The organism is Pseudomonas putida, assembly GCF_028682455.1.
Taxonomy (GTDB): domain Bacteria; phylum Pseudomonadota; class Gammaproteobacteria; order Pseudomonadales; family Pseudomonadaceae; genus Aquipseudomonas; species Aquipseudomonas putida_AA.
Genome location: NZ_JANHLD010000004.1, coordinates 115344 through 173014 on the forward strand (window position 1 = coordinate 115344; position 57671 = coordinate 173014).

Annotated in this window: 48 protein-coding genes (2 of these 48 cut by a window edge); 18 read left to right on the forward strand and 30 right to left on the reverse strand. The window is 63.0% G+C overall.

The window, feature by feature from the left end; translation table 11 throughout:
* The 3 genes from rimM to ffh form a co-directional block, all read right to left on the reverse strand.
* Positions 1-328: the 5' portion of a ribosome maturation factor RimM gene (gene rimM / locus NPS58_RS23615; protein ID WP_274117686.1), read on the reverse strand. It extends 209 nt beyond the left edge of the window; the window shows 328 of its 537 coding nt (coding positions 1-328); the start codon lies at positions 326-328; its stop codon lies off the left edge, out of view.
* A gap of 5 nt (positions 329-333) precedes the next feature.
* On the reverse strand, positions 334-585 hold the full coding sequence (gene rpsP, locus NPS58_RS23620; RefSeq protein WP_028942918.1) for a 30S ribosomal protein S16: 252 nt from the start codon (positions 583-585) through the stop codon (positions 334-336).
* 238 nt (positions 586-823) lie between these two features.
* Positions 824-2200: a signal recognition particle protein gene (gene ffh / locus NPS58_RS23625; protein WP_274117687.1), complete on the reverse strand. Its 1377-nt coding sequence runs from the start codon at positions 2198-2200 to the stop codon at positions 824-826.
* A gap of 195 nt (positions 2201-2395) precedes the next feature.
* Between ffh and NPS58_RS23630 the strand changes: the two genes are divergently transcribed.
* The 3 genes from NPS58_RS23630 (at position 2396) to NPS58_RS23640 (ending at position 6002) form a co-directional block, all read left to right on the forward strand.
* Positions 2396-3208 (forward strand): cytochrome C assembly family protein, encoded by an 813-nt coding sequence (locus tag NPS58_RS23630; protein WP_425313114.1) that lies wholly within the window; start codon positions 2396-2398, stop codon positions 3206-3208.
* Between the two features lie 13 nt (positions 3209-3221).
* A complete protein-coding gene (locus NPS58_RS23635; RefSeq protein ID WP_274117689.1) occupies positions 3222-4433 on the forward strand; it encodes a transporter associated domain-containing protein in 1212 nt (403 codons plus the stop codon).
* 264 nt (positions 4434-4697) lie between these two features.
* Positions 4698-6002 (forward strand): MFS transporter, encoded by a 1305-nt coding sequence (locus NPS58_RS23640; RefSeq protein ID WP_274117690.1) that lies wholly within the window; start codon positions 4698-4700, stop codon positions 6000-6002.
* 60 nt (positions 6003-6062) lie between these two features.
* On the opposite strand, the gene purT is transcribed toward NPS58_RS23640, so the two are convergent.
* The 5 genes from purT to NPS58_RS23665 all read right to left on the reverse strand — a co-directional run bounded on the left by purT (position 6063) and on the right by NPS58_RS23665 (position 9244).
* Positions 6063-7244 carry a formate-dependent phosphoribosylglycinamide formyltransferase gene (purT, locus tag NPS58_RS23645; RefSeq protein WP_274117691.1) on the reverse strand — a complete coding sequence of 394 codons (1182 nt, stop codon included), beginning with the start codon at positions 7242-7244 and terminating at the stop codon, positions 6063-6065.
* 95 nt (positions 7245-7339) lie between these two features.
* A complete protein-coding gene (locus NPS58_RS23650) occupies positions 7340-7807 on the reverse strand; it encodes a VUT family protein (protein ID WP_274117692.1) in 468 nt (155 codons plus the stop codon).
* Between the two features lie 63 nt (positions 7808-7870).
* Positions 7871-8077: a DUF1289 domain-containing protein gene (locus NPS58_RS23655; RefSeq protein ID WP_274117693.1), complete on the reverse strand. Its 207-nt coding sequence runs from the start codon at positions 8075-8077 to the stop codon at positions 7871-7873.
* Positions 8077-8601, reverse strand: coding sequence for a gamma carbonic anhydrase family protein (locus NPS58_RS23660; protein WP_274117694.1), 525 nt, complete (start codon positions 8599-8601; stop codon positions 8077-8079). Before NPS58_RS23660 ends, NPS58_RS23655 begins: the two co-directional genes overlap by 1 nt.
* A gap of 43 nt (positions 8602-8644) precedes the next feature.
* A complete protein-coding gene (locus tag NPS58_RS23665; protein ID WP_274117695.1) occupies positions 8645-9244 on the reverse strand; it encodes a CoA pyrophosphatase in 600 nt (199 codons plus the stop codon).
* Between the two features lie 132 nt (positions 9245-9376).
* Between NPS58_RS23665 and NPS58_RS23670 the strand changes: the two genes are divergently transcribed.
* The 4 genes from NPS58_RS23670 to NPS58_RS23685 all read left to right on the forward strand — a co-directional run bounded on the left by NPS58_RS23670 (position 9377) and on the right by NPS58_RS23685 (position 16944).
* Complete coding sequence (locus NPS58_RS23670; RefSeq protein WP_274117696.1) at positions 9377-9931, forward strand: NUDIX hydrolase; 555 nt, start codon at positions 9377-9379, stop codon at positions 9929-9931.
* Positions 9932-9950: 19 nt separating this feature from the next.
* Positions 9951-10508: a L,D-transpeptidase family protein gene (locus NPS58_RS23675; RefSeq protein WP_274117697.1), complete on the forward strand. Its 558-nt coding sequence runs from the start codon at positions 9951-9953 to the stop codon at positions 10506-10508.
* 156 nt (positions 10509-10664) lie between these two features.
* Positions 10665-12359: a ShlB/FhaC/HecB family hemolysin secretion/activation protein gene (locus NPS58_RS23680; protein WP_274117698.1), complete on the forward strand. Its 1695-nt coding sequence runs from the start codon at positions 10665-10667 to the stop codon at positions 12357-12359.
* A 25-nt stretch (positions 12360-12384) separates the two neighbouring features.
* Positions 12385-16944 (forward strand): hemagglutinin repeat-containing protein, encoded by a 4560-nt coding sequence (locus NPS58_RS23685; protein WP_274117699.1) that lies wholly within the window; start codon positions 12385-12387, stop codon positions 16942-16944.
* 70 nt (positions 16945-17014) lie between these two features.
* On the opposite strand, the gene NPS58_RS23690 is transcribed toward NPS58_RS23685, so the two are convergent.
* Both NPS58_RS23690 and purL read right to left on the reverse strand, forming a co-directional pair.
* The gene (locus tag NPS58_RS23690) at positions 17015-17326 is read right to left on the reverse strand and encodes a YqfO family protein (protein ID WP_274117700.1); all 312 of its coding nucleotides are present in this window, start codon (positions 17324-17326) and stop codon (positions 17015-17017) included.
* Positions 17327-17328: 2 nt separating this feature from the next.
* Complete coding sequence (purL, locus tag NPS58_RS23695) at positions 17329-21228, reverse strand: phosphoribosylformylglycinamidine synthase (RefSeq protein WP_274117701.1); 3900 nt, start codon at positions 21226-21228, stop codon at positions 17329-17331.
* A 245-nt stretch (positions 21229-21473) separates the two neighbouring features.
* Here purL and mltF point away from each other — a divergent pair, with 245 nt between their 5' ends.
* On the forward strand, positions 21474-22934 hold the full coding sequence (mltF, locus tag NPS58_RS23700; RefSeq protein ID WP_274118247.1) for a membrane-bound lytic murein transglycosylase MltF: 1461 nt from the start codon (positions 21474-21476) through the stop codon (positions 22932-22934).
* Between the two features lie 61 nt (positions 22935-22995).
* Here mltF and tadA read toward each other — a convergent pair whose 3' ends face one another.
* From tadA to NPS58_RS23730, 6 genes are all read right to left on the reverse strand, one after another.
* Positions 22996-23472 (reverse strand): tRNA adenosine(34) deaminase TadA, encoded by a 477-nt coding sequence (gene tadA, locus NPS58_RS23705; protein ID WP_274117702.1) that lies wholly within the window; start codon positions 23470-23472, stop codon positions 22996-22998.
* Positions 23472-24851: a multicopper oxidase family protein gene (locus tag NPS58_RS23710; RefSeq protein ID WP_274117703.1), complete on the reverse strand. Its 1380-nt coding sequence runs from the start codon at positions 24849-24851 to the stop codon at positions 23472-23474. The genes tadA and NPS58_RS23710 overlap by 1 nt, the downstream gene beginning before the upstream one ends.
* A 198-nt stretch (positions 24852-25049) precedes the next feature.
* Positions 25050-26627: a glutamine-hydrolyzing GMP synthase gene (gene guaA / locus NPS58_RS23715; protein WP_274117704.1), complete on the reverse strand. Its 1578-nt coding sequence runs from the start codon at positions 26625-26627 to the stop codon at positions 25050-25052.
* A gap of 126 nt (positions 26628-26753) precedes the next feature.
* Positions 26754-28223 (reverse strand): IMP dehydrogenase, encoded by a 1470-nt coding sequence (guaB, locus tag NPS58_RS23720; protein WP_274117705.1) that lies wholly within the window; start codon positions 28221-28223, stop codon positions 26754-26756.
* Between the two features lie 85 nt (positions 28224-28308).
* Positions 28309-28866 carry a sugar ABC transporter ATPase gene (locus tag NPS58_RS23725; protein WP_274117706.1) on the reverse strand — a complete coding sequence of 186 codons (558 nt, stop codon included), beginning with the start codon at positions 28864-28866 and terminating at the stop codon, positions 28309-28311.
* An 18-nt stretch (positions 28867-28884) separates the two neighbouring features.
* Positions 28885-29667 (reverse strand): sulfite exporter TauE/SafE family protein, encoded by a 783-nt coding sequence (locus NPS58_RS23730; RefSeq protein WP_274117707.1) that lies wholly within the window; start codon positions 29665-29667, stop codon positions 28885-28887.
* Between the two features lie 237 nt (positions 29668-29904).
* Between NPS58_RS23730 and xseA the strand changes: the two genes are divergently transcribed.
* The 3 genes from xseA (at position 29905) to leuA (ending at position 34097) form a co-directional block, all read left to right on the forward strand.
* Complete coding sequence (gene xseA, locus NPS58_RS23735) at positions 29905-31284, forward strand: exodeoxyribonuclease VII large subunit (RefSeq protein ID WP_274117708.1); 1380 nt, start codon at positions 29905-29907, stop codon at positions 31282-31284.
* A gap of 3 nt (positions 31285-31287) precedes the next feature.
* Positions 31288-32112, forward strand: coding sequence for a M23 family metallopeptidase (locus tag NPS58_RS23740; protein ID WP_274117709.1), 825 nt, complete (start codon positions 31288-31290; stop codon positions 32110-32112).
* Between the two features lie 311 nt (positions 32113-32423).
* Positions 32424-34097 carry a 2-isopropylmalate synthase gene (gene leuA, locus NPS58_RS23745; RefSeq protein ID WP_274117710.1) on the forward strand — a complete coding sequence of 558 codons (1674 nt, stop codon included), beginning with the start codon at positions 32424-32426 and terminating at the stop codon, positions 34095-34097.
* Positions 34098-34240: 143 nt separating this feature from the next.
* Here leuA and NPS58_RS23750 read toward each other — a convergent pair whose 3' ends face one another.
* The 3 genes from NPS58_RS23750 to zwf are packed head-to-tail and all read right to left on the reverse strand — an operon-like array spanning position 34241 to position 37102.
* The gene (locus tag NPS58_RS23750) at positions 34241-34915 is read right to left on the reverse strand and encodes a bifunctional 4-hydroxy-2-oxoglutarate aldolase/2-dehydro-3-deoxy-phosphogluconate aldolase (RefSeq protein WP_274117711.1); all 675 of its coding nucleotides are present in this window, start codon (positions 34913-34915) and stop codon (positions 34241-34243) included.
* 17 nt (positions 34916-34932) lie between these two features.
* The gene (pgl, locus tag NPS58_RS23755; protein ID WP_274117712.1) at positions 34933-35646 is read right to left on the reverse strand and encodes a 6-phosphogluconolactonase; all 714 of its coding nucleotides are present in this window, start codon (positions 35644-35646) and stop codon (positions 34933-34935) included.
* A complete protein-coding gene (gene zwf, locus NPS58_RS23760; protein WP_274117713.1) occupies positions 35633-37102 on the reverse strand; it encodes a glucose-6-phosphate dehydrogenase in 1470 nt (489 codons plus the stop codon). The genes pgl and zwf overlap by 14 nt, the downstream gene beginning before the upstream one ends.
* Before the next feature lie 214 nt (positions 37103-37316).
* On the opposite strand from zwf, the gene hexR reads away from it, so the two are divergent.
* Complete coding sequence (hexR, locus tag NPS58_RS23765; protein ID WP_274118248.1) at positions 37317-38177, forward strand: DNA-binding transcriptional regulator HexR; 861 nt, start codon at positions 37317-37319, stop codon at positions 38175-38177.
* Here hexR and NPS58_RS23770 read toward each other — a convergent pair.
* The 10 genes from NPS58_RS23770 to edd all read right to left on the reverse strand — a co-directional run bounded on the left by NPS58_RS23770 (position 38170) and on the right by edd (position 49988).
* A complete protein-coding gene (locus tag NPS58_RS23770; RefSeq protein WP_274117714.1) occupies positions 38170-39024 on the reverse strand; it encodes a D-hexose-6-phosphate mutarotase in 855 nt (284 codons plus the stop codon). The genes hexR and NPS58_RS23770 overlap by 8 nt on opposite strands.
* A 133-nt stretch (positions 39025-39157) precedes the next feature.
* Positions 39158-40504: a carbohydrate porin gene (locus NPS58_RS23775; protein WP_274117715.1), complete on the reverse strand. Its 1347-nt coding sequence runs from the start codon at positions 40502-40504 to the stop codon at positions 39158-39160.
* Between the two features lie 52 nt (positions 40505-40556).
* A complete protein-coding gene (locus tag NPS58_RS23780; protein ID WP_274117716.1) occupies positions 40557-41714 on the reverse strand; it encodes an ABC transporter ATP-binding protein in 1158 nt (385 codons plus the stop codon).
* Between the two features lie 6 nt (positions 41715-41720).
* On the reverse strand, positions 41721-42566 hold the full coding sequence (locus tag NPS58_RS23785) for a carbohydrate ABC transporter permease (RefSeq protein ID WP_274117717.1): 846 nt from the start codon (positions 42564-42566) through the stop codon (positions 41721-41723).
* Positions 42559-43467, reverse strand: a complete 909-nt coding sequence (locus NPS58_RS23790; RefSeq protein WP_274117718.1) for a carbohydrate ABC transporter permease — start codon at positions 43465-43467, stop codon at positions 42559-42561. Before NPS58_RS23790 ends, NPS58_RS23785 begins: the two co-directional genes overlap by 8 nt.
* A gap of 104 nt (positions 43468-43571) precedes the next feature.
* Positions 43572-44834, reverse strand: coding sequence for an ABC transporter substrate-binding protein (locus NPS58_RS23795; protein WP_274117719.1), 1263 nt, complete (start codon positions 44832-44834; stop codon positions 43572-43574).
* Positions 44835-44978: 144 nt separating this feature from the next.
* A complete protein-coding gene (locus tag NPS58_RS23800) occupies positions 44979-46373 on the reverse strand; it encodes an ATP-binding protein (protein ID WP_274118249.1) in 1395 nt (464 codons plus the stop codon).
* A 43-nt stretch (positions 46374-46416) separates the two neighbouring features.
* The gene (locus NPS58_RS23805; protein WP_274118250.1) at positions 46417-47115 is read right to left on the reverse strand and encodes a response regulator; all 699 of its coding nucleotides are present in this window, start codon (positions 47113-47115) and stop codon (positions 46417-46419) included.
* 78 nt (positions 47116-47193) lie between these two features.
* Positions 47194-48165, reverse strand: coding sequence for a glucokinase (locus NPS58_RS23810; RefSeq protein ID WP_274117720.1), 972 nt, complete (start codon positions 48163-48165; stop codon positions 47194-47196).
* On the reverse strand, positions 48162-49988 hold the full coding sequence (gene edd, locus NPS58_RS23815; RefSeq protein ID WP_274117721.1) for a phosphogluconate dehydratase: 1827 nt from the start codon (positions 49986-49988) through the stop codon (positions 48162-48164). Before edd ends, NPS58_RS23810 begins: the two co-directional genes overlap by 4 nt.
* Positions 49989-50256: 268 nt before the next feature.
* Between edd and gap the strand changes: the two genes are divergently transcribed.
* The 6 genes from gap (at position 50257) to NPS58_RS23845 (ending at position 56916) form a co-directional block, all read left to right on the forward strand.
* Positions 50257-51258 (forward strand): type I glyceraldehyde-3-phosphate dehydrogenase, encoded by a 1002-nt coding sequence (gene gap, locus NPS58_RS23820; protein WP_274117722.1) that lies wholly within the window; start codon positions 50257-50259, stop codon positions 51256-51258.
* Positions 51259-51432: 174 nt separating this feature from the next.
* Positions 51433-51951: an RNA polymerase sigma factor gene (locus NPS58_RS23825; RefSeq protein ID WP_274117723.1), complete on the forward strand. Its 519-nt coding sequence runs from the start codon at positions 51433-51435 to the stop codon at positions 51949-51951.
* Between the two features lie 69 nt (positions 51952-52020).
* Positions 52021-52983, forward strand: coding sequence for a FecR family protein (locus tag NPS58_RS23830; RefSeq protein WP_274117724.1), 963 nt, complete (start codon positions 52021-52023; stop codon positions 52981-52983).
* A 117-nt stretch (positions 52984-53100) separates the two neighbouring features.
* On the forward strand, positions 53101-55695 hold the full coding sequence (locus tag NPS58_RS23835; RefSeq protein WP_274117725.1) for a TonB-dependent receptor: 2595 nt from the start codon (positions 53101-53103) through the stop codon (positions 55693-55695).
* 148 nt (positions 55696-55843) lie between these two features.
* On the forward strand, positions 55844-56458 hold the full coding sequence (locus tag NPS58_RS23840) for a biliverdin-producing heme oxygenase (protein WP_274117726.1): 615 nt from the start codon (positions 55844-55846) through the stop codon (positions 56456-56458).
* A gap of 59 nt (positions 56459-56517) precedes the next feature.
* Positions 56518-56916 (forward strand): YbaN family protein, encoded by a 399-nt coding sequence (locus NPS58_RS23845; RefSeq protein WP_274117727.1) that lies wholly within the window; start codon positions 56518-56520, stop codon positions 56914-56916.
* On the opposite strand, the gene arcD is transcribed toward NPS58_RS23845, so the two are convergent.
* On the reverse strand, positions 56906-57671 hold the 3' portion of the coding sequence (gene arcD, locus NPS58_RS23850; RefSeq protein WP_274117728.1) for an arginine-ornithine antiporter. It continues 662 nt past the right edge of the window; only the last 766 of its 1428 coding nucleotides appear in the window; its start codon lies beyond the right edge, outside the window; it ends in the stop codon at positions 56906-56908. The genes NPS58_RS23845 and arcD overlap by 11 nt on opposite strands.

A 57671-nucleotide genomic window follows, 5' to 3' on the forward strand; every position in this document is an offset into this window, starting at 1 on the left:
CCAACTGGTACCAGTAGTACTCGTCGCTAGGCAGGTTGGGCAAAAGGCTTCGTGGGATACAAATCTCATAACCGCTCAGAAGACGGGCTTCATCACGATCGTCGAGGCCTTTGAGCTTGGCGACCAGGTCCTTTTGAGTGGATCGGCCACTGACCAGCTCTACCTGTTTTACCTTCCCTTCGTGCCGAAGCGTCCAGTTGCGGTAATCCAACAGGTTTTCAATCGGATCGGTAAAGGAAAAGACCTTCACCTCGCCACGAACGCCGTGAACCGAAAAAATCTTGCCGACAACGATCAGGTCGTCAGCTTTTTCTGGCGTCGCGCTCATACTGTTCAGGCAGCAGCCTTGGCAGCATCTTTCAGCAGTTTTGCAACGCGCTCGGATGGCTGTGCGCCAACGCTCAGCCAGTGAGCAACGCGGTCTTGTTTAACGGACAGACGAACTTCCTGGCCGCGAGCGATAGGGTTGAAGAAACCAACCTGCTCGATGTGCGAACCGGTAACTGGGTTACGCGAGTCAGTCACGGTCAGGGTGTAAAATGGGCGCTTTTTGGAGCCGCCACGGGCAAGACGGATGGTTAGCATTGAACATCGTTCCTGTAGTCGGTGCTGCAAATCATAATGCACAGCGGGCACACGGGTGCCCGAAAGGCCGCATATTCTCAAGGAATACACGGACATTTGCAAATGCCTTTTTACGCAAGGTGAAAAGGCCTGCCTGCTGATCTGCCGTTTGCGCTGCCTCATATATAAGGCAGCAGTAGTCCCGCCGGAGCGGGGTTCCGGTCATCGGCACACTTGAGTGCCAGCGACCTGAATAGGATTAGAGCTTGGGCATGCCGCCGCCGGGCATCATGCCGCCCAGGCCGCGCATCATTTTGGCCATGCCGCCCTTGGCAGAAAACTTCTTCATCATCTTCTGCATCTGCTTGTGCTGCTTGATCAGGCGGCCGATGTCCTGCACCTGGGTGCCGGAACCCATGGCGATACGGCGCTTGCGCGAACCGCTGATCAGCTCAGGGTCGCGGCGCTCGGCCGGGGTCATGGAATTGATGATCGCTTCCATCTGCTTGAACTGCTTCTCGGCTGCGCCCTGGGCGTTGCCCATCTGCGCGAGGTTGACACCACCGATGCTTGGCAGCTTGTCCATCAGGCCGCCGAGGCCGCCCATGTTCTTCATTTGCTGCAGCTGGTCGCGGAAGTCCTCGAGGTCGAAGCCCTTGCCCTTCTTCAGCTTCTTGGCCAGTTTGTCGGCCTTTTCCTTGTCGAGGGTCTGTTCGGCCTGCTCGATCAGGCTGAGCACGTCGCCCATGCCCAGGATGCGCGAAGCGATACGGTCGGGGTGGAACGGCTCGAGGGCTTCGCTCTTTTCACCCATACCGATGAACTTGATCGGCTTACCGGTGATGGCGCGCACCGACAGCGCGGCACCGCCACGGGCGTCGCCGTCGACCTTGGTCAGGATCACGCCGGTCAGCGGCAGCGCCTCGCCAAAGGCCTTGGCGGTGTTGGCCGCATCCTGACCGGTCATGGCGTCGACCACGAACAGCGTCTCGATCGGCTTGACCGCAGCGTGCAGGTCCTTGATCTCGCTCATCATCTCGGCGTCGATATGCAGACGACCGGCGGTATCGACGATGACCACGTCGATGAACTTGAGCTTGGCTTCGCGGATGGCCGCTTCAGCGATGGCCACCGGCTTCTGGCTGATATCGGACGGGAAGAAGGTAACGCCGATGTCGCCTGCCAGGGTTTCGAGCTGTTTGATTGCCGCCGGACGGTAGACGTCGGCCGACACCACCATCACCGACTTCTTCTTGCGCTCCTTGAGGAAGCGCGCCAGCTTGCCGGCAGTGGTGGTCTTGCCCGCACCCTGCAGACCGGCCATCAGGACCACGGCCGGCGGTGCGGCATTGAGCGCCAGGTCTTCGTTGGCGGCGCCCATCAGGCCTTCGAGTTCGGCCTGGACGATCTTCACGAACGCCTGGCCCGGGGTCAGGCTGCGCGACACTTCGGTGCCGACCGCACGCTCCTTGACCTTGTTGACGAAATCCTTGACCACCGGCAGGGCGACGTCAGCCTCGAGCAACGCCATGCGCACTTCACGCAGGGTGTCTTTGATGTTGTCTTCGGTCAGCTTGGCCTTGCCGGTGACATGGCGCAGCGTCTGTGACAGACGGTCGGTCAGGTTTTCAAACATGGTGATCCTTTCAGGCTCTTCAGAACCGAGGTTTATCAGCTGCCTCTGGCATTTGGGCGGGCCTTGGGCAGGGGCAGGTCGGCGATTATAACCAAGACTCGGGCCAGCGCACACCTTACCGTCGGCTGGCGGTCTTCCTTGGCAGGCGCGTTGTATGCCAAACTCATCCTCTTTCGGGCTTGCCTAACAGGACTTATGCTCCCCTTGTCACCCAGCTTGCTTCCCAATCTGATCGCCGCCTGCCTGTATGCCGCCGCGACCTTCTATCATGGCTCCCGCCTGGCGCAAGGCGCCAAGGCCGACAAGCGCCTGCTCGGGCTGCTCGGTGCATTGGCGGTCATTGCCCAGGGTACCGCCCTGTTCTGGCAGTTGCTCACGCCCTTGGGCCTGAGCCTGGACTTCTTCAGCGCCGCCAGCCTGATCGCCACCGCCGTCATTGCCCTGACCTTGCTGGCCTGCCTGCGCATCCCGGTGGAAAACCTGTTGCTGCTGCTGTTCCCGCTGGGCATGGCCACGGCCTTGATCGCCCAGTTCGCGCCCTCCGGCACCGTGCCGTTGATCAACGAAGAGCCGGGGATCCTCGCGCATATCCTGCTGTCGATCCTGGCCTACGGGCTGTTTACCATCGCGGTGTTCCAGGCCTTGCTGCTGCTGGTGCAGGATCACCAGCTAAAGCACAAGCATCCCTCGGGCCTGATCCGCAACTTTCCGCCCCTGCAAACCATGGAGAGCCTGCTGTTCGGTTTTCTCTGGACCGGTTGGGGCCTGCTGTCGCTGTCGCTGATTTCCGGCTGGCTGTTCCTGGACAACCTGTTCGCCCAGCACCTGGTGCACAAGACCTTGCTGGCCTGCGTGGCCTGGGTGGTCTTCAGCGTACTGCTGTGGGGCCGTACCCGCCTGGGCTGGCGGGGCCACAAGGCGATTCGCTGGACCCTCGCCGGCTTCTGCCTGCTGATGCTGGCCTACTTCGGCAGCAAGCTGGTACGCGAATTCATCCTGCATATCTGACGGGCACAGGTAAATGGACGATCTGCCGTTAGGACCGTTACTCGGCGTACTGGCACTGGCACTACTCTGGTCGGCCCTGTTTACCGCTGTGGATGCCGCCCAGCAGTACCTCAACGGTGCCCGGCGCAACAACCAGACCGATGCGCATCCAGAACTCAAGGTCGCCCCACAGGCCCTGGTGCTCTGCTCCACCCTTGGCAAACTCCTGGTACTGGCCCTGGCGTGCCTGGTGGGGCAGCGCTACGACGGCGAGCATGGTTTCTGGCTCGCAGGCCTTGGCGCCGCCGCCGTGCTGCTGGTGTTCGCCGAATACCTGCCGCGGCAACTGGCACGACGCAATCCCCCCGCCTTCATCGCCCTGGGCAATACCCTGCTCAAGGCCCCGCTCAAATTGCTCCAGCCTGTGGCCTGGCTGCTCGATGGCTGCGCCCGGGTGGTATTGCGTCCGTTCCGGGTCCAGCCCCATGCCGTTGCCCTGCACGAGCAGGACAGCGATGACGACCTGGACGAAGATGCCCAGGCAGACCACCGGCTGAACCTGCCGGAAAGCCTGCTGGCCCTGGACAAGATCACCGTCAACGACATCCTGGTACCGCGCAATGATGTAGACGGCGTCAACCTCGACGACTCGATCGAGCAGATCATCGAGCAATTGATTATCAGCCGTCACACCCGCCTGCCGGTCTATCACAGCGATATCAACCAGGTCGAAGCCATCCTCAATACCAAGCTGATCAGCCACCTGCTGCCCAAGGCCGAGCTGACCCGCGAAACCCTGCACGCCGCCTGCTACGAACCCTATTTCGTACCGGAAAGCACTCCCTTGCAGCTGCAATTGCTGAACTTTCACAAGCAGCAACGACGCCTGGGCGTTGTCGTCGATGAGTACGGCGAAGTACAGGGCATCGTCACGCTGGAAGACATTCTCGAAGAAATTGTCGGCGAGTTCGAAGACGAACACAGCCTTGACAACCCGCATATCCACCCGCAGGCAGATGGGCGCTTCGTGATCGAAGGCAACGTGTCGATCCGCGAGCTGAACCGCAGCCTGGGCTGGCACCTGCCAAGCGATGGCCCCAAGACCCTCAACGGCCTGGTCACCGAGGCACTGGAAAGCATCCCGGAAAGCGCTGTGTGCCTGAAGATCGGTCGTTATCGCCTGGAAATCCTTGAAACCGAAGACAATTGCGCCAGCCGCATACTGGTCTGGACCGTGACTCGCTAGTTATACTCCGGTCACGCTTACCCAGCCCAGCCGTCTCGCCCGCTACCCGCACCCGGCGTCTCTCGGCCAGTCCGCACGACTGAATACTGCGCGCAAAACCTGCACTGCTTCACACCCCGGACAGTGCTCGCGCCCGCCCCTATCCCCCACGGGCGTATGCTCAGTCACGCGACCAACAACAATACGCTTCGTTGCCGCTGCCAACGCCTGCCCGCCAGGCCGGCAGCGACACCTATGGAGCACTCGACTGTCAGGGATAATCGCATGACAACCAGCAGCACCTACTCCGAAACGGAACAGGCCAGCCCCGGCAACTCGCCGGCCCGGGTGGCGACCGCCAGCTTCATCGGCACCGCCATCGAGTTCTATGACTTCTACGTTTATGCCACCGCCGCTGCCCTGGTCATCGGCCCGGTATTCTTTCCGCAGACCTCGGGCACCGCACAGATGCTCTCGGCCTTCCTCACCTTCGGCATCGCCTTTCTGGCCAGGCCCCTGGGTTCGGCACTGTTCGGCCACTTCGGCGACCGTATCGGACGCAAGTCGACGCTGGTTGCCTCGTTGTTGCTGATGGGCGTGTGTACCACGCTGATCGGCGTGCTGCCGGGCTACGACAGCATCGGTGCCTGGGCACCGATCCTGCTGTGCGTGCTGCGCTTCGGCCAGGGCCTGGGCCTTGGTGGCGAATGGGGCGGCGCCGCCCTGCTGGCCACCGAGAATGCCCCCAAGAGCAAGCGCGCCTGGTTCGGCATGTTCCCGCAACTCGGGCCCTCGATCGGCTTTCTGGCCGCCAACGGCCTGTTCCTGACCCTGGCCATGGTGCTGACCGACGAGCAGTTTCGCGAGTGGGGCTGGCGTATCCCGTTCCTGCTCAGTGCCGCGCTGGTCATCGTCGGCTTGTATGTGCGCCTGAAGCTTGAAGAAACCCCGGTGTTCGCCAAGGCCGTGGCTCGCCACGAGCGGGTGAAAATGCCGGTGGTCGAGCTGTTCTCCCAGTACTGGATGCCGGTACTGCTGGGGGCGTCGGCCATGGTGGTGTGCTATGCGCTGTTCTACATATCCACGGTGTTCTCGCTCAGCTACGGCGTCTCGACCCTGGGCTACAGCCGCGAAACCTTCCTGGGCCTGCTGTGCTTTGCCGTACTGTTCATGGCCTTGGCCACGCCGTTGTCGGCCTGGCTCAGCGACCGTTACGGGCGCAAGCCGGTGCTGATCGTCGGGGCGATTCTGGCGATACTCTCGGGCTTTACCATGCAGCCACTGCTGACCTCGGGCTCCACTGCGGGCGTGGCGCTATTCCTGGCCATCGAGCTGTTTTTGATGGGGGTGACCTTTGCACCGATGGGCGCCCTGCTGCCAGAGCTGTTTCCGACCCATGTGCGCTACACCGGGGCGTCGGCTGCCTATAACCTGGGCGGCATCGTCGGGGCCTCGGCGGCGCCGTTCTTTGCCCAGAAGCTGGTGGCGATGGGAGGATTGAGCTGGGTGGGTGGTTATGTGTCGGCGGCAGCTGTGCTCAGCCTGATTGCCGTGCTGTGCCTTAAAGAGACCCGGCATTCGGAGCTCTGAAATGACCGCGGGGCAAGCCCGCCCCTGCAACTGCAGGAGCAGGCTTGCCCCGCGGTGGTTTTAAAGCTCTACCTGAACAGCGTGCGAGGCACGGGTCGCCTTGGCCCGTGCAGCCTCGATCGACTCGTCACGCGCCAGGCACACGCCCATGCGGCGCTGGCCGTTGACTTCAGGCTTGCCGAACAGGCGAATGGCCGTGTCCGGCTCGCTCAGCGCAGCACCCAGATTGGCGAACGCGGTCTGCTGCGACTGGCCTTCCACCAGGATCACCGCCGAAGCCGAAGGGCCGAACTGGCGAATCAACGGAATCGGCAGCCCCAGGATTGCCCGCGCATGCAGGGCGAATTGCGACAGGTCCTGAGAGATCAGGGTCACCAGGCCGGTGTCGTGCGGGCGCGGCGATACTTCGCTGAACCACACCTGATCACCTTTGATGAACAGCTCCACACCAAACAGGCCACGGCCACCCAGTGCCTCGGTGACGGCCTTGGCCACGCGCTCGGACTCGGCCAGGGCCACCGGGCTCATGGCCTGCGGCTGCCAGGACTCCTGATAGTCGCCCTTCTCCTGACGATGCCCGACCGGCGCGCAGAACGTGGTTCCGCCCACATGGCGCACGGTCAGCAAGGTGATTTCGTAGTCGAAATCGATAAAACCTTCGATGATCACCCGGCCCTTGCCGGCGCGGCCGCCTTCCTGGGCATAATCCCAGGCCTTCTGCACATCGTCGCTACCCTTGAGCAGGCTCTGGCCCTTGCCCGAGGAGCTCATCACCGGCTTGACCACGCAGGGAAAGCCAAGGTCTTCGACCGCCTTCGCGTAGTCCTCGAAGGTGTCGGCGAAATGGTACGGCGAGGTTGGCAGTTCGAGCTCTTCAGCGGCCAGGCGACGAATGCCTTCGCGGTTCATGGTCAGTTGCGTGGCGCGGGCCGTGGGGACCACGTTGAAGCCTTCGTTTTCCAGCTCCACCAGGGTCGCGGTGGCAATGGCTTCGATTTCCGGGACGATGTAGTGCGGTTTTTCAGCCTCGATCACTGCACGCAGGGCGGCGCCGTCGAGCATGTTGATCACGTGGCTGCGATGGGCGACCTGCATGGCCGGGGCATCGGCGTAACGGTCCACGGCAATCACTTCAACGCCCAGGCGCTGCAGCTCGATCACCACTTCCTTGCCCAGCTCGCCGCAGCCACAGAGCAGTACACGGGTCGCGCTCGGCGACAATGGGGTTCCGATACGAGTCATCTCAGGTCCTCAGAGGGAAGGATTCCAGGCTGCCCCATGATCGGTGCAACCCGGTGAAAAGGAGCGCCATTTTACATGAACCGGGCCCGAGGGCCTCAGCCGGTGATGGCACGCTTGCGCAGGCGCCAGGCCATGATCAGCCAGACCGCAGTGACGCCGGCAAACTTGGAGGCCAGGGCGGTACCGACCACAGCCGGGGTGAGGGCACCGATCATGCCGAAAAAAATGAAGGTGTCGATCGGGATACTCAGCGCCGAGCTCAGCCACAGGCGGTCGTGCAGGGGGCGCTTGGTGATGCTGAAGACCAGCCAGTCGATCAGCTCGGAGACGGCGAAGGCAGTCGCGCTGGCCAAGGCGATGGCGGGCTCGGAGGTAATATACGACAGCACCAGGGCAACCAGCATGGCGACCAGCGCACCGTGGCCGAAGCGGGTTTGCACCATGTCGCGCAGGATGAACACCAGCCCGCCCCAGGCAGACCAGATGACGTCCAAGTGCGGGGCACTGGAAAAGGCGTAGTTGATCAGCACAACGCTGCTGATGTAGGCAATCAGAAAGGGCATGGGGTCGACCGCTTGGCAAGCCCTACAGGGTACTTGAGCCGCCGCTTGCGGCCAAGTACCGGATCAGGCACTGACCACGTTGAGGATCAGCCCGGCCGCCACGGCCCGTTCGTGGCACAGCTTCAACACCTGGCGGCGCTCGGTATTGTCCATCCGCCCCCAGCGGGTGATTTCCATCGCGCTGCGTTGGCAGCCGGTGCAGATGTCGGCCTCATCCAGGGCGCAGATATGCACGCAGGGCGAGGCGACCGGGCGCTCGGTACTGCTCATCAATCCTCCTGCACGGCCAGATCGCGGGCATAGCGCTCGGCGTTGTGCACGTAGTGCGCAGCGCTGGCTTCGAGCATTTTCTTTTGTGCCTCGGTCAGTTCGCGCACCACCTTGCCCGGCGACCCCATCACCAGCGAACCGTCGGGAATTTCCTTGCCCTCAGGGATCAGCGCGTTGGCGCCGATGATGCAGTACTTGCCGATGCGCGCGCCATTGAGGATGACCGCATTGATACCGACCAGGCTGTAGTCGCCCACGGTGCAACCGTGGAGCATGGCGTTGTGACCGACGGTCACGCTCTTGCCCAGGGTCAGCGGCACGCCCATGTCGGTGTGCATCACGGTACCGTCCTGGACGTTGCTGTTTTCGCCGATGTCGATCAGTTCGTTGTCACCACGCAATACCGCACCAAACCAGACACTGGCCCCCGCCTGCAGGCGTACCTTGCCGATCAGCGTGGCATTGGGTGCCACCCAGCTGTTTGGATGGGTTTCGACGCGCAGGTCGCCCAGACGGTATTTCATGCGTGGTTCCTCACGGTGCGGCAATGATGGCGGGTGTGCCCGCTCAAATTGGAATGAAGCGTTCAGGCGGTTGGTGCAGGTTGATATCGGCATCGTAAAGCAAGTTGACCAGCTCGACGATCATGATCGCCGACAATCCCCAGATCTTGTACTCGCCAAAACGGTAGCTGGGCACATACCAGCTGCGGCCCTGGTAGTCGATGCGATGGGTGTGATCGCGCGGGTCCTGGCGAAAGAAGGCCAGAGGCACGGTGAACACGGCGGCGATCTCCGCGTCGTTGGCCTGGTACTCGACATAGTCGGGGATCAGCCCGACAAACGGCGTAACCTTCAGCCCATGCAGCGAGATCAGCGGGCTCAACGGACCTATGATCTCCACCAGTCCTGGCGGCAGGCCGATTTCTTCTTCGGCCTCACGCAGAGCGGTGAAAACCAGGTCGGGGTCTTCCGGGTCACGTCGCCCACCGGGAAAGGCCACTTCGCCACCATGGGTCGAAAGCCCCTTGGCACGCAGGGTCAATACCAGTTCGGGCTCTTCGCTGCGGGTGATGGGCAATAACACTGCAGCCTCGGGAAAGCGATGGTCGGTTTCCAGGGTATTGGGCGTATGACTGCTCACGCGGCGAAGTAGCTCGTCCAGCATTGCTCTCTCTCGATTCAAAGCCTGTCCTGCATGATGCACCAAAGCCGCGAACCGCCCAAGCCCCGTGGTGATCCGGCTTGCAGCCGCGGTGACAGTGGCGCCAAGATAGGCGCAACCTACAGGAATAAAAGCATGAAATTCTGCAGCGCGTGCGGCAAACCGGTAATTCAACGCATTCCCGAAGGCGACACACGCCTGCGCTACGTGTGCGAGCACTGCCAGACCATCCACTACCAGAACCCCAACATCGTCGCCGGCGTGCTCCCGACCTGGGGTAGCCAGGTTTTGCTCTGTCGCCGGGCCATCGAGCCGCGCCGGGGTTACTGGACCTTGCCGGCCGGGTTCATGGAGAACGGCGAGACCGTGGAGCAGGCGGCCCGTCGCGAAACCGTCGAGGAAGCCTGTGCCCGGGTCGGGCAGATGAGCCTGTACCAGCTGTTTGACTTGCCGCACATCAATCAGGTGCACGTGTTCTTTCGCGCCGAGCTGGCCGACCTGGACTTTGCCGTCGGCGTCGAGAGCCTGGAGGTGCGACTTTTCGATGAAAGTGAAATCCCGTGGGACGAGCTGGCTTTCCGGACCGTCAGTCGTACCCTAGAATGCTATTATCGTGACCGCATCGAGCAGCGCTATCCGATTGGCAACGAATGTCTGTCGCCATTGCTCATTTCGTCACTCAACACCTAGTTTTCAGGGATATCGTTTCATGCGCTGGTTGTTTGCCCTTTTCTGCCTCAGTGTGGCTTCGGTGTCCCAGGCAGCGTTTACCGAAACCATCGTGACCAAGCCTATCGAAAAGGTCGCGCCCTCGCCTCTCCAGCTCAAACCGGCAGCGCCGGCGCAGATCGACAAGATCCTGGTGCTCAAGTCCGAACGCCGCCTGCAACTGATCAGTGGCGGCGCCCCGCTCAAGACCTATCGCATCTCCCTGGGCAAGCAGCCCAAGGGACCGAAGTTGCGCGAGGGCGACAAGCGCACCCCAGAAGGTTTCTACTGGATCGACTGGCGCAAGGAGAGCGAGCGCTACAACCTGGCGATGCATGTGTCCTACCCGAACATCAGCGATTCGGCGCGAGCCCGGCGCGAGGGCGTACCGCCCGGTGGCATGATCATGATCCACGGTACGCCGCTCGATGAAGAGTACCCTGAAGAGGTATTCCACACCCTGGACTGGACCGAAGGCTGCATCGCCATGACCAACCGGGACATGCGCGAAGTATGGAACATGGTGCCGGATGGCACGATGATCGAAATCCGCCCCTGAAATCCTCTTCCTACCTTCCGGCGCATTGCGCCGGAATCTCCTCACAAAAACCTGCCTCCCCACTTACCCGGCATCCGTCTCGGTAGTACATCCACACAGATTGCGCGTCTTTAACATCCAGTTGGCGGATAACCCGCAGCTTCTGGATGCTCGCCCATGCCCCGCTACCGTCACACCCCGTATTGCACCTGTGCCCTGGTCATGGCGGCGGCCTTGCTGTGGGCCAATCAATCGGCGGCGACAGACAGCATGCCGGTCATGCAGCAACTGCGCGAACAGCGCCTTCAGCAGGAACAGCTCGAGCACCGTCGGCGCCTGCGCACACTGCAACGCAGCGATGACACCCCCATTGAGCCAGAGGCTTCCCCTCCCACCGAACAAACCCAGACGGCCTGCTGGCCGCTGAGCGGGGTTCGCCTGGCGGGCAATCGGCAGTTGTCTTCGACCGACCTTGTGCAGGCCCTGCAACCGCTGATCAAGCCGTGCATGAGCCCGGCGCAGATCAACCAGGTGCTCAAGGCCATTACCCAGCGCTACGTAGACGCCGGCTACCTGGCCAGCCGGCCTTATCTGGACCGCCAGCCGCATGCCGGCGGCACGCTGGACATCGTCATCGTCGAAGGCTTCGTCGAGTCGATCGAGCTGGCCAGCCCCGGCCTTCCCCTGTCACTGCGCAGCGCATTCCCCACCTTGCTCGGCCAGCCACTGCGCCTGGATGAGCTCGAACAGGGCCTGGACCAGCTCAATCGGCTCAAAGCCTTCGACCTTACCGCCGACCTGCTGCCCGGCAGCGTCGAAGGCGCGACCCGCGTGCTGGTGACCCCACGCCAGCTCGGTGCTCGCTGGCACCTGAACAGCAGCGTCGACAACCGGGGCAACGATGCTACCGGACGCGAGCGCCTCAACCTTGGACTGGGCCTGGACAGCCCCCTTGAACTCAACGACTTCATTCAGCTGTCAGTCAACGCCACGCTCAAGCCCGGCGCGAACTACAGCCGTGGCCATGGCCTGTACTACAGCATTCCCTACGGCCCCTGGAGCTACGCCCTGGGCCTCAATCAATTGCAGTACCAATCGCGATTGCCCGGCAGGCGGCTGTTCAGCAGCGGCCGCAGCGATTTTTTCAGCCTGGGGCTTGAGCGAAACCTCTGGCGAAACCACCAAGGCCTGCTCAGCACCAGCTGGCGCCTCGAGCACAAGCGCCTGGACAACCGCCTGGCCGACTATCGCCTAGCGCTGCAAAGCCCGACCCTCACCAGCCTGGAAGCAGGCCTGAACCTGCTGTGGCTGGAAGACGGCGTGTGGAGCGCCTACCTGGGCCTGTCCCAGGGACTGCACTGGCTCGGCGCCGACCGTGTCCAGCGGTACCGCCACGCCCCGCAGCCGCAGTTTCGCAAGTACCGCGCCAACCTCCTGCACCTGCGCCAAGGCCAGGATCCTGCATGGCCGTGGCGCTGGCAGAGCGAACTGAACCTGCAGTACAGCCCCGACCCCTTGCCTGCCGTCGAACAACAGCAAGTGACTGACGACACCGCCGTGCGCGGCTTCCGCCAGCAGGCGGTCGCCGGCGCCAGCGCCGCGGTGTGGCGTAACAGCCTGAGCCAGCCGCTCCCGCTTGGCCTGCCCCATGGCCTGGTACTTCGGCCCGTCGTGGGCGTCGACCTGGGCTGGGCCAAGTACGACCACGGCAGCACACCCCAGCGGCTGGCCGGCGCGCATGCCGGGCTAGAGCTGAGCATGCCAGGCAACCAACTGCGGTTCGATTACCAACGCGCCCTCCATGCCAGCGGCAAGCGTCGCCAAGACCTTGAACCCGGCTTCTGGCTGCTGGAGTGGGTACTGAACATCTGATGTCCCCAACCAAAAAGAGAAGACCATGATGTACACACTCCCCACCCCCTCAGCCTCCAGCTGGCTAACCCCCAATCATCTGCGCTGGATGATTGCCCTGAGTCTGCTTGCCCCTTGCGTGGGCCTGGCCGATACCGGCCTGCAGCCCATCGCCGGCGCCGGCGGCGTACCGGTGATCAGTAACGCCCACGGCGTGCCGGTCATCGCCATCGTTGCACCCAATGCCGGCGGCCTGTCGCACAATCAGTTCCTGGACTACAACGTCAACAAACCCGGGGTAGTCCTGAACAACGCCACCGAGGCCGGACGGTCGCAACTGGCCGGCGCCCTGGCAGCCAACCCGCAGTTCCAGGGCCAGGCCGCCTCGACCATCCTCACCGAAGTGATCAGCCGCAACACCTCGCGCATCGAAGGCCCCCAGGAGATTTTCGGGCGACCGGCCGACTACATCCTGGCCAACCCCAACGGCATCACCCTCAACGGTGGCAGCTTCATCAACACCACCCGGGCGGGCTTCCTGGTCGGCAACGTCGAAACTGACGGGCAAGGCATCAAACTGCTGGACACCCGCAACTCCACTGGCAGCCTGCAGGTACTCGATGGCGGCCAGAGCAACCTTGCTGGCGCGCTCGACCTGATCGCCCCGCGCATCGAGACCACTGGCCCGCTCAACGCACGCGACGCGTTGAACCTGACGACCGGACGCAACCTGATTCGCAACAGCGACCATGTGACCCTCGAACACCTGGCATCCCCAGAGGGCAGCATCGATGCCAGTCTGTTCGGCGCCATGCAGGCCGGTCGCATCCGTATCGTCAGCACGGCCGAAGGCGCCGGCGTACACGTGGGCTCGCGGCAGATGGTCGGGCATGAAGGTATCGACATCCACTCGGCAGGCGCCTTGCAGGTCAGTGGCAGTGCCAAGCAGCCCAGCCAATTGAGCGCCGATCAAGGTGCCGTGAACTTGGCCTCGGCGCAGGACCTGGGCCTGAGCGCAGTTCAGGTCGAGGCCCAACGGATCCAGGCCAAGGCAGGCAAGAACCTGAACCTCGATGCCCAGACCCGGGAGAGCCTGAAACACGACAGCGAAAAGCGCGAAAAAAAATGGTTGTTCGTCACCACCGAAACCTACAACCGCGACACCACCCGCACCGACCGCACGCAGACCGGCTCCAGCCTGCACGCAAGCCAGGGCATCACCCTGGAAGCAGGCCAGGACATGAACCTGGTCGCCGCAACGGTGGACGCCGGTGGTGAACTCAAGGTCAAGGCCGGTGACAAGCTGACCGTCGCAGCCGGCATCGACAGCACCCAGGTCGATGAAAAAATCCGCCATCGCAAACACCTATGGCGCGGTGACACGGACAGCAGCGTCTATGAGGAACGCGCCAAATCCAGCACCTTGTCCGGCGCGCAGGTATCCCTGGAGTCCGGTGGTGCCACACGCATACTCGGCAGCCAGGTCACCAGCCCCGGCGACATCGCGCTCAAGGCCAGCAGCCTGGAAGTGGCCGAAGTCGCCCTCAAGCACTCCCAGGATGCCAAGGGCTACAGCGGTGACCTGGTGTCCGGCGCCTTCTTCGGTAAAAACAGCAAGTCCGTGGGCGAAGGCCACAAGGCCAGCGGCAGTGCTATCCAGTCAGGTGGCACGCTGAACGTGGTGGCAGATGAGGTGCAGATCAGAGGTTCGAAGGTCAAGAGCAAGGGCGACGCCCTGGTGATCAGCGAAAAGGGCCAGCTGTCGATCGAAGCGGCCCAGAGTGAGTCGAGCCTCAGCCGTCGCGAAAACGACAGCAAGCTGTTGGGGCTGATCGGCCACACCCGCGAGCACCAGGAGCAACGCAAGGATGTGCTGAAAAGCGACCTGTCCTCCGACAGCGACCTGCGCCTGGCCAGTGCCGACGAAATTCGCGTGATCGGCTCAAAACTCGAGGCTGCCAAGCAACTGCAGCTCAAGGCGCAAAAGGACATCACCATCGGCACCGCCGAACAGCTGCACACCTCGACATCCAAGCAACAAGACAGAGGCTTCACCGCCAGCGCCGGCCAGACCCAAAACGCCGGCGATGGAAAACCTGACTCCCACCAGTACAGCGCCTCGGTGGGCTACAACGTCAACACGGTCGACACGCGAACATCCGACAAAAAACAGCTCGCCAGCGAACTCAACGGCGGCCAGGTACAACTGATCAGCGAAAACGACGTTACCGTCAAGGGCTCCCATGCCGCGGCCAATGCCGGCGACGTTGAGGTCAATGCCAAGAATTTGAACCTGGTCGCTGCTCAAAACGAACAATCGGTGGTCACCACTACCACGCACAGCGGTGGCGGGCTGAAGGTCAGCGGTGGCATCGACGCGTTGGGCAGCGCTTTCGAGGGGTACCGCAAGCAACAGGTGCGGAATGACCACGGCAGCCAGGCCCAGGGCAGCAGCCTGACCTCCAGCAACAACCTGAAGATCGATACCGGCCACCTGGTTACCGAGGCGGCCACGATCAAAGCCGGACAGGGCCTGACCATCACCGCCGACACCATCGAGAACCGCGCGCAGGCCGATATCAAGCGCACTACGCTCGCCGACAACAACTGGGAAGCCAACCTGGGTGCAAGCCTTGTCTACCGTGACATAAGCCGTCCGATTGAAAGAATGGTCACCGGCGAAGAGGCAAGCCGCTTCCAGCAGGCGTCGGTCGAGGATTCCCTGGCCCCGCCGACGGTGGGGGCAGACCTTGGTGTCAAGCACCTGAACCGCAAAGAGATCAACAGCACCAGCACCGCCCAGGTCAGCCAGCTGACTGGCGGCAGCGTCAACATCAAGGCCAGGACCCTCGACGACACCGGCACCCAGTACCGGGCAGATACCGGGGCGTTGGTCATCGAGGCGCAGTCCCACCACCTCGCCGCGGCCCAGGACAGCACCAGTCACAGCCTTGACCGCCTGGACGTCGACACTGGCGTTCGGGTTGAAACCAGCACCGGCAGCGACCTCAACCTGCGCCTGGCCGGAAAGGGTGGGCGCCTGCAAACCGACGAGCACACGCAAACGGCACGGGCGGGCAGCCTGTACGGGCAAACCGGGATTCAGGTTCAACTCGGCAGCGACGGGGCCTATGAAGGCACCCGCCTCAACGCCGGTGACGGCTCGCTACGGATAGAGGCCGCAGGCGACTTGCGCTTGACCCAGGCCCAGGATCAACAGCGCCAGCAATCGAACGAACTCAAAGGCGATGCCTGGGCCAAGGGCGGCAACAGTCCCGCTGGCACGGGGCTGGAATTTCGCGGCTACCTGGATCAGAAAAAAAGCGAACGCGTCGACACCCAGGCCCGGGTCGCACAGATCGATGCCAAGGGGGATGTCCTGCTCAAGTCGGGCGGTACGCTGGAATTGGTCGGCACCGGTATCGGCAGCACCGGCAACAAGGTCGCCAACGTCACCCTGGAAGCAGACGGACCGGTGCAGGTCAAGGCTGCCACCGACACCCGCCGCGCCCAGGGCAGCAGCCTGGGAGGCGGCCTTGAGCTGGCGGGCAAGACATCCGCCGACGGCAAGGGCGGCGGCCTGGGCGGGCATTTCGGCTCCGGGCGCATTGACGAGACCAGCAGCACCGCTACCGGGGCACAGTGGTTCGCATCCGACAAGGTGAGCATCCGCAGTGCCGGCCTTCAGGACGATGCCGTGCATCTGCAGGGCCTGAACGTCTCGGCAGACAAAGTGGCCGTCAATGCCACCAATGGCGGCCTATTGATCGAAGCAGCCAGCAGCAGCGAACATCGCGACAACCTGGAGCTGACCGCAGGTGCAGGCATCAACAGCACGCCAGGCGCTACGCCAGAAGACGCCAAACGAGGGCTGTATGGCCGCGTTCAGGTGAACATTGACCAACGCGACAACCTCACCCACCAGAACAGCCAGTGGCGCGCCCAACACCTCGCCCTCAACAGCCTGCTCGATACGCGTCTTGAAGGCGTGCGCATCGATGCCGGGAAAATCGACGGCGAGATTGGCGGCAACTTGCGCGTCGCCAGCCGTCAAGACCGTATCAACGCCTTGAAAGTGGAAGCCGACGCACGATTGAGCAAGGAGAAGAACCCCCAGGGCTATATCAATGCCGCCAAATCCGTTGCCGGTCCGCTGGGTAGCAAAGCCGAGAAAGCCGTCGGGCCAGCGGTACAAAAAGTCGATCCGAACCTGTCTCCGACCTTCAACTTCAAGCTTGAGCACGCCCAAAGCGAATCGGTGGCCAGCCAGAGCACACTCAGTGGCCGCGACGGCATCCACCTGGATGTCGCCGGCGCCACCGAGTTGTCCGGTGCCCGACTGCAGACCGCCAAAGGCAAGGTTGAACTGGGTTCAGGCCCGGTCACCCAGCAGACCCTGAACGGCCGTGACTACCGCCGCGAGGTGGGCATCAATGCCTCCAAGGCACCGGTGGACCTGATCACCGGACTGATCGACGCCTACAAACCCGGTAACAGCAGTACCTCCGGCGAAACGCCGGTAGACCTGGGGCTGGTTCGCACCAGTGGCCACGACCGGACCACCACCGTGGCATCGAGTATCCATCAGCCTGGCAACCGCCACTAATCCACGCCTGCCGTACAGGCACAAAAAAGCCGCGGCCGATTCAACACCGGTCGCGGCTTTTTTAGTGGCATCAAAAGTCTGCGAGCTGCCAGACCTCATAGGCCGGGGTTTGGTAAGGGTGGCTCTGTTTGAGCGCGGCGACCACCGAGGCAATCCATGCATCGGCTACCACCAGCTCCACCCGCCATTCTTCGACCTGCTCGACGACACCGGTTTGCCCGATGAACGGCTGGCTGCCGTCCAACGGACGAAACTGGCCCTGGCCCAACACCTGCCAGGCGCAGCAGTCGTAGTCGCCGATGCGTCCGCCGCCTGCGGCGAACACCGCCGTCTTGACGGCCTCCACATGGCTGGGCGGGACGAAGAAAGCGAGCTTGTACACCCTTAGTTCACCCAGACCCGCGCGTTGCGGAACATGCGCATCCACGCCGCGTCTTCGTTCCAGTCATCCGGACGCCACGAGTTCTGCACGGCACGGAAGACCCGCTCAGGGTGCGGCATCATGATGGTGACGCGACCGTCGCGGCTGGTAAGACCGGTGATCCCGCGCGGCGAGCCGTTCGGGTTGGCCGGGTAGGTCTCGGTGACCTTGCCATGGTTGTCGACGAAACGCAGGGCCACGGTACCGGACAGATCGGCCTGCAGCAGGGCTTCTTCGCTGGCGAACTCGGCATGGCCTTCACCGTGGGCGATGGCGATCGGCATGCGCGAACCAGCCATGCCCTGCAGGAAGATCGAGTTCGACTTCTGCACTTCGACCATGGCCACACGGGCTTCGAACTGCTCGGAGCGGTTACGCACGAAGTGCGGCCACATCTCGCTGCCCGGGATCAGCTCATGCAGGTTGGACATCATCTGGCAACCGTTGCACACACCCAGGGCGAAGCTGTCGGTACGCTCGAAGAAGCCCTGGAAGGCGTCACGGGCACGGCTGTTGAACAGGGCCGACTTGGCCCAGCCCTCACCGGCGCCCAGTACGTCACCGTACGAGAAGCCACCGCAGGCAACCAGGCCCTTGAACTCGTTGAGGTCGACGCGACCTGCGAGGATATCGCTCATGTGCACGTCGATGGCGTTGAAGCCAGCGCGGTCGAAGGCAGCGGCCATCTCGACCTGGCCGTTGACGCCCTGCTCACGCAGCACCGCCACCTGGGGACGGATGCCCTTCTTGATGTACGGCGCCGCGATATTGTCGTTGACGTCGAAGCCAAGCTTGACCGACAGGCCCGGGTTGTCTTCTTCGAGCAGGACGTCGAATTCCTGGTCGGCGCATTCGGCGTTGTCGCGCAGGCGCTGGATCTTGTAGCTGGTTTCAGCCCACTGGCGCTGCAGCAAGCGACGGTCGCCCTTGAACAACTCGTCACCGGCCAGCTTGATCAGGACTTCGCCGTTGTTGATCGGCTGGCCGATCACCGCGACGCAGTCTTCGCCAAGGCCGGCGGCGCTGAACTGTGCCAGCACGTCCGGGGTAGCATCCTGGCGCACCTGGATCACTGCACCCAGCTCTTCGTTGAAGAGGATGGCCGATATTTTTTCACGCTTGCTGGTCAGGGTGTCGAGTTCCAGCTCCAGGCCGCAATGACCGGCGAAGGCCATTTCCAGCACCGTGGTCATCAGGCCGCCGTCGGAGCGGTCGTGATAGGCCAGCAGGTGACCGTCGGCGTTCAGGCCCTGGATCACGGCGAAGAAGGCCTTGAGGTCTTCGGCATCGTCGACGTCCGGGGCCTGGCTGCCGAGTTTGGCGTGGGTCTGGGCCAGGATCGAGGCGCCCATGCGGTTCTTGCCGCGGCCGAGGTCGATCAGGATCAGATCGGTTTCGCCCTTGTCCATGCGCAGTTCAGGGGTCAGGGTCTTGCGGATATCGGTGACCGGTGCGAAACCGGTGACGATCAGCGACAGCGGCGAGGTAACGGCTTTTTCCGCACCCTCTTCGCTCCAGCGGGTCTTCATGGACATGGAGTCCTTGCCCACCGGAATGGTCAGGCCCAGTTCAGGGCACAGTTCCATGCCCACGGCCTTGACGGTGTCATACAGGCGCGCGTCTTCACCCGGGTGACCGGCAGCCGACATCCAGTTGGCCGACAGCTTGATGTCGGACAGCTTCTCGATGCGCGAGGCAGCCATGTTGGTCAGCGTCTCGCCGATGGCCATGCGACCCGAGGCCGGTGCGTCCAGCAGGGCCAGCGGCGTGCGCTCGCCCATGGCCATGGCTTCACCGGTGTAGACGTCGAAGCTGGTGGCGGTGACGGCAACGTCGGCCACGGGAACCTGCCACGGCCCTACCATCTGGTCGCGGGCAACCAGGCCGGTAATGGTGCGGTCGCCGATGGTGATCAGGAAGCTCTTGCTGGCCACGGCCGGGTGACGCAGGACGCGCTCGACGGAGTCTTGCAGTTCCAGGGTGCTTGGATCGAAATCGTCGCCCAGCTCCGATTCGCGGGTGACCGAACGGTGCATGCGTGGCGGCTTGCCCAGCAGCACATCCAGCGGCATGTCCACAGGGCTGTTGCCGAAGTGGCTGTCGGTGACGGTCAGGTGCGGCTCGGCAGTGGCTTCGCCAACGACCGCGAACGGGCAACGCTCGCGCTCGCAAATGGCCTTGAAGCGCTCGAAGTCGGCCGCGTCGACCGCCAGCACGTAGCGCTCCTGGGACTCGTTGCTCCAGATTTCGTGCGGGGCCATGCCCGGCTCGTCGTTGGGCACGTTGCGCAGTTCGAAGCGGCCACCGCGGCCACCGTCGTTGACCAGTTCGGGGAAGGCGTTGGAGATGCCGCCCGCGCCGACGTCGTGGATGAAGGCGATCGGGTTGCTGTCGCCCAGCTGCCAGCAACGGTCGATGACCTCCTGGCAGCGGCGTTCCATTTCAGGGTTCTCGCGCTGCACCGAGGCGAAGTCGAGGTCAGCGGAGCTGGCGCCGGTGTCGACCGACGATGCCGCGCCACCACCCAGGCCGATCAGCATGGCCGGGCCACCGAGGACAATCAGCTTGGCGCCGACAGTGATCTCGCCCTTCTGGACGTGGTCTTCGCGGATGTTGCCCATGCCGCCGGCCAGCATGATCGGCTTGTGGTAGCCGCGCACTTCTTCGCCATGGGGGGTGTTGATCGACTGCTCGAAGGTACGGAAGTAGCCCGTCAGCGCCGGACGGCCGAACTCGTTGTTGAAGGCCGCGCCACCGAGCGGGCCGTCAATCATGATGTCCAGGGCGTTGACAATGCGATCTGGCTTGCCGTAGGCCTTCTCCCAGGGCTGTTCGAAGCCCGGGATCTGCAGGTTGGAAACGGTGAAGCCGGTCAGGCCGGCTTTTGGCTTGGCGCCGCGACCGGTCGCACCTTCATCGCGGATCTCGCCACCGGAACCGGTGGAAGCACCGGAGAACGGCGAAATGGCGGTCGGGTGGTTGTGGGTCTCGACCTTCATCAGGATGTGCACCGGCTCCTGTACCGCGCCGTACTGGCGGGTTTCAGGATTCGGGAAGAAGCGGCCGGCGACGTTGCCCACGATGACCGAGGCATTGTCCTTGTAAGCAGACAATACACCTTCGTTGTGCATCTGATAGGTGTTCTTGATCATGCCGAACAGGCTTTTTTCCTGGCTTTCGCCGTCGATATCCCAACTGGCGTTGAAGATCTTGTGACGGCAATGCTCGGAGTTGGCCTGGGCGAACATCATCAGTTCGATGTCATTGGGGTTGCGCTTGAGGCCCTGGAAGGCGTCGACCAGGTAGTCGATCTCGTCTTCGGCCAGGGCCAGGCCCAGATCGACGTTGGCCTGGGCCAGCGCGGCGCGGCCACCGCCGAGGATGTCCACGGAGGTCATCGGCTTGGGCTGGGCGTGGCTGAACAGGCCGGCGGCCTCTTCAAGCCGGGTGAGTACGACCTGGGTCATACGGTCGTGCAGCACGTCGGCGACGATGGCAGCGTCGGCGTCGCTCAGTGAGCCATTGACATAGAACGCGATACCGCGCTCCAGGCGCCGGACGTTCTCCAGACCGCAGTTGTGGGCGATGTCGCTGGCCTTGCTCGACCAGGGCGAGATGGTGCCGAATCGAGGCATGACCAGGAACAGGCGCCCGGTCGGCTCCTGTACCGGTACGCTCGGACCGTACTTGAGCAGACGCGCAAGCACGTGCTGTTGGTCGGCGGTCAGATCGCCGTCTACTTCGGCGAAATGAGCGAATTCAGCATACAAACCACTAACAGCGGGGACTTTCTGGCTCAATTGCTCGAGTAATTTACCGTGGCGAAAGGCAGAAAGGGCAGGAGCGCCGCGCAGGATCAACATCGTCGGGACAGCCTCAGGAAGGGGGTGTGCTTAGAGGCCGTGCATTCTAGCCTAAATCCGAGGGTTCCGGCACCCGAAACACAGCATTCTGACGCGGCCGCGTGTCGGCGGAACAAACCGGACTTGGGGGTCAAAAAACCGCAGGTTCGCGGCAAACCCGCCACCCTCGGTGCAAAGACCGCTAGCAGACAAGCTATCGGTTGTCGAGATATGGCGGGGCCGGTCCTTTGCGTATACTGCAACCTATGTTCGCCCATACCGCTTTACGCCAGCGCTGCGCCAGATGGCTCATCGCAACCGGACTCTTCCTGATGCTCGGTGCCTGCGTTGAAAAACCCAGCACCCTGGAGCGCGTCAAGGAGGACGGCGTGCTGCGCGTGATCACCCGCAACAGCCCCGCGACCTACTTCCAGGACCGCAACGGCGAAACCGGCTTCGAATACGAGCTGGTCAAGCGCTTTGCCGATGACCTGGGGGTGGAGCTGAAGATAGAGACCGCCGACAACCTCGACGAGCTGTTCGACCAGCTCGGCAAACCGTCAGGCCCGGTCCTGGCAGCCGCCGGACTGGTCAGCAGCGAACAGCGCAAGTCCCAGGTACGCTTTTCCCATCCCTACCTGGAAGTGACCCCACAGATCATCTACCGCAACGGTCGCTCGCGTCCAACCGACGCCAAGGACCTGATCGGCAAGAAGATCATGGTGCTCAAGGGCAGTACCCACGCCGAACAACTGGCGGAGCTCAAGAAGCAGTACCCCGCCCTGGAATACGAAGAGTCCGATGCCGTCGAGGTGGTCGACCTGCTGCGCATGGTCGATGAAGGCCAGATCGACCTGACCCTGGTCGACTCCAATGAGCTGGCCATGAACCAGGTGTACTTCCCAAAGGTGCGGGTGGCCTTCGACCTGGGTGACTCCCGCGACCAGCGCTGGGCCGTGGCGGCCGGCGAGGACAACAGCCTACTCAACGAGATCAACGAGTTTCTCGACAAGGTGCAGAAGAATGGCACCCTGCAGCGCCTGAAAGACCGCTATTACGGCCATGTCGATGTGCTCGGCTATGTAGGCGCCTACACCTTCGCCCAGCACTTGCAGCAGCGCCTGCCCCGCTACGAGAAGCATTTCAAGGAATACGCCAAGAAAGAACAGGTCGACTGGCGCCTGCTGGCGGCGATCGGCTACCAGGAATCGATGTGGCAGGCTGAAGTCACTTCCAAGACCGGCGTCCGCGGCCTGATGATGCTGACCCAGCGCACCGCCCAGGCCATGGGCGTGTCCAACCGCCTGGACCCGGTGCAGAGCATCCGCGGCGGAGCCAAGTACTTCGTGTACGTCAAATCCCTGCTCGACGACAAGATCAAGGAACCGGACCGCACCTGGTTCGCGCTGGCGGCCTATAACGTGGGCGGCGGCCACCTGGACGATGCCCGCAAGCTGGCCCAGCGCGAAGGCCTGAACCCTAACAAGTGGCTGGACGTGAAGAAAATGCTGCCACGCCTGTCGCAGAAGCAGTGGTACAGCAAGACCCGCTACGGCTACGCCCGCGGCGGCGAACCCGTGCACTTCGTGGCCAACATCCGTCGTTACTACGACATCCTCACCTGGGTGACCCAGCCGCAGCTCGAAGGCAGCCAGGTGGCCGAGGGCAGCCTGCATATGCCAGGCGTCGACAAGACCAAGCCGCCCGAGCCCTCCCCACCACTATAGAAACGACCGTACTGCAGGAGCGGGCTTGCCCTGCGATAGCGTCCCAGCTCCCTCGCTGGCCCTACCCCCGACGCGCCTTGAAGAACGCCGACAATATCGCCCCACACTCCTGCGCCAACACCCCGCCCTCGAACACCACCCGATGATTGAGAAACCCCTGGGTGAAGAACTGTCCCTGGCTCTGCACCACGCCCGCCTTGGGCTCCAGGGCGCCGTACACCACCCGGGTGATGCGCGAGTGCACGATCAGCCCGGCGCACATGCTGCAGGGCTCCAGGGTGACGTAGAGGGTGCTGCCCGGCAGCCGATAGTTGCTCGCGGCCAGGGCCGCCGCCCGGATAGCGACCATCTCGGCATGGGCACTGGGATCGCTGCCACTGATCGGGCAGTTGAAGCCGCGGCCAATGACCTGGCCATGCTGCACCAGCACCGCCCCCACCGGCACTTCGCCCATGGCGGCACCTTGGGCTGCCAGGTCGAGGGCCTGGCGCATGAATTCCTGATCGCGGCTGCGATCAATAATGAGCGGCTGACGCATCACACCACCTCGATCGCGGCCATCAGGCCGGTTTCCATGTGATCGATCACGTGGCAATGGAACATCCAGGTACCCGGGTTATCCGCCACCAGCGCCACTTGGGCGCGCTCGTTCTTGCCAAGCAGATAGGTGTCGGTGAACCACGGCTCGTCAATTTTGTGCCGATTGGAGCCGATCACCTTGAAACTCATGCCATGCAGATGTATCGGGTGCTGGTACTGGGTCATGTTCTTCAGTTCGAAGATGTAGCTCTTGCCCTTCTGCAAGGTGGCAATCGGCCGGTCGGCGCAGGTCTTGTCGGTGATGTCCCAGGCCTTGCCATTGATCTGCCAGAGGCTCGGTGGTGCGCCGTTGTCGGTATTCACCGACACCGATCCGACCCACTCGAAATTAAAATTGATCTTCTCGGCATTGGCCAGGTCCGGCTCGGCAATCGGATTGGCCGGCAGTGCCGCTGGCCAGGTACCCGGCGCCTCGTTGCTGGGCACCGAACGCAGGGTGCCCAGGCGTACCGATCCGTCGCGCAGGGAGATTTCCTCACCGGCCGGTGGCATCTTGATTGCCAGGCAGATACGCATGCCAGGGCCCAGCCAGTACGCCTTGCCCAGCGGACGCGGGGTGACAGGATTGCCATCGAGCGCATACACCTTCGCCTCGAAGTTGCCCTTGAGGTTGATGCGATAGGTCAGGGTGTTGTCCAGATTGAGCAGGCGAACCCGCACGATCTGCCCGGCTGGCATATCGACCACGGCGTTGGCCTGGCCGTTGATGGTGATCAACCGCCCGGCCGTGCCGCCGCGCGCCGCCTCGCGTGGAATACTGAACGGCAGGTAGGCGCCCTGCTCGTCCACATGCCAGTTTTTCAGGCTCAGGGTGCGCTCGTGCTTGAAGCCGGTCGGCTCGCGCTCCTCGACGATCAGCGGCCCTACCAGCCCACGGCCCAGCTCCTCGGAACTGTTCACATGGGGGTGGTACCAAAAGCTGCCGGCGTCGGGCACGCGGAACTTGTAATCGAAGTACTCGCCCGGCAGCACCGGCAGTTGCGAGACGTACGGCACCCCGTCCATCTCCAGCGGCAGGCGGATACCGTGCCAGTGAATGGTGGTCGGCACCGGCAGGTGGTTGATGAACCGAACCCGCAGCCATTCGCCCTGGCGCACCCGCAACTCGGTACCTGGCGCCGATGGGCCAAAGGCCCAGGCCTCGGTCTTGAAGCCCGACACCAATTCCACATCCAGGGGCGCAGCGATCAACTCGTAGTCGTGCCCGGCATTCGGATCCGGGCGCCCCAGCCAGTAGCGAGCCGCGCCTCCAGCGCCCAGGCCGATCGCCACCAGGCCGGTCAGGCCACCAAGAATTTGTCGCCGGGTAAAAGACATGCAGCAGGTACCTCGTAATGCCAGGAACAACATGCCGGCGCGTGTGGACCGGCGATGAAGGGCGAATACGATACACCTGCAATTGAGAAAGATTAAGTGAAGAGTTGCCGCAGGGGGCTGGCTGCAGCAGTGGAACTGCAACCCAAAAAAAACGCCATGCCCCGAAGGAACATGGCGTTTCTCAACCTGCCAGCGGGATCATTCCCACTCGATGGTCGCTGGCGGCTTGCTCGACACGTCGTAGGTGACGCGGGAGATGCCTTCGATCTCGTTGATGATCCGGCCGCTGACGGTTTCCAGCAGCTCGTAAGGCAGGTGCGCCCAACGTGCGGTCATGAAGTCGATGGTTTCTACTGCACGCAGGGCCACGACCCAGGCGTAACGACGGCCGTCACCGACGACGCCCACCGATTTCACCGGCTGGAACACCACGAACGCCTGGCTGACTTTGTGATACCAGTCGGCCTTGCGCAGTTCTTCGATGAAGATGTGGTCGGCGCGACGCAGCAGGTCGGCGTATTCCTTCTTCACTTCACCGAGGATGCGCACACCCAGGCCCGGGCCAGGGAAAGGGTGACGGTAGACCATGTCGTACGGCAGGCCCAGCTCCAGGCCAAGGCGACGAACCTCGTCCTTGAACAGCTCGCGCAGTGGCTCGACCAGCTTGAGGTTCATCTCTTCCGGCAGGCCGCCCACATTGTGGTGCGACTTGATCACGTGCGCCTTGCCGCTCTTGGCGCCAGCCGACTCGATCACGTCCGGGTAGATGGTGCCCTGGGCCAGGTACTTGATGTTGTGCAGCTTGCTCGACTCGGCATCGAACACGTCGATGAAGGTGCGACCGATGATCTTGCGCTTCTTCTCTGGGTCGGCTTCGCCGGCCAGGTTGTTCAGGAACTGGTCTTCGGCGTTGGCGCGAATCACCTTGACGCCCATGTTCTCGGCGAACATGGCCATCACTTGCTCGCCTTCGTGCAGGCGCAGCAGGCCGTTGTCGACGAAGACGCAGGTCAGCTGGTCGCCGATGGCCTTGTGCAGCAGGGCTGCAACCACCGAGGAGTCAACGCCGCCGGACAAGCCGAGCAGTACGTTGTCGCTGCCAACCTGGGCGCGGATCTGGGCGATGGCGTCGTCAGCGATGTGCGACGGGGTCCACAGGGCTTCGCAGCCGCAGATGTCGAGGATGAAGCGCGAGAGGATGCGACCGCCCTGCTTGGTGTGGGTCACTTCCGGGTGGAACTGCACGCCGTAGTAGCCACGCTTGTCGTCGGCCATGCCGGCGATCGGGCAGCTTGGGGTGCTGGCCAGGATGTGGAAGTCTTCAGGGATGATGGTGACCTTGTCACCGTGGCTCATCCAGACGTCCAGGCCGAGGACGCCGTCGGCATCGACGTGGTCTTCGATGCCGTCCAGCAGACGGCTCTTGCCGACTACGTCAACGCGGGCATAGCCGAATTCGCGCAGCTCGGAGCCTTCGACCTTGCCGCCCAGTTGCTCGGCCATGGTCTGCATGCCGTAGCAGATGCCGAACACCGGTACGCCCAGGTCCCAGACGGCCTGCGGGGCGCGCGGGCTATCGGCTTCATGCACGGACTCGGGGCCGCCGGCCAGAATGATGCCGCGCGGAGCGAATTCGCGAATCGCTTCGTCGTCCATGTCGAACGGGTGCAGTTCGCAGTACACGCCGATCTCGCGCACGCGGCGGGCAATCAGCTGGGTGTATTGGGAACCGAAGTCGAGGATCAGGATTCGGTGAGCGTGAATATCGAGGGCCATGACTCAATCTCTGATGCAGCTGCAAGCCTCAAGCCGCAAGCTGCAAGTTGATCGGGGAAAACGCGGTAGCTGCTGCAGCGCAACTACCGCTTGTAGCGGGAAGCTCGAAACGTGCGACAGGAGGTGTTAGCCCACCCGGTAGTTTGGCGCTTCTTTGGTGATCTGTACGTCATGTACATGGGATTCGGCCATACCGGCACCGGTGATGCGCACGAACTCAGGCTTGGTACGCATCTCTTCGATGTTGGCGCTGCCGGTGTAACCCATCGAGGAACGCAGGCCACCCATCAGTTGGTGAATGATCGCGGTCAGGGTGCCCTTGTACGGCACACGACCTTCGATACCTTCCGGAACCAGCTTCTCGGCACCGGCCGAGGAGTCCTGGAAGTAGCGGTCCGAAGAGCCCTGGGCCTGGGACATTGCACCCAGCGAGCCCATGCCGCGGTAAGCCTTGTACGAACGGCCCTGGAACAGTTCGATCTCGCCCGGTGCTTCTTCGGTACCGGCGAACATCGAGCCCATCATCACAGCCGAGGCACCGGCAACGATGGCCTTGGACAGGTCACCGGAGAAGCGAATGCCACCGTCGGCGATCAATGGGATTCCAGTGCCTTCCAGTGCAGCGGCAACATTGGCGATGGCGCTGATCTGCGGAACGCCGACACCGGCGACGATGCGGGTGGTGCAGATCGAGCCTGGGCCGATACCGACCTTGACGGCATCGGCGCCGGCTTCAGCCAGGGCCTTGGCAGCGGCGCCAGTGGCGATGTTGCCGCCGATGACCTGGACCTGCGGGAAGTTTTCCTTGACCCAGCGAACGCGGTCGATAACGCCCTTGGAGTGACCGTGGGCAGTATCGACCACCACCACGTCCACACCGGCGGCAACCAGGGCCGAAACGCGATCAGCGGTGTCTTTGCCGGTACCGACGGCAGCGCCGACGCGCAGGCGACCCTGGTCGTCCTTGCTGGCCAGCGGGTAGGCTTTGGCCTTCTCGATATCGTTGACGGTCATCATGCCCTTGAGGGCGAATTTGTCGTCGACGATCAGGACGCGTTCGATGCGGTGCTTGTGCAGCAGCTCGCGCGCTTCGTTCTTGTCGGCGCCTTCCTTGACAGTGACCAGGCGCTCTTTTGGCGTCATCACTTCACGGACGCTGGCGTCCAGGCGGCTTTCGAAACGTACGTCGCGGGAGGTGACGATACCGACCAGGTCACCGTTGTGCAGCACCGGAACGCCGGAGATGTTGTTCAGGCGGGTCAGTTCGAACAGGTCACGTACCGTGGCGTCGGCCTCGATGGTGATAGGGTCCTTGACCACACCGGCTTCGAACTTCTTGACCTTGCGCACTTCGGCAGCTTGCTGCTCGATGGTCATGTTCTTGTGGATGATGCCGATGCCGCCTTCCTGGGCCATGGCGATGGCCAGACGGGCTTCGGTCACGGTGTCCATGGCGGCGGAAACCAACGGAATGTTCAGCTCGATGCCACGGGTCAAACGGGTCTTGAGACTGACTTCATTGGGTAGCACCTCTGAATAACCAGGCACTAGGAGAATGTCGTCGAAGGTCAGGGCTTCTTGGCTGATACGCAGCATCGCGGGGGCTCCCGGGCGGGAAAAATGGAAGCGCGCCATTATACTCATCCAGAGCCCTTCGCTCAATGTAAAGATGGCCCTTCGGTCAGTTGCCTGCGCGCACTACCTGCACCACGGCCACCGGCTGGTCCAGCCAGTCGGCGAAGTCATCGAGAAACGCTTGCTTGAAACCCGCTTCGCTCCAGTTGTTGAAGATGAAACCCAAATTGGAAAACGCGCAGGGCTGCAGGAACAGAAAGCCGTTGATGTCGTCTTCATGGCCGCACAACGGGCAAATGAAATTGTCGGTCTGCCCCGGCATCCACTCTTCCAGGCTTTCGAACAGCGCCACGCCCACTTCCTTGCGGCATTCGGCGCAGCCGGCTTCTTCGAGAAAGCCGTCAAGCGGGGTATAGATGCAGCGCTTGGTGATGACTTCAAGGCCATTGACCGGCTGACCGAAGGGCAGCAGCTCCGGACGCTCGACCACTTTGCGCGCACCTTCGGCAATCGCATACGCCATGCGGTTGCCGGTACTGCCACAGGTGCTCAACTGCTCCTCGATGACCTTCTCGCGCACCAGCCAGCGCAGGATGGCCCGGGCGCGGGGCTCATGCACAGGGACAGTGGAGATCTTCGGGACAATGATGCTCTGGGTAATCATGACGGCAGCCAAACATGCTCAAAGCCGCCAGTTTACCTCACTCAAGTAGCGACCGATCAGGGCAATGCCGCTGCACAGCACCAGCCAGGTCACCAGGCGCACAAAGGTTTCGCGGGACATGTTCAGGGTCAGGCGCCGTGACAGCCACAGGCCTGCCGCCATCATCGGCACCAGCAACAAGGCCAGCAGCAACAAGGTGCCATCGGCGTACACACCCGCCAACAGGAACAAGCCCAGGCGAACCACGGTGCTGCAACTGATCAAAGCGCTTTGCGTCGCCCGGGCCTGCTCGACCGATGCCACGCGGGCATTGAGATAAAGCGCATAGAGAAAACCGCCACTCCCGAACAAGGCCCCGAACAGCCCTCCTACCACACCGGCCGGCACCGACCAGCCTGCCGACAGTCGCCTGGGCCTGGCCCGTACCGCCAGGCTGTACAACGCATAAGCACAGACGAACACCCCCATCGACAACAGCAGCCACTCGGACTTGAGCCGGAGCAGGAACAGCACGCCCAGGCTGCAGCCCACGGCCATGCAGGGCAGCAGGCGCAACAGTTCAGCGCGCACCACAGCCTTGCGGGAAGGCAGCCAGTTACCGAAGGCCGCAACGAAATCCAGCAACACCAGCAGTGGAATGATGCGCGACAGGGGCATGAAGTGGATCAGCACAGGGCCCGCGACCAATGCAGTGCCGAAACCGGCAATGCCGAAAACGATGTACGCCACGCCGATCCCCAGGGTGATGAATACCCAGTCGAATGCGGTAAATGGCAGCTCCAGAACAAAGGTGGAAAGCATGGAGAGTTCAGTCCTTGATCAATTCCGAGCCACTTTAGCCACCGACAAGCCATGCCGACTACTGCAATATCTTCACTAGACATCTTGAAACGGCATAGCTCAGATGACCTCAACCTGGCGGGCAGGAGCAACTGTCTTGATTAGTTAGCTCGGTGGGAGCTGGCTTGCCCCGCAATCACCTTCCTGGTCACCTCGCATCGCGGGACAAGCCCGCTCCTACACATTATGATGCCGCCCATGATCAAAGACCCCTTCGAAAGACTCGGTCTGGACCGCGAAGTCCTCACCGTCAGCCAACTCAACGGCCGCGCCCGGGTGCTGCTCGAGGACGTGTTCCGCAATGTCTGGGTCGAAGGCGAGATCTCCAACCTCGCCCGCCCGGCCTCCGGTCACGTCTATTTCACTCTCAAGGACAGCGGCGCCCAGGTGCGCTGTGCGCTGTTCCGCCAGAACGCAGCGCGGGTGCGCCAGGCCCTGCGCGACGGTCTGGCGGTCAAGGTGCGCGGCAAGGTTTCGCTGTTCGAGGGCCGCGGCGACTATCAGCTGATTCTCGATACCGTCGAGCCTGCCGGTGACGGTGCGCTGCGCCTGGCCTTCGAGGCATTGAAGGAAAAGCTCGGCGCCGAGGGCCTGTTCAGTGCCGAGAATAAGGTTGGCCTGCCCGCCCACCCGCAGCGCATCGGTATCGTCAGCTCGCCTACCGGCGCGGTGATCCGCGACATCATCAGTGTGTTCCGCCGCCGCGCGCCACAGGTCGAGCTCACCCTGATCCCCACCGCGGTCCAGGGCCGCGAGGCGATCAATCAGATCGTCCGCGCCCTGCAGCTGGCCGACAGCCGCGGCTTCGACGCGCTGATCCTGGCCCGTGGCGGCGGCTCGCTGGAAGACCTCTGGTGCTTCAACGAAGAGGCCGTGGCCCGGGCCATCGCCGCCTGCGTCACGCCCATCGTCAGCGCGGTGGGCCATGAAACCGACGTTTCGATCAGTGACTTCGTCGCCGATGTTCGCGCCCCCACGCCTTCGGCCGCCGCCGAATTGCTGGCCCCGGACAGCAGCGACCTGCAGCGGCGCATCGACAGCCTCAAGCGTCGCCTGCTGCTGCGTATCCAGAGCCGGCTGACCCATAACCGCCTGCGCCTGGACAGCCTCACCCGACGCCTGCGTCATCCAGGTGAACGCCTGCGCCAACAGGCCCAGCGCCTGGACGACCTGGACATGCGCCTGCGCCGGGCGTTCGAGCAACGCCTGAACCAGCGTCGCGAACGTCTGGCCCGTCTCGATACGCGCCTGGCCGCACAACATCCGGGGCGTACCCTGGCACTGCTCAAGCAACGCCTCGACAGCCTGGCCGAACGCTTGCCACGAGCCATGCGCGAAACGCTCAAGGATCGCCGCCAGCGCCTGCAGGCCCAGGTGCAGACCCTGCACGTGGTCAGCCCGCTGGCGACCCTCGGGCGCGGCTACAGCATCCTGCTCGACGAGCGCGGCCAGGCCATTCGCAGCGCTGAGCAGACCCGCAACGGCCAACGCCTGACCGCCCGCCTGGGCGAAGGCGAACTGCAGGTGCGGGTCGAAGACAATCACCTGACCCCGGTCACGCTCTCTCTACTGGATTGAACCATGCCCCGTCTGTTTGCCCCGCTGTTTCTGCTGTGCCTGATGTTCGCCGGCACCGTTCAGGCCAGCTACATCACCCGCCAACTGAACAAGCCCGTGCCCGGTGGCGTCGCCGTCGTTAATCTGGGCCCGGCCGCCCAGGCACCAAGCGCACGCTTTGACGGCAAGCCGGTACTGGTGGTCAAGGAACAGGACAACTGGCTGGCCATCGTCGGCCTGCCACTGACCCAAAAACCCGGCCCAGCGCAGATCACCCAGGGTTCAAGGACCTTGAACTTTACAGTTGGCAGCAAGAAGTACCCCGAGCAACGCATCACCCTTAAGAACAAGCGCCAGGTCAACCCCGACCCAGCCGACCTCAAGCGCATCGATGCCGAGCTTGCCGAGCAGCTCAAGGCCTATCGCAGCTTCAGCCCGAACCTGCCGAGCAACCTGATCCTCGACAAGCCGGTCAGCGGCCCGCTGTCGAGCAAGTTCGGCGTGCGCCGCTTCTTCAATGGCGAAGAGCGCAACCCTCACGCCGGCCTGGATTTCGCCGTGCCGGCCGGTACGCCGATCAAGACCCCGGCCAATGGCAAGGTGATCCTGGTCGGCAACTACTTCTTCAACGGCAACACCGTCTTCGTCGACCATGGCCAGGGCTTTATCAGCATGTTCTGCCACATGTCGAAGATCGATGTGAAACCGGGGCAGCTGCTCAGCCGCGGCGCCGTGGTCGGCAAGGTCGGCTCCACCGGACGCGCTACTGGCCCGCACATGCACTGGAACGTCAGTCTCAACGATGCGCGGGTCGACCCGGCCATTTTCATCGGCGCCTTCCAGCCCTGACAACTGGCTTGCGCCATTCAAAAAGACCGCGCAACTGGCGCGGTCTTTTTATTTAAAAACAGCCATAAAATCTCGATAAATTCTGCTTTTTAAGCATTTCTCTCAATTTTTTTTCAAGGCTTGTCAACTTCAACCCCACTGGTTAGGGTTGAAGCCATGAAGACCTTTCAAACCCTCATCCTGCTTCGTCAACATCGCAGCCTCTGCCTGGTCAGTGCACGACTACCAAGCTGAATCGCGTCGCCTCGCCCTTTCATCTCGATTTCATTCGGCGGGCCCCTTTCCAGGCCGCACATTCAAGGATTGCTTTCATGACCATGCTCAAAGACCCTTCGAAAAAATACAGCGCCTTCCCTACCGTCAACTTGCCTGACCGTACCTGGCCATCGAAGACCATCACCCAGGCGCCGATCTGGTGCAGCTCCGACCTGCGCGACGGCAACCAGTCGCTGATCGAGCCGATGGATGCGGTGAAGAAGCTGCGTTTCTGGAAAACCCTGGTCAGCGTCGGCGTGAAAGAAATCGAAGCGTCGTTCCCTTCTGCCTCGCAGACCGATTTCGACTTCGTGCGCACCCTGATCGAAGACGGTCACATCCCTGACGACACCACCATCCAGGTGTTGACCCAGGCCCGTGAAGACCTCATCGCCCGCACCTTCGAATCCCTGCGCGGTGCCAAAAAGGCCATCGTCCACCTGTACAACGCCACCAGCCCGTCGTTCCGCCGCATTGTCTTCAACCAGGACAAGCAAGGCGTGAAGGACATCGCGGTGAACGCGGCCAAACTGTTCGTCAAATACGCCGCCCAGCAGCCTGAAACCCAGTGGACCTTCCAGTACTCGCCTGAAACCTTCAGCGCCACTGAGCTCGAGTTCGCCAAGGAAGTCTGCGATGCCGTGATCGAGGTGTGGAACCCGACGCCTGAGCACAAGATCATCCTCAACCTGCCGGCCACCGTCGAAGTCTCGACGCCGAACATCTACGCCGACCAGATCGAGTGGTTCGGCCGCAACGTCAGCCGCCGTGACAGCGTGATCATCAGCCTGCACACCCACAACGACCGTGGCACGGGCGTCGCCGCCACCGAACTGGGCCTGATGGCCGGTGCCGACCGCGTCGAAGGCTGCCTTTTCGGCAACGGCGAACGTACCGGTAACGTCGACCTGGTCACCCTGGCACTGAACCTCTACACCCAGGGTGTGGACCCGGAGCTGGACTTCTCCGACATCGACGGCGTGCGCAAGGTCGTCGAGGAATGCAACCAGATTCCAGTGCACCCGCGTCACCCGTACGTCGGCGACCTGGTTCACACCGCTTTCTCCGGCTCGCACCAGGACGCTATCCGCAAGGGCTTCACCCAGCAGAAAGAACACACCAAGTGGGAAGTGCCGTACCTGCCGATCGACCCGGCCGACATCGGCCGCAGCTACGAGGCGGTGATCCGCGTCAACAGCCAGTCGGGCAAAGGCGGTATCACCTACCTGCTCGAACAGGAATACGGCATCAGCCTGCCACGTCGCATGCAGATCGAATTCAGCCAGGTGGTACAGGGTGAAACCGACCGCCTGGGCCTGGAGATGACTGCCCAGCAGATCTACAACCTGCTGCACCGCGAATACTTGCAGGCCAACGCGCCATACGCCCTGGTCAGCCACCGCCTGCAGGAAGAGAACGGCAACAGCAAGGTCGAAGTGGAAGTGTCGAGCGAAGGCGAGACCACCCTGCACTGGCGCGGCAAGGGCAATGGCGCCCTCGAAGCACTGGTAGCCGGCCTGCCGGTCGCCGTGGAAATCATGGACTACAACGAGCACGCCATCGGCGCGGGCACCAACGCCAAGGCTGCGGCCTACATCGAACTGCGCGTGGCCGGCGGTCGTCCGGTGCATGGCGTGGGCATCGATGAAAACATCACCACTGCCAGCTTCAAGGCGCTGTTCAGTGCCCTGAACCGTTCGTTGAGCCAGCAGGCTGCGAAAGCTGCCTGAGCCTAGCAACGTCATCGCGGGGCAAGCCCACTCCTACAGATTGCTGTAGGAGCGGGCTTGCCCCGCGATCATTTCTGCAGGCCAAAAAAAACGGCGCGCCGACCAAGCGCACCGTAAAGCCGTGTAGCACACAACGATTCAGTTCAATCGAGCAGCGCCAGTGCCTCAGCGCTGCATGCTTCGATCCTTGCCCAGTCGCCATTCTTGATCCAGCCACTGTCGAGCATCCAGGTACCGCCCACGCACATCACATTGGCCAACGCCATGTAGTTACGCACATTGCCCGGGTTGACCCCGCCGGTCGGGCAGAAGCGCACATCGCCGAACGGGCCGGCGAACGCCTTGATCGCCGCCACACCGCCGCTGATTTCCGCCGGAAACAGCTTGAAGCGCCGATAACCCAGGGCGTAACCCATCATCAGTTCCGAGGGCGTGCTGATCCCCGGCAACAATGGCAGCTCGCTCTGCACACCCGCCTCCAGAATGTCCTGGGTGATGCCTGGGGTGACCACGAACTGCGCGCCCGCCGCTTCGACCGCGGCAAACATCTTGCGATCGAGCACGGTACCGGCGCCCACGCACAGCTCCGGCCGCTGCTCGCGCAGTACCTGGATGGCCTTGAGACCGTGCTGCGAGCGCAGGGTCACTTCCAGGGTCCTGATACCACCAGCAGCCAGGGCGTCCGCCAAGGGCAGGATGTCGGCCTCGCGGGCGATGGTGATCACCGGCAGGATGCGCGCCTGGGTGCAGATCTGATCGATCCGGGCAATTTTGTCGGCCATGGAATCTCCCGGCTGTTTCAGTTCAAGCGTGGTCATGACGGCAGGTCCTTGGCTCATGGGCACCAGTAAATTTCCAGAGGGTCTTGTAAAAAGGCACGTATCGGCATTTCGGCCAGGTCTGTGCCGCCCAGCGCGGCGCGCAGGGTAGCGAGTTTGCCCGGGCCTTGCACGGACAGCGCAATGAAGCCGGCACGGGCAAGCAACGAGCGGGTCATACTCAGGCGTTGATGCGGCACGCTCGGCGCCAGCATCGGCAGGCAACGACGGTTGCCGTGCGGGTCCAGGCCTTCTGCCAGAAGGGGGCTGCCCGGGAACAACGAGGCGGTATGACCGTCGTCGCCCATGCCCAGCACCAGCACGTCGATACCCGGCAACTCGGCCAGGGCCTGGTCGGCTTCCAGCGCTGCCGCCTCGAGGCTGGGCGCGCTACGGTAAAGGTTCAGGAAACGGGCCTTGGCCACGCTGCCTGTCAACAGGTGGCGCTTGAGCAGGCCGGCATTGCTGTCGACATGCTCGACCGGTACCCAGCGTTCGTCGGCCAGGGTAATCAACACCCTGGACCACTCCAGCGGCTGCTTGCCCAGCGCTTCGAAGAACGCCACCGGGCTGCGTCCGCCCGACACCACCAGTGTGGCCTCGCCCTTGCGGGAAATGGCCGCACGCAGCTGCTCGGCAACATCCTTGGCAAGCCCGGCGGCCAGCGCTGGCGCCGCGTTGAATTCATGTGCCGTCACGTTTGCCGGCAGCTTCAGTTCAGATATCGCCATACCACGACCTCCCGTCACGGGTAATCAATGCAATCGAGCTCATCGGCCCCCAGGAGCCGGCGGCATAGGGCTTGGGCGCATCGCCAGCGGCTTTCCAGCCGGCGATCAGCTGATCGCACCACTTCCACGCGTATTCGATTTCATCCTTGCGTACAAACAGGTTCTGGTTGCCACGCATCACTTCCAGCAACAAGCGCTCATAGGCATCGGGGATCCGTGCGCTGCGCCAGGTGTCGGAAAAATTCAATTGCAAGGGCCCGCTGCGCAGTTGCATGCCTTTATCCAGGCCCTGCTCCTTGGTCATCACCCTCAAGGAAATACCTTCGTCCGGCTGCAGGCGGATGATCAGCTTGTTTCCTATCTGCAAACGCTGTTCCGGCGCGAAGATGTAGTGCGGCGTTTCCTTGAAGTGAATGACGATCTGCGACAGCTTCTGCGGCATGCGCTTGCCGGTACGCAGGTAGAACGGCACACCGGCCCAGCGCCAGTTGCGGATATCGGCACGCAGGGCGACGAAGGTCTCGGTGTCGCTCTGCGCGTTGGCGTTGTCTTCTTCCAGGTAACCGGGCACCGACTTGCCTTCGCTGTAGCCGGCAATGTACTGGCCACGCACCACCCGGGTGCTCAAGCCTTCGCCGGTGATCGGTGCCAGGGCCTTGAGGACCTTGACCTTCTCGTTGCGGATGCTGTCGGCGGACAGGTCGCTGGGTGGGTCCATCGCGATCAGGCACAACAGCTGCAGCAGATGGTTCTGGATCATGTCGCGCAGCTGCCCGGCCTTGTCGAAATACCCCCAGCGCCCCTCGATACCGACCTTCTCGGCCACGGTAATTTCCACGTGGGAGATGGAGTTCTGGTTCCACTGGGTTTCGAACAGGCTGTTGGCAAAGCGCAGGGCGATCAGGTTCTGTACCGTTTCCTTGCCCAGGTAGTGGTCGATGCGATAAACGCGGTTCTCGGGGAAGTACTGGGCGACCGCATCGTTGACCCGGCGCGACGACTCCAGGTCATGGCCAATGGGCTTTTCCAGCACCACACGGGTGCGGCCGCTGAGCCCCACCTTGTCGAGGTTCTCACAAATGCCGCCATACACTGCCGCAGGCGTTGCGAAGTAGGCGATCAGCTGGCTATCGGCGCCGATCTGCTCGGCCAGGGCCTGGTAATCCTCGGGCTTGAGGAAATCCATATGCACATAGTTCAGACGCGCCAGAAAACGCTGCAGCACCGGGAACTCGACCTGCCCGGCCGGCACGAACTCCTGCAGGTGCGTCTCGATCGAGGCCAGGTGCTCCTGGATGCTGCCCGGCTCGCGGGCCAGGGCCAGAATGCGGGTATCGGCGTGCAGCAGGTCGGCGCGGTCCAGTTGGTAGAGCGCCGGAAACAGCTTGCGCAAGGCCAGGTCGCCCAGGGCGCCAAACAGGGCAAAGGTGCAAGGTTCAACGCTGATCGCAGCCATGATGTATGTTCTTTTATCAAGTTGACGTAGAAATACCGTTTCCAACCCTAGTTTTCAAGGGGTAATGTAGTAAAAACCACAACATTTTACCCAGCGGACAGATTCAAGTGGTGTGCCTTCAATGCCATCAGTACGATAGGCCACCGTGTCAAAAGCCCGCTGCTGTCGCCAGCCGGCTGCCTCATCGACCCAAGGACATATACCCATGGACCGTGTGCGAAACCTCCTGGAGCAGATCCAGGGACGCCTCGAAGAGCTGAACAAGGCCGAACGCAAAGTCGCCGAAGTCATCCTGCTCAACCCCCAGCAAGCCACCCGCTTCAGCATTGCCGCCCTGGCCCAGGCCGCCAAGGTCAGCGAGCCGACCGTCAACCGCTTCTGCCGCTCGTTCGGCGTCAGCGGCTACCCCGAGCTCAAGCTGCAGCTGGCGCAAAGCCTGGCCAGCGGTGCCGCCTATGTCAGCCGGGCGGTGGAAGCCGACGACGATCCGGCCTCCTATACCCAGAAAATCTTCGGAAGCGCCATCGCCTCGTTGGACAGCGCCTGCCAGCAACTCGATCCACAATTGATCAGCCGTGCGGTCGACATGCTGATCCAGGCCCGCCAGATCCACTTCTTCGGCCTCGGCGCCTCGGCCCCGGTGGCCCTGGATGCCCAGCACAAGTTCTTCCGCTTCAACCTCGCGGTGTCCGCGCACGCCGATGTGCTGATGCAGCGCATGCTGGCCTCGGTCGCCCACACCGGCGAGCTGTTCGTGATCATCTCCTACACCGGCCGTACCCGCGAACTGGTCGAGGTGGCACGCCTGGCCCGGGAAAACGGCGCATCGGTACTCGGCCTGACCGCAGCCGACTCGCCCCTGGCCAAGGCCTGCAGCCTTAGCCTGAACATCCCGCTGCCCGAAGACACCGACATCTATATGCCGATGACTTCGCGCATAATCCAGCTGACCGTACTCGACGTACTGGCCACCGGCATGACCCTGCGCCGCGGCGTCGACTTCCAGCCGCACCTGCGCAAGATCAAGGAAAGCCTCAACGCCAGCCGTTATCCGATCGACGACGACCTCAACTGAGCAGGTGCGCCTGCAATCGCAGGTGTGCCTGTTCACCCGGCGCCAGGCTCAGGCTGTCACTGCTGCCGCTGGCCGCCTCGACACAAACGAACCCCAAGGTTTCACTGCCGCTGACGCCCATCAAGGGTCGGCTGCCCGGATGCCAGACCACGGTGTCCTCGCTGTCACCGGTATCGATGCACAGTTGACGTTGCCAGGCCGGGTCGTGCAGTTGCACGGTCGCCGCATTGGGGAACACCCGCTGACAGCCACCGTGAACCTTGAGCGCACCTTTCTGGCGACAGGCCTGCCGGTTCAATCGGTCGTACCCCTCAATGTTTTCGAGCCCAGATAGCGCTATCTCAGCAACGTCACTAATACGCCAGTAAGCCAGCAGAGCATGACTCAACTGACAAGGTTGGCTGTCTTGATGTTCGGTACTGAGCCGCAGCTCCATGCGCTGCCCCAGCCGCGCCGTAAGGTCCACTTGCCAGTCCCACAGCTGCAGGCGCCATTTGAGGGTCACGCCCTCTTCGTCTTCGCTGCTGTCGATCAGCTTCCAGTCGAGCAGGCGGGCCCAGCCGTGGGCCGGCCACATGTCTTCGCTGGGATGGCGACCATACCAGGGCCAGCACACCGGCACGCCGCCGCGAATGGCACCGACCTGCGGCCACTGCGCCGCACACCAGAGCCACGGGCGCTCGCCGGTGGGCTGAAAGTGCAGCAACTGCGCGCCTTGGCGACTGAAGGCCGCCTGGCATTGGGGGTGATCGATGATCAGCACATCACGCTGCTGATAACGCTCCCACTCGAAAGTCGGCCTGGGCCTTTGCGAGGTGAAGAAGCGATGTAGCGGGTGCTCGGGCATGACGTGGAAACTCTTGTTGTTAGTGAGGGCCTCATCGCTGGCAAGCCCGATCCCACAGCCTTCGTGGAAGCTGGCTTGCCAGCGATTGGCGGCTTGTCGGCCGCAATATGGCGTAAATTTACAACATATTGCCTCAGAACGACGACTGAATCTTCAAGCCTGCGACCAGCGCGTTGTCCACCTCGTCCACGCCACCCGGGCGCTTGACGTACTGCAGGTTGGGTCGCACGGTCAGCCAGTTGGTCACGTGGAAGCCGTAATAGAGCTCGGCGTTGTACTCGGTTTCCTGGATCGGGACAAAGTTCGGGTTGTCGTAGTCATTGATGCCGCTCTGCTGATTGAGCAGTTCGGCCCGGTCCTTGACGTCATCGTTGACGTGAATGCGGGCCACGCCAAAGCCGATGTCATCCTTGGGCCGCGAATCGAAGGCGCCCTTGTAGACCATCCCCACCTGCTGGTAGTTGTCGACCACATTGGTGGCCTTGTCGTGCACGGTGAAGTTGGCAAACAGGCTGAGGCCACGGCTGGCATCGCCGTTGTGCGCGGTCACCTGCTGCTGGGCGACAACCCACCAGCCATGCTTGCTGGAATGCGACTTGAAGTCGTTGCCCGTAATGGCCTGGGGCTGACCGTTGACGTCGTCGAACACATCGTCGGCCTTTGCGGTGCTGTAGTAGTAGCCCAGGCGGTACTCGCCCGGCAGCGCGTTGACCTTGGGCGACCACACCAGTTCCACCGGCAGGATCATGCCCTTGGTACCGCTGCCACTGAGCTTGAAGCCGTTGCCGGTCTCAAGGTTCGAGGGGTTCTGCTCGTACACGCCGACCTGGGCAAAGAACTCAGGCGCAAGGTTGTATTTGACCCGCAGCGCCCACTGGCTCACGGGCCAGTTGTACCAGATGCCACCCACCCAGTTGCCCACCTGGGAGCCGCAGAACGCCAGGTTCTGGAAGTCGCAGGGAAAGCTGTTGAAGTCTTCGCCCTCGCCGAAGCGGCCGAATTTGACGTCCAGCGCTCCATCGAAGTATTGCTGCTTGATCCACATCTGGGTCAGGCGCCAGGTCTGGCCACGCCCCCACACTTCCTGAACCGAACTGAACTGGCCGGCACGCGGGTCGCTGATGCGGTCGTTGGACAGGTTGCGCCCGCTACGCTCGGTGATCGCCAGCTTGAACTCGGTGTCATGCCAACCGAGGATCTTTTCCAGGTCCAGGTGCGCACCAAGGGCGAACTGGTCGCTGTAGCGCGCGGTCTTGTCGTCGTTGTAGCCGCCATCGAGGTTGCCGGCCACTTCACCGACGTAGTCCAGGGTGAAGTCGTAGCCCTTCTCCAGCAGCTCGGTGCGGGTACCGCCCCAGTCGCCGCTCATCCATTTCGACTCCGGGGCAAAGGCGCCGGCTGCCTGCGCCCCACCACTAGCCCCCAGGGCCACCAGCAGGGTCAGCGAGCCCAGCGGCAAAATGTGCTTGAAGTGATCCATCCCTTGTTTCCTCGTTTTATTGTTCTCGATGGGTTTGCGATCTACAACGAATTCAGCGGCCCTTGAACTGGGCGACGTTGTCTTTCCCTGCCCGCTGCGGCTCGACCTTCACGCCCAGGCGCTCGCCCGTGGCTGCATCGAACAACAGCACCCGCGCCGGATCGAACTGCAGGTTAAGGATGTCACCGACCCGGGTGGGTACATCCGGCGCCAGCCGGCAGCACACCTTGGTCTGGTTGAGGGTGACGAACACCAGCAAGTCGGGGCCGGTGGGTTCGGTGATCTGCACCTCGGCGCGAATGCCCGGCAGGCCATTGGCCTGGGCCGGCGCCAGGGCAATCTGCTCGGGGCGAATGCCGAGGATCACGTCACGCTCCTCAAGGCCCGCATCACTGATCCCCAAGGGTAGTTCGCATCGGGCCTGGCCACTGTCGAGCAACGCCTGCAGGCGGCCCTCCTTGCGCTGCAGACGCAGGGGAATGAAGTTCATCGGTGGCGAGCCGATGAAGCTGGCGACAAACAGGTTGGCCGGATCGTTGTAGATCTGTTGCGGGGTTCCAAACTGCTGGATCAGGCCATCCTTCATGACCGCCACCTTGTCGCCCAGGGTCATGGCTTCGATCTGGTCGTGAGTGACATACACCGTGGTGGTCTTCAGGCGCTGGTGCATCAGCTTGATCTCGGTGCGCATCTCCACCCGCAACTTGGCGTCGAGATTGGACAGCGGCTCGTCGAACAGGTAGATCTTCGGGCGCCGCGCCAGTGCCCGGCCCATGGCCACCCGCTGTTGCTGGCCGCCGGAAAGCTGGCCGGGCTTGCGCTTGAGCAGGTGCTCGATCTGCAGCAGCTTGGACACCCGCGCCACTTCTTCGTCGATGGCCGCCGTCGGCATCTTGCGCATCTTCAGGCCAAAAGCGATGTTGTCGCGCACATTCATGGTCGGGTACAGCGCGTACGACTGGAACACCATGGCGATGTCCCTGTCCTTGGGGCTCATTGCGCTGATGTCGGCGTTGTCCACCAGGATCGCACCGCCGCTGATCTGTTCGAGCCCTGCAATGCAGTTCATCAGGGTCGATTTGCCACAGCCGGAAGGTCCCACGAGAATCAGGAACTCTCCCGAATCAATCGACAGGTCGATGTGCTTCAGGGTATCCGGCAGACCGCTGCCGTAGGTCTTGTTGACGTTGCGCAGTTCAAGCGTTGCCATTGTGATTCACCCCTTGACCGCGCCGGCCGTGAGCCCGCGCAGGAAATACTTGCCAGCCAGCACATAGACCAACAGGGTCGGTAACCCGGCGATCATCGCCGCCGCCATGTCGACGTTGTATTCCTTGACCCCGGTGCTGGTGTTGACCAGGTTGTTCAGGGCCACGGTGATCGGCTGGGCATCGCCACTGGCGAAGACCACACCGAAGAGAAAGTCGTTCCAGATCTGGGTGAACTGCCAGATCAGGCAGACCATGATGATCGGTACCGACATCGGCAGCAGGATCCGCCCGAAGATGGTGAAGAACCCCGCCCCATCCAGCCGCGCCGCCCGCACCAGGGCGTCCGGCACGCTGCTGTAGTAGTTGCGAAAAAACAGCGTGGTGAAGGCCAGTCCATAGACGATGTGCACCAGCACCAGCCCCGTGGTGGTACTGGCCAGTCCCAGCTTGCCGAGGGTGAAGCTGGCCGGCAGCAGCACGGTCTGGAACGGCAGGAAGCAGCCGAACAGCAACAACCCGAAGAACAGCTGCGAGCCCCGAAAGCGCCACATCGACAATACATAGCCGTTCAAGGCGCCCAGCAGGGTCGAGATCACCACCGCCGGCACGGTGATCTTCACCGAGTTCCAGAAGTAGCCACCGACGATGTCCCAGGCCTTGATCCAGCCGATGCCTGTGATCATCTGCGGCCAGCTCAACAGGTTGCCGGTGCGGATGTCGTCCGGCGACTTGAAGCTGGTCAGCAGCATCACGATCAGCGGAATCAGGTACAGCGCGCAGGCCAGCAGCAGCGTCGAGTAGATCGCCAGGCGGCTGAAGGAGAATGAACGGGGAGCCAGGGATCTAGTCATGGCGCTTGTTCCTCAGTTCCGAATACAGGTAAGGCACCAGGATCGACAGGATCGCGCCAAGCATCAGGATCGCGCTGGCCGAACCCATGCCCATCTGCCCACGGCTGAAGGTGAAGGAGTACATGAACATCGCAGGCAGGTCCGAGGCGTAGCCTGGTCCACCGGCAGTCATGGCCGCGACCAGGTCGAAACTCTTGATGGCGATGTGGGCGAGGATCATCAGCGCGCTGAAAAACACCGGGCGAAGGCTGGGCAACACAATGCGCAGGTAGATGCTCGGCAGGCTCGCACCATCGACTTGCGCTGCGCGGATGATCGACTGATCGACGCTGCGCAGCCCGGCCAGGAACAGCGCCATGACAAAGCCCGAGGCCTGCCACACCGCAGCAATCACCAGGCAGTAGACGACCCGGTCCGGGTCCACCAGCCAGTCCAGGCGAAAGCCCTCCCAACCCCAGTCGCGCAGCATCTTGTCCAGGCCCAGGCCAGGGTTGAGCAGCCATTTCCAGGCGGTGCCGGTGACGATCATCGACAGCGCCATGGGGTACAGGTAGACGGTACGGATAAAGCCTTCGCGGCGAATGCGCTGGTCGAGCAGCACTGCCAGCAGTACACCGATCACCAGGCTGATGGCGATGAACAGGCCGCCGAACAGCAGCAGGTTCTTGCTCGCTACCCACCAGCGGTCGTTTTCCATCAGCCGCGCGTACTGCGCCAGGCCTACCCACTTGTAGCTGGGCATGAAGCTTGAATTGGTGAACGACAGGACGAAGGTCCAGAGGATGTAGCCGTAGAAGCCCACCAGGACGATCAGCATGCTCGGCGCCAGCACCAGTTTGGGCAGCCAGCGTTGCAGGGCGTCGAAGGGCGAGGCCTTGTTGAGGATCGCAACAGTGCTCATCAGGAGTTCTCGTGTGGGGGCAATCGCGGGGCAAGCCCGCGCCTACAGGGGGACCATGACGGTGGGGTAGAGGCCGCGAAGCCCAACCCCACGGATTCAGCCCATCACTTGGCCGACTTGATCGCCGAATTCAGCTGCTTGACCGCCTTCGCTGGGTCCGCTTTGGGATCGTTGAGGAAGTTGGTCACCACATCGAAAATCGCCCCCTGAACCGCCAGGGAGGTGGCCATGTTGTGGGCCATGCTCGGCTGCAGGCCGTCGCCTTTCTCGGCTTCCTTGAAGTCCACGGCCGACTTCTGGGTGCAGGCGTCGAACTGGCTCATGTCCATATCCTGGCGCACCGGCAGCGAGCCCTTGTTCTGGTTGAACACGGTCTGGAACTGCGGCTCCAGGGCGACCTTGGCCAGGTCGTTCTGGGCCTTGATGTCATTGGCGTTCTTGAGCTTGAACATCGCCAGCGAGTCGATGTTGTAGGCGAAGCTGCCCTGGGTGCCGGGGAACGCCACGCATTGATAATCCTTGCCCGCGACCTTGCCGGCTGCGGTCCACTCGCTCTTGGCCCAGTCGCCCATGATCTGCATGCCGGCCTTGCCGTTGATGACCTCGGCAGCGGCAATGTTCCAGTCACGCCCGGCGCGGTTTGGGTCCATGTAGGTACCCAGGCGCTGCAGGGTCTTGAACACCTCGACCATCTTCGCGCCGGTCAAGGTAGCCTCGTCCAGATCGACGAAGGCGGCGTGATAGCCCTTGGGCCCGAGGATGCTCAGGGTCAGGTCCTCGAACACGGTGCTGTCCTGCCAGGGCTGGCCACCATGGGCCAGGGGCGTGAAGCCTGCGGCCTTGAGCTTGTCGGCGGCAGCGAAGAGCTCGTCCAGGGTGGTCGGCACCTTGGCCCCGGCCTTTTCGAACACCTCGGGGTTGATCCACAGCCAGTTGACCCGGTGGATGTTCACCGGCACGGCCACGTAGTGACCGTCGTACTTCATGATCTCGGCCACCTTCCCGGGCAGCAGCGCATCCCAGTTGTTGGCGCTGGACACCTCGTCGAGCTCGGTCAGCAAGCCCAGTGCGCCCCACTCCTGGATGTCCGGGCCCTTGATCTGCGCCGCGGCCGGTGGATTGCCGGAGATGGCACGGGTCTTGAGCACGGTCATGGCAGCGGCACCGCCGCCGCCGGCCACGGCGTTGTCCTTCCAGACGAAACCGTCTTTCTGCACCTGTGCCTTGAGCGTTTCGACGGCCTTGGCTTCGCCACCGGAGGTCCACCAGTGCAGCACTTCAACCGTTCCGGCATCGGCAGCGACAGCGCCCAGGGGCAACAACGAGGCGAAGGAAATGACAGCGGCGAGGCGATGGATCGCATTCATGTGAGGGAACCTTTTCTTGTTGTTATGCAGGTGCAAGTCATCCTGCTTGCGCTTGCATCGGAGTCTAAACAGCGGCTGGCCAAGGCGACGTAACGAAGGGATGCGCGAATGTCACCAACTGGTGACATTGGCCGTGCCAGCGATTCACTCACTGCTGCGCGGCAAGCTCAAGGTCACCCGCAAGCCGCCCTCGCGCAGGTTGCGCATGCTCACTTCACCGCCATGGCTATGGGCGATATTGCGCGCAATCCCCAAGCCCAGCCCGTAGCCCTGTTGCTGCCCGGCCAGGCGAAAATGCGGTTCGAACACCTGCTCCAGGCGTTGCTCGGGTACGCCGGGGCCCTCGTCGTCGACCTGCAGTACGAACCCGCTGTCAGTGTCGATCACCCGCAGGTGCGCACGCTCGCCGTACTTCAATGCGTTGTCGATAAGGTTGCCCATGCAGCGCTTGAGCGCCAGCGGCTTGCCCGGATAGGACGCAATGGCTCGCCCCTCCAGGGTGATCCGGCCGCTGCTCAGGTACGGCTCGACCAGGCACTCCAGCACCTGGTTCAGGTCGATGCGTTCGATGTTCTCGTGGATGTCGGTGTCTTTCACGCATTGCAGGGCACCCTTGACCAGCATTTCCAGCTCGTCCAGGTCGCGGCTGAATTTAGCCTGTACGGCCTCGTCATCGAGCAGCTCGACCCGCAGGCGCAAGCGGGTGATCGGTGTGCGCAAGTCATGGGAAATGGCGCTGAACAACTGGCTGCGCTCGGTCAGGTAGCGGCTGATGCGCTCGCGCATGGCATTGAAGGCACGGGCCACCTCCTCCACCTCGCTGCCACCGCCTTCGGTGACCGGCTCGACCTCGGCGCCCAGCGACATCTCCCGCGCGGCCAGGGCCAGGCGCTTGAGCGGACGACTCTGCCAGTGCACCAGCAAGCCGATGAACAGCAGCAGGAAGGAGCTGGTCAGCAGAATGAACCACACCTGCTGGGCCGGCAGCTCCTGCTCTTCCAGGCTGGTGTAGGGTTCGGGCAGCAGCGAGGCGATGTAGAGCCACTCGCCTTCGCCCAGGTGAATCTGCATCACCAGCACCGGCGGATTGATCGGCTCCAGGGTCAAGGCATAGTGCGCCCAGGAGCGTGGCAGTTCATCGAGCTTCAGGCCGCTGTTGAAGATACGCAGGTCCTGCGGGCTGACGAACTTCACCGAGATTTCCAGCTGCTGGCCCAGGCGCTGGTGCAGCACTTCGTCGACGGCATTGATCACTGCCTGCTTGCGCGGCGTAGACGGCAGTTCCTGCATCTGCAGGGGTTTGTCATTGAGCGAGACTACAAAGCGCGTGCCGCCCATGTTGCGCAACTGGTCCAGCACCATGGGCCGATAGGCCACGGGCAGCGAGCGAAAGTAACTGACGCTGGCGCTCATCGAATGGGCCAGGCTGCGGGCACTGGCTACCAGTCCTTCCAGTTGACTGGCGCGCAGCTGCGACAGCCAGATCAGGCTCGACAAACCCTGGGCCAGCAGCACCACCAGCAAGGTCAACAGCAGCATGCGCCCCAGCAGCGAACGCGGCAGTGGCAGGCGCCGGCGCCGCTCAGTGCGCGGGCGCAACGCTGGCCGCCAGCAGATAGCCGCTGCCGCGAATGGTGCGGATCAGCCGTGGCGGCTTTTCGGTGTCGCGCAGGCGCTGACGCAAGCGGCTGACGGCCATGTCGACGATACGGTCCAGGGGCATCGGCTCGCGCCCGCGAGTGGCGTTGCCGATGGTGTCACGGTCGAGGATCTGCTGCGGGTTATCGAGAAACAGCTTGAGCAAGGCGAAGTCGGCGCCAGAGAGAATCACCTCTTCGCCGTCGCGGTGAAACAAGCGGTGGCTGATGGTATCCAGGCGCCACTCGTCAAACACCAGTACATCACCCCCGTTGCGCTCCTGGCCGAACCCGGCGCGGCGCAGCAAGGCCTTGATGCGCGCCAGCAGCTCGCGCGGGCTGAAGGGCTTGCCCAGGTAGTCGTCGGCCCCCAACTCAAGGCCAATCACCCGGTCGGCTTCATCGGAGCTGGCGGTCAGCATGATGATCGGCACCTGGGCCAGGCGCCCGTGCTGACGCACCCAGCGACAGAGGCTGAAGCCGTCTTCGTCGGGCAGCATTACATCGAGGATCACCAGGTCCCACTCGCCGCCATCCAGGGCCTGGCGAAAGCTGCGCCCGTCGGCTGCGGCGCTGACCTGGAAACCGGCACGGCTGAGGTAGGCGTGCAACAGCTCGCGAATCTCCTGATCGTCGTCGACCATCAGTATCGACTTACTCACGCGTTGACTCCCGGCTGGTCAATGTAGGAGCGGGCTTGCCCCGCGAAAGCGATCTGAGCGTCAAGCCGCGTCACCGGGCAAACCCGCCCCCGCCAAGGCAACGCCTGCCCCGAGCAACCCGGAGAATTCGGCCGTCACCAGCCACACCGGCACCCCCTTGAAGTAACCGCTCATGCAGCCCTTGTCGGCAAAGCTTTCGGCAAACCCGCTGCGCAAAAACAGTTCGGCAAACCGCGGAATCACACCGCCAACGATGTACACCCCACCGCGCCCACCCAAGGTAAGCACATTGTTGCCCGCCACGCGGCCCAGAAAGCGGCAGAACTGCTCGATCACCGCCAGCGCCACCGGCTCGCCGGCCAGGGCGGCATCGGTGATCGCCGCCGGGCCCTGCAAGGTTGCCGGCTGCCCGTCCAGTGCGCAGATGGCCTGGTAGAGGCGCAACAGGCCACCACCACTGAGCACGGTCTCGGCGCTGACATGGCCAGTCTCACGGGCAATCTGTTGATGGATCTGCGCCTCGCGCGGCGTGCTCACCGGCAGGTCGACATGCCCGCCCTCGCCGGGCAAGGCCATCCAGCGCCCGTCGCCCAGCGCCAGCAGCGTACCCACGCCCAGCCCCGTACCGGCGCCGATCACCACCGCCGGCCGGCCGCTTTCGGCAACCCCGGCACACACCTCGCGGCGCTCACCGGCCTGCAATCGGGTCATGCCCAGGGCCATGGCGGTGAAGTCGTTGATCAACAGCAGGTGCTTGACCTGCAGGGTCTGGCAGAACGCCTGGCGACTGAGTCGCCAGTGATTATTGGTAAAGCGGAACTCGTCACCGCCCACTGGCCCCGCCACGGCCAGGCAAACGGCATCGAGCTCGCCCTTGGCCAGGCCCCGGGCCGCCAGGTAGGCGCCGATGGCCTGTTCCGGGCTGGTGTAGTCGGCCGTGGCGAACACCTGTACCGAGTGCATGGCGTCGTTTTCCCAGAGGGCAAAGCGGGCGTTGGTCCCGCCGATATCACCGACCAGGGCACGCGTCATTTGAGGGTCTCCAGGGCCGAGGTAAAGGCGCTGGCGCCTTGCTCGGCCGGGCTCAGCGCCATACGCATGAAGCCGAACAGTTCCCGGCCACAGCCCAGGTCGTTGCCGGTGGGCGCGGCGGGGATATCGCGGTCGGCCAACACTGCAGCGTCGAGCTTCACCGACAAGGTGCCGGCAACCCCATCGACGCGCACGATATCGCCATCGCGCACCCGCGCCAGCGGCCCGCCATCGAAGGCTTCCGGACACACGTGAATGGCCGCCGGAATCTTCCCGGAGGCGCCCGACATGCGCCCATCGGTCACCAGCGCCACCTTGAAGCCACGGTCCTGCAGAACGCCCAGGAACGGGGTCATCTTGTGCAGTTCAGGCATGCCGTTGCAGCGCGGGCCCTGGAAGCGCATCACCGCAACGAAATCACATTCCAGCTCACCCGCCTGGAAGGCATCCGCCAGTGCCTGCTGGTCGTGGAAGACCCGCGCTGGGGCTTCCACCACCTGGTGCTCGGGAGCCACGGCAGACACCTTCATCACCCCGCGGCCAAGGTTGCCTTCCATCACCCGCAGCCCACCCTCAGGCGAAAACGGCCGCGCCACGGGGCGCAGAATGGCTTCATCGAGGCTCGCGCGGGGGCCTTCGCGCCACACCAGCTTGCCTGCGTCCAGGAAGGGCTCCTGGGTGTAACGGCGCAGGCCGTGACCGGCCACGGTGTTGACATCTTCATGCAGCAACCCGGCATCGAGCAGCTCTCGAATCAGGAAGGCCATGCCTCCGGCCGCCTGGAAGTGGTTGATGTCGGCCTTGCCGTTCGGATACACGTGGGACAGGGTCGGCACCACCTCGGACAGCTCGGCCATGTCCTGCCAGGTGAGCTGGATGCCGGCGGCCTGGGCGATCGCCGGCATGTGCAGGGTATGGTTGGTCGAACCACCGGTGGCGTGCAGGGCCACGATTGAGTTGACCAACGACTTCTCATCGACGATCTCGCCCAGCGGCATGAAATCGCCGCTGGCCTTGGTCATGCGCGTGACCTGCTGCGCCGCCTCGATGGTCAGGGCGTCGCGCAGCGGCGTATACGGGTTGACGAACGATGCCCCCGGCAGGTGCAGGCCCATCACTTCCATCAGCAACTGGTTGGTGTTGGCGGTGCCATAAAAAGTGCAGGTGCCCGGGCTGTGGTAAGACTTCATTTCCGACTCCAGCAGCTCTTCGCGGCTGGCCTTGCCCTCGGCGTAGCGCTGGCGCACGTCGGCTTTTTCCTTGTTGGAGATACCCGAGGGCATCGGCCCGCCCGGCACGAAGATCGTCGGCAGGTGGCCAAAGCGCAGCGCCCCCATCAACAGGCCGGGCACGATCTTGTCGCAGATCCCCAGCATCAGCGCGGCATCGAACATGTTGTGCGACAGGGCAATGGCCGTGGACATCGCGATCACTTCGCGACTGGCAATGCCCAGTTCCATGCCCGGTTCGCCCTGGGTGACGCCGTCACACATGGCCGGCACACCGCCGGCGAACTGACCGACCGAACCAATGTCGCGCAGCGCCTGCTTGATCTGTTCGGGGTAGTGCTCGTAGGGCTGGTGGGCCGAGAGCATGTCGTTGTAGGCCGAGACGATGGCGACGTTGGCCGCGTTCATCATCCGCAGGCTGTTTTTGTCCTGGGTGCCACAGCCAGCCACACCGTGGGCGAAGTTGGCGCATTGCAGCTTGGCGCGCATCGGCCCGTCGCTGGCAGCGCCGCGTATCAACTGCAAGTAGCGTTCGCGGGTGGGGCGACTGCGGTCGATCAGCCGTTGGGTGACCTCAAGAATGCGCGGATGCATGTACTGGACTCCAGGCTATCGGTGATTGCGACCTCTGCGGCCGTTTCCCTTATCAGCAATCGCCACCTAGGCTCAAAGGCAGGGGCGAGTGGTGTGGGAGGGACGGCTTGGCCGATCGCTCGTTGTAGATTGAACAAAATACTGCCAGCAAAAAGGCTTGTTTTCTATTTTTTTACGAATAATCTTGTAATTCCAACAACAAAATCAGATGCAGTGAAGCAATTCTTCATTCGCCACGGGCTTCACCCGGTCTGCCAGAGGTAGCTCCATGACCCTTCGTATCGCAATCAATGGCTTTGGCCGCATTGGCCGCAACATCCTTCGCGCACTCTATACCCAAGGCTACCGCCAGGACCTGCAGGTCGTCGCGATCAACGACCTGGGTGACAGCGCGATCAATGCCCATCTGCTCAAGTACGACAGCGTCCATGGCATCTTTGCTGCCGACGTCGAATCCGATCATGAAAGCCTGACCGTCAATGGCGACCGCATTGCCGTGAGCGCCATCCGCAACCCGGCTGAGCTGCCGTGGAAGGCCGAAGCCATTGATGTAGTGTTCGAATGCACCGGGCTGTTCACCGACCGGGCCAAGGCAGCCGCCCATCTTACTGCCGGCGCGGGCAAAGTCATTATCTCGGCACCGGCCAGAGGCGCCGATGCGACCATCGTGTATGGGGTCAACCACGATATCCTGCGCGCTTCGCACCAGATCATCTCGGCGGCCTCCTGCACCACCAACTGCCTGGCGCCACTGGCCCAGGTGCTGCACCGCGAACTGGGCATCGAGCAAGGGCTGATGACCACCATCCACGCCTACACCAATGACCAGAGCCTGACCGACGCCTACCACAGCGACCCCTTCCGGGCCCGCTCGGCCACCCAGTCGATGATCCCTAGCAAGACCGGCGCGGCCGAGGCCGTGGGCCTGGTGCTGCCGGAGCTGGCCGGCAAATTGACCGGCATGGCGGTGCGCGTGCCGGTGATCAACGTGTCGCTGGTGGACCTCACCGTCAACCTTGCGCGCGAGACCACGGCCGACGAGGTCAACGCCTTGTTCAAGGAGGCCAGCCGGCATTCCAGGGTGCTGGGCTACAACAGACTGCCGCTGGTGTCGTGCGACTTCAACCACAACCCGCTGTCATCTATTTTCGACGCCAACCACACCCGTACCAGCGGCCGGATGCTCAAGGTACTGGCCTGGTACGACAACGAATGGGGCTTCTCCAACCGCATGCTGGATAACTGCCTGGCACTGTGCAGCGCCCGCTAGGCCGGGTTTGCTCTAGGAGCGGGCTTGCCCCGCGACAGGCCAGTACAACCAGCGCTTCTGTGTTGCCTGGATAGCCCTGTCGCGGGTCAAGCCCGCTCCAACGCGGTACTCCGGGCTTGACCTGGGCACAGATGATAAGCATTATCATTCGCTTCGCATTGCCCGGGTATCGCTGTGAGCCAGTCCCAGTTCAACACTGTATTCCTTGCCCAGCGGGTCAGCCTGCTGCGAACCCTGCAGCGCATGGTCGATAACCCGAGCACCGCCGAAGACCTGCTGCAGGAGACCTACCTGCGGGTCACGCGCGCCCTCGGCGAGCGGCCCATCGAGCATCTCGAGCCTTTCGTTTTCCAGACCGCCCGCAACCTGGCCCTGGACCACTTGCGCGCGCGCCGGGCCCAGGCCCGCAATCTGGTCGATGATGTCCCCGATCAAATCCTGCACAACGTTGCCGCCCCCAGCAGCAGCGCCGAAGACGCCGCCCATGCAGAGCAGCTGCTCAAGCGCCTGAGTGTCAGCCTGGGTCAGTTGACCCCGCGCCAGCAGCGCATTTTCATCCTCAGCCGACTGCATGGCGCCAGCTACCTGGAAATCGCCGAACAGCTCAACGTTTCCGCCAGCACGGTTCAGAAGGAACTGAAACTGATCATGGCCATCTGTGTTGGCGTCGCCAATCGCCTTAACCGCGACTGACGGTGGCTTGCCAGCCGTGCCGTAACACTTGATCATTAAAAACAATTACAAGACCACCCAGGATTCTCCGTGACCGATAGCGCCCCTCATCGCCCTTCGCCGCCAGATTCGGCTGCCTGCGACAGTGCCATGGACCAGGCCCTGGACTGGTTGATTCGCCTGCAATGCGCCACGCCCGAAGACACGCTCGCCTTCGAAGCCTGGCTGGAGGCCGATCCGGCCAACGCACAGGCGTATGTCGAGGCCGAGGCCCTGTGGCAGGGCGATACCCTGCGCCAGGCCGCCAGCCAGATTGCCCAGGCCAGCCGCCCTTCGCGCCTGGCCCGCCTGCGTCCTCACTGGAAGCCGCTGTCGGCCGCCGCCGTGTTGCTGATCGGGGTGTTTACCGTCGGCAATGTGCCGATGCGCCTGCAGGCCGATCACCTGACCGTGGTCGGTGAGCGCCAACGCCTGCAACTCGAAGACGGCTCCAAGGTGTTGCTCAACACCAACTCGGCGTTTTCCAGCGATATCGACAACCGCCAGCGTGTCGCCCGTCTCTATCAGGGCGAGGCGTTCTTCGAAGTGCCCGCCGGTACGGCCCAGCCGCTTGAACTGCAGGCCGGCCCCATGCGCGCCAGCGTGCGCGACAGCGACTTTGCCGTGCGCTACCTCAACGGCGAGGCCCAGGTTCGCGTCCAGCGTGGCGATGTCGATCTACGCGCAAGCAGCGACCAGCACATCCGCCTGTCCAGCGGCGACAGCATCCGCATCGGCCCGAACGGCTTTGGCCAGCGCGAACGGGTCGATACCCAAAAAGACCTGGCCTGGGTCCATGGCCGGCTGATTTTCGAAAACTGCCCGCTTGAACAGGTGCTGGCCGAGATTCGCCGCTATTACCCCGGCCTGATCATCTCGCGCAACGAGCGCCTGGAGCAGGTCGCGGTCACCGGCAACTACCGCCTCGACCAACCCATCGAGACCTTGCGCGCCCTGGCCCATATCACCTCGGCGCAACTGCACGAATTTCCCGCCGTGGTCATCATCAACTGACCTGAAACTATTTTTACGCGATTCCCTGAACCGAAACGTCTCGTTATAGCCAATGCAACTGATTCTTATTTTTGAGTCAGTGATACCTATAACTTCGCGCGACAGGGAGCGCTTTCGATGTCCACTGGTTCTACTCGTCGGTCTTCAGACACTTCACGTAAACCCGGCCTGCAGCGTTGCACGCTCTCCCTGCTGACTCTGGCCCTGCTGTCCAGCGGTGCCTGCAGCCTGCCGGCCCTGGCCGCCGAACCTGCCCAGGCCACTGCGCCACGCATGGGTGACTACCGTTTTGCCATTGCCCAGCAACCGCTGGTCTCGGCCCTCAATGCCTTCACTGCGGTCACCGGCTGGCAGGTCGGACTGTCTGCCGAACTGGCCGAAGGCGTGGCCTCGCCAGGCGTCCAAGGCTCGCTAAAGCCCGAGGCCGCGCTCAAGCGCCTGCTGGCCGGTACCGGCCTGAGCTACCGCACCCTGGGCAGCGGCAACGTGGTGATCGAGCGCAGCGCCTCCTCTGCCATCGCCCTGCAACAGATCACCGTCAGTGCCACCCGTAGCGCCCAGGACATCAGCCAGGTGCCAAGCACCGTCAGCGTGCACACCCGCGAGCAACTGGACCGCCAGAACGTCAACGACATCAAGGAACTGGTGCGCTACGAGCCCGGCGTCTCGGTCAGCGGTACCGGCCAGCGCAGCGGCCTGAACGGCTACAACATCCGTGGCATCGACGGTGAGCGGGTGCTGACCCAGATCGACGGCGTGTCGATACCCGACAGCTTCTTCTTCGGCCCCTACGCCCAGACCCAGCGCAACTACGTCGACCCTGAAATCGTCAAGCGCGTGGAAATCCTCCGTGGCCCGGCCTCGGTGCTGTACGGCAGCAACGCCATCGGCGGTGCGGTCAGCTACTTCACCCTCGACCCCGACGACATCATCAAGCCCGGCAAGGACGTCGGTGCACGGTTGAAAACCGGCTACAGCTCGGCGGACGAAAGCTGGCTGAACTCGGCGACCGTCGCCGGTCGCCAGGGCGACTTCGACGGCCTGCTGCACCTGAGCCAGCGCAATGGCCATGAGACCGAGTCCTACGGCAGCCACGGCGGCACCGGTCTCGAGCGTACCGAAGCCAACCCCGAAGACGTGCGCACCACCAACATCCTGGCCAAGGCCGGCTGGAACTACGCCGACGACTCGCGCCTGGCCTTCACCTACGAAAAATACAAGGATGACCGCGACCTGGACCAGAAGAGCGCCGTGGGCGGGCCGTTCATCCCCGGCTTCGGTGCCATGAACTCCTACCGCGACCGTACCGGCAACGACGTGGTTACCCGCGAGCGCTTCGGCATCAATCACGAATTCGCCCTGGGCAGCGTGCTGGCCGACAACATGAAGTGGAGCCTGAACTACCAGATCGGCAAGACCGACCAGCGTACCGATGAGATCTACTTCGCCTCCGGTCGCCAGGTCGCCCGTGACCGCAAGACCACCTACAAGGACCGCCAGTGGGTCTTCGACGCACAGCTGGACAAAGCCTTCAGCGTCGGCGAAACCGATCACCTGCTGACCTACGGCACCACACTCAAGAACGAGAAGGTCACAGGTTCACGCAGCGGTACCGGCACTTGCCTGAACGTCGGTGGAACGTGTCGCGCCATCGGCCAGGTCAGCGTCAACGACAGCCAGGCGCTGGTCAGCGACTTCCCGGACCCCACCGTCAACACCTACAGCCTGTTCGCCCAGGACGAGATCCGCTGGAACCAGTGGACCTTCCTGCCGGGCGTACGCTACGACTACACCCAGCTCAAGCCGCACATGACTGACGAGTTCTTGCGTGGCATCGGGGCGTCGAGCACCGACCCGGTCGACGAGGACGAGAAAACCTGGAACCGGGTATCGCCCAAGTTCGGCGTGACCTACGCCTTCAACGACAACTACACCTGGTACGGCCAGTACGCCGAAGGCTTCCGCACGCCAACCGCCAAGTCGCTCTATGGTCGCTTCGAGAACCCCGGCCTGGGCTACAGCGTGCGCGGCAATTCCGACCTTGAGCCGGAAAAGAGCAAAAGCTACGAGACCGGCCTGCGTGGCAACTTCGACGCCGGCAACTTCGACGTGGCGGTGTTCTACAACAAGTACCGCGACTTCATCAACGAAGACGCCGTGCAGGGCAGCAACCTGGGCCAGACCTTCGAAGCCAACAACATCAAGCACGCCACCATCAAGGGCGCCGAGTTCAAGGGTCGCCTGAACCTGGATCACTTCGGTGCCGCACAAGGCCTGTACACCCAGGGCTCGATCGCCTATGCCCGTGGCCGCAACGACGACACCGGCCAGCCGCTCAACAGCGTCAACCCGCTGACCGCCGTGATGGGCCTGGGCTATGAGCAAGAGCAGTACGGTGCATTGCTGAGCTGGACCCTGGTCAAGCGCAAGGACCGTGTCGACGACACCACCTTCTTCGCCCCCGACGGCACCAGCAAGCAGTTCCGCACGCCGGGCTACGGTGTGCTTGACCTGGCCGGTTTCTACAAGGTCACCGACGACCTCACCGTCAATGCCGGCCTGTACAACCTGACCGACAAGAAATACTGGCAGTGGGATGACGTGCGTGGCTACGACGGCCTGGGCGAGGCCGCTGTGACGTCGCCCGCCAATCTTGATCGCCTGACCATGCCGGGTCGCAATTTCGCCATCAACCTGGTCTGGGACATTTAATAGAAGCGTCGCGGGGCAGGCCCGCTCCTGTATGAGCGAGCTTGCCCCGCGAGAGGCCAGTACAACCACCATTGCGTTGGTTTTTTTACTGTCGCACGCCTTCTGTTTCGTCTAGTCACTAGGCACGCCCACTTCGCAAGGAATCACCATGACCGCCGCTACCACTCCCGAACGCGCCAGCCTGCGTTCACAACGCCTGAACCAGCTAACCCACGCCCCGCATAGCGAGCTGGATGCCCTGGTCAAATCCCATGCCCCGTTCGAAACCCGCGAAAGCTTCGCCCGTTTCGTGGTGGCCCAGTACTTGTTCCAGAACGAACTCAAGGCGCTGTACACCAACCCCGAGCTGATCGCCATCGTCCCGGACCTGGCCGAGCGCTGCCGCGCCGAGCAGGCCGCCCTGGACCTGGCCGACCTGGACACCGCCATTCCTGATGCTTTCCCGGGCGCGCTGCAGAGCCCGACCCTCGGCGAAGCCATGGGCTGGATCTTCGTCTCCGAAGGCTCCAAGCTCGGAGCCGCATTCTTGATCAAGCGTGCCGTGGTGCTGGGCCTGACCGACACCTTCGGTGCCCGTCACCTGGGTGAGCCGGCCGGTGGCCGTGCCGAGGGCTGGAAGCAGTTCACCCGTATTCTCGATGGCCTGGAGCTGAGCCCGGAAGAAGAAGGAAAGGCCGAACAAGGCGCCGTGGCTGCCTTCGAGCGTTTCACCGAACTGCTCAAACACGCCTACGCGACTGCGCCTAAAGCCGAATTGGCCTGATGCGCCATACCCGGTTACCCTCGTGGTAACCGGGCCATGCCCGTGCGACTGAAAAGCCCATGACCCGCCCTGCCGCCTCCAAACTCTCACGCCTGCTGTTCGGCCTCCTGGCCTACGTCAGCCTGGCCATCGGCCTGGTGGCTATCGTCGTGCCCGGCCTGCCCACCACCGAGTTCATCCTCCTCGCCGCATGGGCCGCCACCCGCAGCTCACCACGCCTGAGTGCCTGGCTGGAGAACCACCGCCTGTTCGGCCCGATCCTCCACAACTGGCGCAACGGCAAGGTCATCCAGCGCCGCGCCAAACTCAGTGCGACCGCCAGCATGGTGCTGTGCGCAACGGTGATGCTGGTGTTCCTGGACCACGGCTGGCCTGTGTTCCTGGCCATTGGTGGCATGGCGTTGGGCAATTTGTGGATCTGGTCGCGCCCCGAAGCGGTGCCCGCTCCTACAAGGTGAGTACTCCGCTGTAGAGCGAGTATGCGGCTACGCCAGCCCCCACCAGCACTGCAGCAAAAATCACCTTCTCCCAGTGGGTAAACAGCGGCAGTCCCTGCTCATGCTTGGCCCGGGCAAACAGGATCACCCCCGGTGCATACAACAGCGCCGACAGCAGCAAGTACTTCAAGCCCCCGGCATACAGCAGCCAGACCGCATACACCAGGGCGATGCCAGCAATCACGAAATCCTTGCGCCGTGCGCCGGGGCTGCCTTCATACGACTCGCCCCGTACCGCAATCAATACCGCATAGGCCGCCGACCACAGGTAGGGCACCAGGATCATCGATGAGGCCAGGTAAATAAGGCTGGTGTAGGTGCCCGCCGAAAACAGCGTGATCAGCAAGAACAGCTGGATCATGACGTTGGTCAGCCACAGCGCATTGGAGGGCACATGGTTGGCATTTTCGTGAGCCAGGAAACGCGGCATGGTCTGGTCACGGGCGGTGGCGAACAGAATCTCGGCACACAACAAGGCCCACGACAGCAATGCACCCAGCAACGAGATCGCCAAGCCGATACTGATCAGCAGCGCCCCCCAGGGCCCGACGATATGCTCGAGCACCGACGCCAGCGACGGGTTCTGCAGCGCGGCCAGCTCCGGCTGGGTCATCACCCCGAGCGACAGCACGTTGACCATCACCAGCAAGGCCAGCACGCCGATGAAGCCGATCACCGTGGCCTTGCCCACGTCCGAACGCTTCTGCGCACGCCCC

Coding starts and splice junctions, on each gene's coding strand:
- rpsP (WP_028942918.1), bottom strand. CDS start 585: ATGCTAACCATCCGTCTTGCCCGTGGCGGCTCCAAAAAGCGCCCATTT.
- ffh (WP_274117687.1), bottom strand. CDS start 2,200: ATGTTTGAAAACCTGACCGACCGTCTGTCACAGACGCTGCGCCATGTC.
- NPS58_RS23630 (WP_425313114.1), top strand. CDS start 2,396: ATGCTCCCCTTGTCACCCAGCTTGCTTCCCAATCTGATCGCCGCCTGC.
- NPS58_RS23635 (WP_274117689.1), top strand. CDS start 3,222: ATGGACGATCTGCCGTTAGGACCGTTACTCGGCGTACTGGCACTGGCA.
- NPS58_RS23640 (WP_274117690.1), top strand. CDS start 4,698: ATGACAACCAGCAGCACCTACTCCGAAACGGAACAGGCCAGCCCCGGC.
- purT (WP_274117691.1), bottom strand. CDS start 7,244: ATGACTCGTATCGGAACCCCATTGTCGCCGAGCGCGACCCGTGTACTG.
- NPS58_RS23650 (WP_274117692.1), bottom strand. CDS start 7,807: ATGCCCTTTCTGATTGCCTACATCAGCAGCGTTGTGCTGATCAACTAC.
- NPS58_RS23655 (WP_274117693.1), bottom strand. CDS start 8,077: ATGAGCAGTACCGAGCGCCCGGTCGCCTCGCCCTGCGTGCATATCTGC.
- NPS58_RS23660 (WP_274117694.1), bottom strand. CDS start 8,601: ATGAAATACCGTCTGGGCGACCTGCGCGTCGAAACCCATCCAAACAGC.
- NPS58_RS23665 (WP_274117695.1), bottom strand. CDS start 9,244: ATGCTGGACGAGCTACTTCGCCGCGTGAGCAGTCATACGCCCAATACC.
- NPS58_RS23670 (WP_274117696.1), top strand. CDS start 9,377: ATGAAATTCTGCAGCGCGTGCGGCAAACCGGTAATTCAACGCATTCCC.
- NPS58_RS23675 (WP_274117697.1), top strand. CDS start 9,951: ATGCGCTGGTTGTTTGCCCTTTTCTGCCTCAGTGTGGCTTCGGTGTCC.
- NPS58_RS23680 (WP_274117698.1), top strand. CDS start 10,665: ATGCCCCGCTACCGTCACACCCCGTATTGCACCTGTGCCCTGGTCATG.
- NPS58_RS23685 (WP_274117699.1), top strand. CDS start 12,385: ATGATGTACACACTCCCCACCCCCTCAGCCTCCAGCTGGCTAACCCCC.
- purL (WP_274117701.1), bottom strand. CDS start 21,228: ATGTTGATCCTGCGCGGCGCTCCTGCCCTTTCTGCCTTTCGCCACGGT.
- mltF (WP_274118247.1), top strand. CDS start 21,474: ATGTTCGCCCATACCGCTTTACGCCAGCGCTGCGCCAGATGGCTCATC.
- tadA (WP_274117702.1), bottom strand. CDS start 23,472: ATGCGTCAGCCGCTCATTATTGATCGCAGCCGCGATCAGGAATTCATG.
- NPS58_RS23710 (WP_274117703.1), bottom strand. CDS start 24,851: ATGTCTTTTACCCGGCGACAAATTCTTGGTGGCCTGACCGGCCTGGTG.
- guaA (WP_274117704.1), bottom strand. CDS start 26,627: ATGGCCCTCGATATTCACGCTCACCGAATCCTGATCCTCGACTTCGGT.
- guaB (WP_274117705.1), bottom strand. CDS start 28,223: ATGCTGCGTATCAGCCAAGAAGCCCTGACCTTCGACGACATTCTCCTA.
- NPS58_RS23725 (WP_274117706.1), bottom strand. CDS start 28,866: ATGATTACCCAGAGCATCATTGTCCCGAAGATCTCCACTGTCCCTGTG.
- NPS58_RS23730 (WP_274117707.1), bottom strand. CDS start 29,667: ATGCTTTCCACCTTTGTTCTGGAGCTGCCATTTACCGCATTCGACTGG.
- xseA (WP_274117708.1), top strand. CDS start 29,905: ATGATCAAAGACCCCTTCGAAAGACTCGGTCTGGACCGCGAAGTCCTC.
- NPS58_RS23740 (WP_274117709.1), top strand. CDS start 31,288: ATGCCCCGTCTGTTTGCCCCGCTGTTTCTGCTGTGCCTGATGTTCGCC.
- leuA (WP_274117710.1), top strand. CDS start 32,424: ATGACCATGCTCAAAGACCCTTCGAAAAAATACAGCGCCTTCCCTACC.
- NPS58_RS23750 (WP_274117711.1), bottom strand. CDS start 34,915: ATGACCACGCTTGAACTGAAACAGCCGGGAGATTCCATGGCCGACAAA.
- pgl (WP_274117712.1), bottom strand. CDS start 35,646: ATGGCGATATCTGAACTGAAGCTGCCGGCAAACGTGACGGCACATGAA.
- zwf (WP_274117713.1), bottom strand. CDS start 37,102: ATGGCTGCGATCAGCGTTGAACCTTGCACCTTTGCCCTGTTTGGCGCC.
- NPS58_RS23770 (WP_274117714.1), bottom strand. CDS start 39,024: ATGCCCGAGCACCCGCTACATCGCTTCTTCACCTCGCAAAGGCCCAGG.
- NPS58_RS23775 (WP_274117715.1), bottom strand. CDS start 40,504: ATGGATCACTTCAAGCACATTTTGCCGCTGGGCTCGCTGACCCTGCTG.
- NPS58_RS23780 (WP_274117716.1), bottom strand. CDS start 41,714: ATGGCAACGCTTGAACTGCGCAACGTCAACAAGACCTACGGCAGCGGT.
- NPS58_RS23785 (WP_274117717.1), bottom strand. CDS start 42,566: ATGACTAGATCCCTGGCTCCCCGTTCATTCTCCTTCAGCCGCCTGGCG.
- NPS58_RS23790 (WP_274117718.1), bottom strand. CDS start 43,467: ATGAGCACTGTTGCGATCCTCAACAAGGCCTCGCCCTTCGACGCCCTG.
- NPS58_RS23795 (WP_274117719.1), bottom strand. CDS start 44,834: ATGAATGCGATCCATCGCCTCGCCGCTGTCATTTCCTTCGCCTCGTTG.
- NPS58_RS23800 (WP_274118249.1), bottom strand. CDS start 46,373: ATGCTGCTGTTGACCTTGCTGGTGGTGCTGCTGGCCCAGGGTTTGTCG.
- NPS58_RS23805 (WP_274118250.1), bottom strand. CDS start 47,115: ATGGTCGACGACGATCAGGAGATTCGCGAGCTGTTGCACGCCTACCTC.
- NPS58_RS23810 (WP_274117720.1), bottom strand. CDS start 48,165: ATGACGCGTGCCCTGGTCGGTGATATCGGCGGGACCAACGCCCGCTTT.
- edd (WP_274117721.1), bottom strand. CDS start 49,988: ATGCATCCGCGCATTCTTGAGGTCACCCAACGGCTGATCGACCGCAGT.
- gap (WP_274117722.1), top strand. CDS start 50,257: ATGACCCTTCGTATCGCAATCAATGGCTTTGGCCGCATTGGCCGCAAC.
- NPS58_RS23835 (WP_274117725.1), top strand. CDS start 53,101: ATGTCCACTGGTTCTACTCGTCGGTCTTCAGACACTTCACGTAAACCC.
- NPS58_RS23840 (WP_274117726.1), top strand. CDS start 55,844: ATGACCGCCGCTACCACTCCCGAACGCGCCAGCCTGCGTTCACAACGC.
- NPS58_RS23845 (WP_274117727.1), top strand. CDS start 56,518: ATGACCCGCCCTGCCGCCTCCAAACTCTCACGCCTGCTGTTCGGCCTC.